57 protein-coding genes and 2 riboswitches (2 of these 59 running past the window's edge) are annotated in these 56,037 nt (G+C 68.6%); of the genes, 23 read left to right on the forward strand and 34 right to left on the reverse strand.

The window, feature by feature from the left end; all coding sequences use genetic code 11:
- From metH to VHR41_20710, 5 genes are all read right to left on the reverse strand, one after another.
- Positions 1 to 1,564, reverse strand: the beginning of a protein-coding gene (gene metH / locus VHR41_20690; protein HEX3236623.1) for a methionine synthase. Its footprint begins 2,174 nt before the window's first position; 1,564 of the gene's 3,738 nt are visible here — the first part of the coding sequence; its start codon is at positions 1,562 to 1,564; its stop codon lies off the left edge, out of view.
- A gap of 38 nt (positions 1,565 to 1,602) precedes the next feature.
- Positions 1,603 to 1,676: riboswitch (SAM riboswitch) on the reverse strand.
- A gap of 125 nt (positions 1,677 to 1,801) precedes the next feature.
- Positions 1,802 to 2,377 carry a YggT family protein gene (locus tag VHR41_20695; GenBank protein HEX3236624.1) on the reverse strand — a complete coding sequence of 192 codons (576 nt, stop codon included), beginning with the start codon at positions 2,375 to 2,377 and terminating at the stop codon, positions 1,802 to 1,804.
- Between the two features lie 5 nt (positions 2,378 to 2,382).
- Complete coding sequence (locus VHR41_20700; protein HEX3236625.1) at positions 2,383 to 2,829, reverse strand: hypothetical protein; 447 nt, start codon at positions 2,827 to 2,829, stop codon at positions 2,383 to 2,385.
- Positions 2,826 to 3,803: an acyl-ACP desaturase gene (locus tag VHR41_20705; protein ID HEX3236626.1), complete on the reverse strand. Its 978-nt coding sequence runs from the start codon at positions 3,801 to 3,803 to the stop codon at positions 2,826 to 2,828. The genes VHR41_20700 and VHR41_20705 overlap by 4 nt, the downstream gene beginning before the upstream one ends.
- A gap of 107 nt (positions 3,804 to 3,910) precedes the next feature.
- Positions 3,911 to 4,345 carry a GNAT family N-acetyltransferase gene (locus tag VHR41_20710; protein HEX3236627.1) on the reverse strand — a complete coding sequence of 145 codons (435 nt, stop codon included), beginning with the start codon at positions 4,343 to 4,345 and terminating at the stop codon, positions 3,911 to 3,913.
- A gap of 275 nt (positions 4,346 to 4,620) precedes the next feature.
- On the opposite strand from VHR41_20710, the gene trxA reads away from it, so the two are divergent.
- On the forward strand, positions 4,621 to 5,073 hold the full coding sequence (gene trxA, locus VHR41_20715; GenBank protein ID HEX3236628.1) for a thioredoxin: 453 nt from the start codon (positions 4,621 to 4,623) through the stop codon (positions 5,071 to 5,073).
- Between the two features lie 27 nt (positions 5,074 to 5,100).
- Here the strand turns inward: trxA and VHR41_20720 are convergent, their stop codons facing one another.
- From VHR41_20720 to VHR41_20740, 5 genes are all read right to left on the reverse strand, one after another.
- Complete coding sequence (locus tag VHR41_20720; protein ID HEX3236629.1) at positions 5,101 to 6,468, reverse strand: Na+/H+ antiporter NhaC family protein; 1,368 nt, start codon at positions 6,466 to 6,468, stop codon at positions 5,101 to 5,103.
- A gap of 5 nt (positions 6,469 to 6,473) precedes the next feature.
- Complete coding sequence (locus tag VHR41_20725; GenBank protein HEX3236630.1) at positions 6,474 to 6,746, reverse strand: hypothetical protein; 273 nt, start codon at positions 6,744 to 6,746, stop codon at positions 6,474 to 6,476.
- A 372-nt stretch (positions 6,747 to 7,118) separates the two neighbouring features.
- Positions 7,119 to 8,510, reverse strand: a complete 1,392-nt coding sequence (mgtE, locus tag VHR41_20730; GenBank protein HEX3236631.1) for a magnesium transporter — start codon at positions 8,508 to 8,510, stop codon at positions 7,119 to 7,121.
- Positions 8,511 to 8,534: 24 nt separating this feature from the next.
- A complete protein-coding gene (gene cutA, locus VHR41_20735; GenBank protein HEX3236632.1) occupies positions 8,535 to 8,870 on the reverse strand; it encodes a divalent-cation tolerance protein CutA in 336 nt (111 codons plus the stop codon).
- A gap of 39 nt (positions 8,871 to 8,909) precedes the next feature.
- Complete coding sequence (locus VHR41_20740) at positions 8,910 to 9,311, reverse strand: hypothetical protein (GenBank protein HEX3236633.1); 402 nt, start codon at positions 9,309 to 9,311, stop codon at positions 8,910 to 8,912.
- 60 nt (positions 9,312 to 9,371) lie between these two features.
- Here VHR41_20740 and VHR41_20745 point away from each other — a divergent pair, with 60 nt between their 5' ends.
- The 3 genes from VHR41_20745 (at position 9,372) to VHR41_20755 (ending at position 12,781) form a co-directional block, all read left to right on the forward strand.
- Positions 9,372 to 10,109 carry a phosphatase PAP2 family protein gene (locus VHR41_20745; GenBank protein ID HEX3236634.1) on the forward strand — a complete coding sequence of 246 codons (738 nt, stop codon included), beginning with the start codon at positions 9,372 to 9,374 and terminating at the stop codon, positions 10,107 to 10,109.
- Positions 10,110 to 10,312: 203 nt separating this feature from the next.
- Positions 10,313 to 11,941, forward strand: a complete 1,629-nt coding sequence (gene pruA, locus VHR41_20750; protein ID HEX3236635.1) for an L-glutamate gamma-semialdehyde dehydrogenase — start codon at positions 10,313 to 10,315, stop codon at positions 11,939 to 11,941.
- A 21-nt stretch (positions 11,942 to 11,962) separates the two neighbouring features.
- On the forward strand, positions 11,963 to 12,781 hold the full coding sequence (locus VHR41_20755) for a hypothetical protein (protein HEX3236636.1): 819 nt from the start codon (positions 11,963 to 11,965) through the stop codon (positions 12,779 to 12,781).
- On the opposite strand, the gene VHR41_20760 is transcribed toward VHR41_20755, so the two are convergent.
- From VHR41_20760 to VHR41_20815, 12 genes are all read right to left on the reverse strand, one after another.
- Positions 12,741 to 13,547, reverse strand: a complete 807-nt coding sequence (locus tag VHR41_20760; protein ID HEX3236637.1) for an ABC transporter permease — start codon at positions 13,545 to 13,547, stop codon at positions 12,741 to 12,743. The genes VHR41_20755 and VHR41_20760 overlap by 41 nt on opposite strands.
- Complete coding sequence (locus tag VHR41_20765) at positions 13,544 to 14,467, reverse strand: ABC transporter ATP-binding protein (GenBank protein ID HEX3236638.1); 924 nt, start codon at positions 14,465 to 14,467, stop codon at positions 13,544 to 13,546. The genes VHR41_20760 and VHR41_20765 overlap by 4 nt, the downstream gene beginning before the upstream one ends.
- Positions 14,464 to 15,555 carry a pyrroloquinoline quinone biosynthesis protein PqqE gene (gene pqqE, locus VHR41_20770; GenBank protein HEX3236639.1) on the reverse strand — a complete coding sequence of 364 codons (1,092 nt, stop codon included), beginning with the start codon at positions 15,553 to 15,555 and terminating at the stop codon, positions 14,464 to 14,466. Before pqqE ends, VHR41_20765 begins: the two co-directional genes overlap by 4 nt.
- A complete protein-coding gene (gene pqqD / locus VHR41_20775; GenBank protein HEX3236640.1) occupies positions 15,545 to 15,814 on the reverse strand; it encodes a pyrroloquinoline quinone biosynthesis peptide chaperone PqqD in 270 nt (89 codons plus the stop codon). The genes pqqE and pqqD overlap by 11 nt, the downstream gene beginning before the upstream one ends.
- A 2-nt stretch (positions 15,815 to 15,816) precedes the next feature.
- Positions 15,817 to 16,569, reverse strand: coding sequence for a pyrroloquinoline-quinone synthase PqqC (gene pqqC / locus VHR41_20780; protein ID HEX3236641.1), 753 nt, complete (start codon positions 16,567 to 16,569; stop codon positions 15,817 to 15,819).
- 11 nt (positions 16,570 to 16,580) lie between these two features.
- The gene (gene pqqB / locus VHR41_20785; protein ID HEX3236642.1) at positions 16,581 to 17,483 is read right to left on the reverse strand and encodes a pyrroloquinoline quinone biosynthesis protein PqqB; all 903 of its coding nucleotides are present in this window, start codon (positions 17,481 to 17,483) and stop codon (positions 16,581 to 16,583) included.
- A gap of 399 nt (positions 17,484 to 17,882) precedes the next feature.
- On the reverse strand, positions 17,883 to 19,307 hold the full coding sequence (locus VHR41_20790) for a sigma-54 dependent transcriptional regulator (protein HEX3236643.1): 1,425 nt from the start codon (positions 19,305 to 19,307) through the stop codon (positions 17,883 to 17,885).
- A complete protein-coding gene (locus VHR41_20795; GenBank protein ID HEX3236644.1) occupies positions 19,304 to 20,824 on the reverse strand; it encodes an ATP-binding protein in 1,521 nt (506 codons plus the stop codon). Before VHR41_20795 ends, VHR41_20790 begins: the two co-directional genes overlap by 4 nt.
- Positions 20,825 to 20,886: 62 nt before the next feature.
- Positions 20,887 to 22,473, reverse strand: a complete 1,587-nt coding sequence (locus tag VHR41_20800) for a DHA2 family efflux MFS transporter permease subunit (GenBank protein ID HEX3236645.1) — start codon at positions 22,471 to 22,473, stop codon at positions 20,887 to 20,889.
- A gap of 7 nt (positions 22,474 to 22,480) precedes the next feature.
- On the reverse strand, positions 22,481 to 23,578 hold the full coding sequence (locus VHR41_20805) for an HlyD family secretion protein (protein HEX3236646.1): 1,098 nt from the start codon (positions 23,576 to 23,578) through the stop codon (positions 22,481 to 22,483).
- Between the two features lie 26 nt (positions 23,579 to 23,604).
- Complete coding sequence (locus tag VHR41_20810) at positions 23,605 to 24,921, reverse strand: TolC family protein (protein ID HEX3236647.1); 1,317 nt, start codon at positions 24,919 to 24,921, stop codon at positions 23,605 to 23,607.
- A gap of 11 nt (positions 24,922 to 24,932) precedes the next feature.
- Positions 24,933 to 25,616 (reverse strand): TetR/AcrR family transcriptional regulator, encoded by a 684-nt coding sequence (locus VHR41_20815; protein ID HEX3236648.1) that lies wholly within the window; start codon positions 25,614 to 25,616, stop codon positions 24,933 to 24,935.
- 147 nt (positions 25,617 to 25,763) lie between these two features.
- Between VHR41_20815 and VHR41_20820 the strand changes: the two genes are divergently transcribed.
- Positions 25,764 to 26,882, forward strand: coding sequence for a tetratricopeptide repeat protein (locus VHR41_20820; GenBank protein ID HEX3236649.1), 1,119 nt, complete (start codon positions 25,764 to 25,766; stop codon positions 26,880 to 26,882).
- A gap of 12 nt (positions 26,883 to 26,894) precedes the next feature.
- Positions 26,895 to 29,552, forward strand: a complete 2,658-nt coding sequence (locus VHR41_20825; protein ID HEX3236650.1) for a pitrilysin family protein — start codon at positions 26,895 to 26,897, stop codon at positions 29,550 to 29,552.
- Here the strand turns inward: VHR41_20825 and VHR41_20830 are convergent.
- On the reverse strand, positions 29,549 to 29,869 hold the full coding sequence (locus tag VHR41_20830) for an S-adenosylmethionine decarboxylase (GenBank protein ID HEX3236651.1): 321 nt from the start codon (positions 29,867 to 29,869) through the stop codon (positions 29,549 to 29,551). The genes VHR41_20825 and VHR41_20830 overlap by 4 nt on opposite strands.
- 78 nt (positions 29,870 to 29,947) lie before the next feature.
- Here VHR41_20830 and VHR41_20835 point away from each other — a divergent pair, with 78 nt between their 5' ends.
- From VHR41_20835 to VHR41_20845, 3 genes are read left to right on the forward strand one after another with little or no spacing between them, the layout of a single operon-like run.
- Positions 29,948 to 30,481, forward strand: coding sequence for a CDP-alcohol phosphatidyltransferase family protein (locus tag VHR41_20835; protein HEX3236652.1), 534 nt, complete (start codon positions 29,948 to 29,950; stop codon positions 30,479 to 30,481).
- Complete coding sequence (locus tag VHR41_20840) at positions 30,478 to 30,888, forward strand: OsmC family protein (protein HEX3236653.1); 411 nt, start codon at positions 30,478 to 30,480, stop codon at positions 30,886 to 30,888. Before VHR41_20835 ends, VHR41_20840 begins: the two co-directional genes overlap by 4 nt.
- Entirely contained in the window at positions 30,869 to 31,339 is a 471-nt protein-coding gene (locus tag VHR41_20845) for a hypothetical protein (GenBank protein HEX3236654.1), read from the forward strand. Before VHR41_20840 ends, VHR41_20845 begins: the two co-directional genes overlap by 20 nt.
- A 54-nt stretch (positions 31,340 to 31,393) precedes the next feature.
- Here VHR41_20845 and VHR41_20850 read toward each other — a convergent pair whose 3' ends face one another.
- Positions 31,394 to 31,660: a hypothetical protein gene (locus tag VHR41_20850; GenBank protein HEX3236655.1), complete on the reverse strand. Its 267-nt coding sequence runs from the start codon at positions 31,658 to 31,660 to the stop codon at positions 31,394 to 31,396.
- A gap of 181 nt (positions 31,661 to 31,841) precedes the next feature.
- On the opposite strand from VHR41_20850, the gene VHR41_20855 reads away from it, so the two are divergent.
- From VHR41_20855 to ccsA, 9 genes are all read left to right on the forward strand, one after another.
- Positions 31,842 to 32,147: a hypothetical protein gene (locus tag VHR41_20855; protein HEX3236656.1), complete on the forward strand. Its 306-nt coding sequence runs from the start codon at positions 31,842 to 31,844 to the stop codon at positions 32,145 to 32,147.
- Positions 32,123 to 32,806: a thioredoxin domain-containing protein gene (locus tag VHR41_20860; protein HEX3236657.1), complete on the forward strand. Its 684-nt coding sequence runs from the start codon at positions 32,123 to 32,125 to the stop codon at positions 32,804 to 32,806. Before VHR41_20855 ends, VHR41_20860 begins: the two co-directional genes overlap by 25 nt.
- A 20-nt stretch (positions 32,807 to 32,826) precedes the next feature.
- Entirely contained in the window at positions 32,827 to 33,264 is a 438-nt protein-coding gene (locus tag VHR41_20865) for a vitamin K epoxide reductase family protein (GenBank protein ID HEX3236658.1), read from the forward strand.
- Positions 33,248 to 35,281, forward strand: a complete 2,034-nt coding sequence (locus VHR41_20870; GenBank protein ID HEX3236659.1) for a potassium transporter Kup — start codon at positions 33,248 to 33,250, stop codon at positions 35,279 to 35,281. Before VHR41_20865 ends, VHR41_20870 begins: the two co-directional genes overlap by 17 nt.
- A gap of 200 nt (positions 35,282 to 35,481) precedes the next feature.
- A riboswitch (cyclic di-GMP riboswitch) is annotated at positions 35,482 to 35,565 on the forward strand.
- Positions 35,566 to 35,574: 9 nt separating this feature from the next.
- Positions 35,575 to 35,889 carry an STAS domain-containing protein gene (locus VHR41_20875; GenBank protein ID HEX3236660.1) on the forward strand — a complete coding sequence of 105 codons (315 nt, stop codon included), beginning with the start codon at positions 35,575 to 35,577 and terminating at the stop codon, positions 35,887 to 35,889.
- Positions 35,890 to 36,012: 123 nt separating this feature from the next.
- Positions 36,013 to 36,381 carry a response regulator gene (locus VHR41_20880; GenBank protein HEX3236661.1) on the forward strand — a complete coding sequence of 123 codons (369 nt, stop codon included), beginning with the start codon at positions 36,013 to 36,015 and terminating at the stop codon, positions 36,379 to 36,381.
- Positions 36,368 to 37,099: a heme ABC exporter ATP-binding protein CcmA gene (ccmA, locus tag VHR41_20885; protein ID HEX3236662.1), complete on the forward strand. Its 732-nt coding sequence runs from the start codon at positions 36,368 to 36,370 to the stop codon at positions 37,097 to 37,099. Before VHR41_20880 ends, ccmA begins: the two co-directional genes overlap by 14 nt.
- The gene (locus VHR41_20890) at positions 37,092 to 37,772 is read left to right on the forward strand and encodes a heme exporter protein CcmB (GenBank protein HEX3236663.1); all 681 of its coding nucleotides are present in this window, start codon (positions 37,092 to 37,094) and stop codon (positions 37,770 to 37,772) included. The genes ccmA and VHR41_20890 overlap by 8 nt, the downstream gene beginning before the upstream one ends.
- A gap of 2 nt (positions 37,773 to 37,774) precedes the next feature.
- Complete coding sequence (gene ccsA / locus VHR41_20895) at positions 37,775 to 38,464, forward strand: cytochrome c biogenesis protein CcsA (GenBank protein HEX3236664.1); 690 nt, start codon at positions 37,775 to 37,777, stop codon at positions 38,462 to 38,464.
- Between the two features lie 179 nt (positions 38,465 to 38,643).
- Here ccsA and VHR41_20900 read toward each other — a convergent pair whose 3' ends face one another.
- From VHR41_20900 to VHR41_20945, 10 genes are read right to left on the reverse strand one after another with little or no spacing between them, the layout of a single operon-like run.
- On the reverse strand, positions 38,644 to 39,327 hold the full coding sequence (locus VHR41_20900; GenBank protein ID HEX3236665.1) for an aquaporin: 684 nt from the start codon (positions 39,325 to 39,327) through the stop codon (positions 38,644 to 38,646).
- Between the two features lie 47 nt (positions 39,328 to 39,374).
- On the reverse strand, positions 39,375 to 40,622 hold the full coding sequence (gene fabF / locus VHR41_20905; GenBank protein HEX3236666.1) for a beta-ketoacyl-ACP synthase II: 1,248 nt from the start codon (positions 40,620 to 40,622) through the stop codon (positions 39,375 to 39,377).
- A complete protein-coding gene (locus VHR41_20910; GenBank protein HEX3236667.1) occupies positions 40,615 to 41,076 on the reverse strand; it encodes an SRPBCC family protein in 462 nt (153 codons plus the stop codon). The genes fabF and VHR41_20910 overlap by 8 nt, the downstream gene beginning before the upstream one ends.
- Positions 41,076 to 41,774, reverse strand: a complete 699-nt coding sequence (locus VHR41_20915) for a methyltransferase domain-containing protein (GenBank protein HEX3236668.1) — start codon at positions 41,772 to 41,774, stop codon at positions 41,076 to 41,078. The genes VHR41_20910 and VHR41_20915 overlap by 1 nt, the downstream gene beginning before the upstream one ends.
- 5 nt (positions 41,775 to 41,779) lie before the next feature.
- The gene (locus tag VHR41_20920) at positions 41,780 to 42,262 is read right to left on the reverse strand and encodes a flavin reductase family protein (GenBank protein ID HEX3236669.1); all 483 of its coding nucleotides are present in this window, start codon (positions 42,260 to 42,262) and stop codon (positions 41,780 to 41,782) included.
- Positions 42,259 to 43,503 carry an FAD-dependent monooxygenase gene (locus tag VHR41_20925; protein HEX3236670.1) on the reverse strand — a complete coding sequence of 415 codons (1,245 nt, stop codon included), beginning with the start codon at positions 43,501 to 43,503 and terminating at the stop codon, positions 42,259 to 42,261. Before VHR41_20925 ends, VHR41_20920 begins: the two co-directional genes overlap by 4 nt.
- Entirely contained in the window at positions 43,475 to 43,987 is a 513-nt protein-coding gene (locus VHR41_20930; GenBank protein ID HEX3236671.1) for a hypothetical protein, read from the reverse strand. Before VHR41_20930 ends, VHR41_20925 begins: the two co-directional genes overlap by 29 nt.
- Entirely contained in the window at positions 43,894 to 44,673 is a 780-nt protein-coding gene (locus VHR41_20935) for a DUF92 domain-containing protein (protein ID HEX3236672.1), read from the reverse strand. The genes VHR41_20930 and VHR41_20935 overlap by 94 nt, the downstream gene beginning before the upstream one ends.
- 5 nt (positions 44,674 to 44,678) lie before the next feature.
- Positions 44,679 to 44,927, reverse strand: coding sequence for a zf-HC2 domain-containing protein (locus tag VHR41_20940; GenBank protein ID HEX3236673.1), 249 nt, complete (start codon positions 44,925 to 44,927; stop codon positions 44,679 to 44,681).
- Between the two features lie 3 nt (positions 44,928 to 44,930).
- Positions 44,931 to 45,494, reverse strand: coding sequence for a sigma-70 family RNA polymerase sigma factor (locus VHR41_20945; GenBank protein HEX3236674.1), 564 nt, complete (start codon positions 45,492 to 45,494; stop codon positions 44,931 to 44,933).
- A 43-nt stretch (positions 45,495 to 45,537) separates the two neighbouring features.
- On the opposite strand from VHR41_20945, the gene VHR41_20950 reads away from it, so the two are divergent.
- The 5 genes from VHR41_20950 to VHR41_20970 form a co-directional block, all read left to right on the forward strand.
- Positions 45,538 to 46,167: a hypothetical protein gene (locus tag VHR41_20950; GenBank protein HEX3236675.1), complete on the forward strand. Its 630-nt coding sequence runs from the start codon at positions 45,538 to 45,540 to the stop codon at positions 46,165 to 46,167.
- A complete protein-coding gene (locus VHR41_20955; protein HEX3236676.1) occupies positions 46,164 to 47,333 on the forward strand; it encodes a M24 family metallopeptidase in 1,170 nt (389 codons plus the stop codon). Before VHR41_20950 ends, VHR41_20955 begins: the two co-directional genes overlap by 4 nt.
- Positions 47,334 to 47,822: 489 nt before the next feature.
- A complete protein-coding gene (locus VHR41_20960) occupies positions 47,823 to 51,308 on the forward strand; it encodes a carboxypeptidase regulatory-like domain-containing protein (protein HEX3236677.1) in 3,486 nt (1,161 codons plus the stop codon).
- Between the two features lie 83 nt (positions 51,309 to 51,391).
- A complete protein-coding gene (locus VHR41_20965) occupies positions 51,392 to 55,477 on the forward strand; it encodes a hypothetical protein (GenBank protein HEX3236678.1) in 4,086 nt (1,361 codons plus the stop codon).
- Positions 55,478 to 55,534: 57 nt separating this feature from the next.
- Positions 55,535 to 56,037 carry the 5' end (the start) of a PorV/PorQ family protein gene (locus tag VHR41_20970; GenBank protein ID HEX3236679.1) on the forward strand. 640 nt of this gene lie beyond the right edge of the window, so the window shows 503 of its 1,143 coding nt (coding positions 1-503); it begins with the start codon at positions 55,535 to 55,537; its stop codon lies beyond the right edge, outside the window.

Here is a 56,037-nt window from a genome sequence, read left to right on the forward strand (position 1 = left end):
AGCACCGGGTGCAGATCTCCACCTTCCGCTCGGCCGTGTCCGCCTGGCCCCGCTCGTCGAACGCCATCACGATCACCGCGGCCCCGTAGCGCCGGACCAGACTGGCGTGGTGGACGAACGCCTCCTCACCCTCCTTGAGGCTGATCGAGTTGACCACGCCCTTCCCCTGGACGCACTTGAGCCCCGCCTCGATGACCGACCACTTGGACGAGTCGATCACCACCGGTACCCGGCTGATGTCCGGCTCGGCGGCGATGAGCTGGAGGAACTTCACCATCGCCTGCTGCGAGTCGAGCATCCCTTCGTCCATGTTGATGTCGATCATCTGCGCGCCGCTCTCCACCTGCTGGCGCGCGACCTCGACCGCAGCCTCGTAGTCGCCGGCCAGGATCAGGCGGGCGAATTTCCGCGAGCCGGTCACGTTGGTCCGCTCGCCGACGTTAGCGAAGATGCTGTCCGGTCCAATCGTGAGGGGCTCGAGCCCGCTCAGGCGGCACGTGGGCTCGACCGCCGGTCGCTTCCGCGGCGGCACGCCGCGCACCGCGTCCACAATGGCGCGAATGTGGGCCGGGGTGGTCCCGCAGCAGCCGCCCACGAAGTTCACCAGTCCGCTTTCCGCGAACTCCCCGAGCACCTCGGCCATGTGCTCCGGCGTATCGTCGTACTGGCCGAACTCGTTCGGCAGGCCGGCGTTCGGATGGGTGCTCACGAACACGGGCGCTACCCGGGACAGCTCCTGGACATACTGCCGGAGTGCCTGGGCGCCGAGGGCGCAGTTGAGCCCCACGCTGAGCGGGCGGCCGTGCGCCACCGAGTTCCAGAACGCCTCGGTGGTCTGGCCCGAGAGGGTGCGCCCACTCGCATCCACGATCGTACCGGAGATCATGATCGGCAGCCGAATGCCAGTCGCCTCGAATACCTGGTCGATGGCGAAGAGGGCGGCCTTGGCGTTGAGCGTGTCGAAGATCGTCTCGACCAGCAGCAGGTCTGCGCCGCCGTCGATCAGGCCGCGCGCCCCGTCGGTGTACGTGGCCACCAGCGCGTCGAAGCTCACGTTCCGAAAGCCGGGATCGTTCACGTCGGGCGAGAGCGATGCGCTGCGGTTGGTGGGGCCGAGCACCCCGGCCACGAATCGCGGCACGTCGGGATCACGGCGCTCGTAGGCGTCGCAGGTCTCCCGGGCCAGCCGGGCCGCGGCATGGTTCAACTCGTAGACCAGCTCCTCCATGCCATAGTCGGCCAGCGACATGGCGTTGGAGGTGAAGGAGTTGGTCTCGATGATATCGGCGCCCGCGTCGAGATAGGCGGCGTGGATCGCGCCGATGATGCCGGGCTGGGTGAGCGTGAGCAGGTCGCTATGGCCCCGGAGCTCGCGCGGCCAGTCGGCAAACCGCTCGCCCCGGTAGTCGCGCTCGCCCAGCCCGTAGGTCTGGATCATGGTCCCCATGGCGCCGTCCAGCACCAGGATACGACGGTCCAGCAGCGTCTCCAGCTCCTGGAGCCGGCTCGTGCGGGTCCAGCGCGTGCTTCCGGTCCGGGGGACGGGGGGTTGATCGACCAGCACTCGAGTCTCCGGGGGTAAACAAAGACCCCTGAAGCCAAAACGCCTCAAGGGTGAGCGTTTTAGCGGTTGTTTAACGTGGCCGCAAGCAGCGCAAATCGCCACGAGTCGATTGTCCGACCACTCAAACCTAATGGGAGGCCGGGGCCCGGCAAGGGTATCAGAGCCCCAGGCGGCGGCTGTTGCAAGCGCGAGGCCAGGAAGCGGAGCAGTGCCTCGTTGGCGGCGCCGTCCGCTCCATCACATCCAACTGAGCACGAATCCCCGGACGACGTACAGGATCAGCCATGCCACCATAGGGCTCATGTCGAACATTCCCAGGGGCGGCAGAATGCGCCGAATGGGCTCAATGAGCCAGTCGGTGGCGGCCACGACCGGGCGCATCCAGCGGGAGTACGGCGACAGCCCCAGCCAGGAGGCAATCACCCGGACGAAGATGGCGCCCATCAGCAGCGCAAAGAGCGCGTCGACCAGGAAGCGCGCCAGCGCGCGCGGACCGGAGGAGGCGACGACACTGAGGGAGACGGCCACTCCGGCGAGCCAGTGGACCAGCGTGAGCAGCAGCAGTCCCCCGAGGACCACCAGCACCACCAGCCAGAGCGGGGCATCCTGCGGGCTGCCGCCCGCTCGAATGATCCGCCGTTCCAGCGGCAGCAGGATCGGATCGCTCGCCCGGCGGACCAGGCGGGGCCACGCCCCGAACGGGCTGAGGCGGCGGCGGCGCACCGCCCAAGTGGTCAGGCCGACGATCGACGCGTACACCAGGGCGAAAACGACCAGCGCCCGGGCCCCGAGGTCGAGGGTGGGAAAAAACACGACGCTCAGCGGTCCGGCGTGTCGCCGACCCGGACTGGTCGCTGCGCGCCCGAGGCGGTGGTGCACATCAAGGTGAAGCGGCCGCCGTTGAGCGAGGCTTCCTCCAGAATCTGGCTGTCGCCCCGGCAGGAGAGGATCTGGTGGGCCCCAGGCTTGCGGAAGGCCACGGTCACTACCGGCTCGCGCTCGAGATTCACCAGGCGCCGCACAGTGGCTCCGCTCAGACTGTCGATTCCCATCTGGCGGAAGGAGCTGGCCGGGCGCCCCATGTGGGAGCCGCGGTAATCGATGGCCCGGTCCACCAGGTCGAAAACCTCCCTGCCCAGCATCTCCGCGTCACCTGGGGGCTGGCTGGACCGGGACTGGGCCGCCGCCGGGCGGCCGGTGTCCGTCTTGCCGCACGCGGTGAGTATCAGCAGCATCGCGAGCGCGCAGGAGGTCCGCCGCCTCATTCCATCGCGAATTCGCGGTTGAACACCACCTCGAAGCTGAACGTCTTGGCCCGGCTGCGGGTCTCCATGATCTCCGCGATGCGCTTCAGCCGGGCCGGAATTCCCATGATCTTCTCCTGCGCGATCCGGCCGAGCTCATTGAGGCCCTGGAGGCTCTCGATCTTCCAGTACCGGATCTGCTCCTGCACGATCCGCAGGTAGTCGCGCGGACCGTAGATCCCGGCCCGCCGGATCACGTCGGCCAGCTCCTTGAAGCCGGGCATGGAGACGCCGGGCATATCGATGGCGGGCAGGATGAACGAGGCGGAATGCAGCGCCTGGTTGGGATCCCGTTCCAGAATGAGCTCGAAGACGCTTCGATAGAACGCGTAGTGCCGCGCCTCGTCCTTGGCCACATGCCCCAGCGTCTCGCCCAGCCTGGGCTCGTACTCGGACACGATGCGTCCTGTCTCACCGTGGGAGAACTGGGTGGCACGCTCCTGGACGGTGGTGTACACGAACACCCGGTAGGGGTCGCGGTCCCACTCCGGGTGGAAGCCGCGGCGGAGATACTCGAACTGCATCTCCTCGATCTTTCGCTGGTCGAACAGGCGGGTGTCGCGGGCGTAGTCGTGGAGCACCTGCCCGTGCCGGTCCTCCTCCGCGGTCCAGAGGTTGTTCCATCTCCGCCAATGGCTCTCATCGCCCAGATACACGGCCAGCAGCCGGTGGAAGTGCGGCAGCCCCTCCTCGGTCAGCATGTTGAGGGCAAGCGCCGCCCGGATCGGATCGGGGATGCCCTCCGCCTGGGTCCGGAGCTGGCGGACGAAATCGTCGGGGCAGACACCGGGTTGGGGCTGGATCAGGTCGGCCGGGAACCAGAGCTCGCGCTTCCGCTCGTGCGCTTCCATCAACTCCTGGACCGGCCCTTCCAGGTCCCGCAGCACTTCGACTTTGGAAGCCAGTTCAATGGCCGGATCGGTGGCTGTGCCCATGTGGTTCCTTCACGGCAGGTAGCCTTATAAGCAGAGGACCAGCCCCTAAAGATAGCGTGGCTGGTCCGGTCAATGCCAACAGTCGGCCCACCGCAGCGGCGGGGAAATCAGGGGGCATCAGGCCCGATCTGCTTCTCCATCAGGTACCAGCTCCGGTGCCCGATGTAATCGTCTCGCTGAAAGATACGCCGCCACCCCAGCGCCGCCAGCAGCGCCTCCGACCGAAGGTCGTCGGTCCAGAACTCGGCGATGTGGCCCCCGGTGAGCCCCGCCCGCTCCTCGAAGGCCGCCAGCAGCCTGTGAGCGTGGCCTTGGTGCCGCTCCTGCGGCAGGACCACCACATCGACCAGATGCGCGACGCCGCCGCGGAGCCAGTACCGCAGGCCACCGATCCAGTTACCGATCTCGTTGCTCAGGACGAGATAGTGCTCATCCGGGGCGGCGGACCCCCCGTTGGGATCCTCCTCCTGGTCGAGCAGATCCGAGAACCAGGCCGAGAAGTCCTCGTCCTGTTCCATCTCCCGAATCGTAAGTTCGCTCATGTGGTTACCCGCCTCCCAGAGGAAACGCGCTGACCCAATCGCAGCAACACTAATGCCAGCCGAAAAAGTTCCTGTCTGTGAAGAGGGTCACGCCAATTCGCTCGCGGCCCGCCTCCACACCAGGGAAGTATCGGAGCGAAGGAAGGAGGCTGAGTCCATTGCCCGCAAGCGGAGCCAACTCGTGCTCCGGCTAACGGTTGCCTCGGGCGATCAAGCGCCTAGTTTGCAGCGAAGAGCCCCGCTCCGGGCTCGATCTCTCGGAGGAGTCCGCCACGATGCCCGATACCGCCCGAACTGTCCGTCCAGTCGTGGTGCACTGCATATTCTGCGGGAAAGCGAACCGGGTCGATCTGACTCGATTGTCCGCCGGTCCCAAGTGCGCCCAATGTGGCCGCCCCATCCTGCTCGATCGCCCGCTCAAGGTGAGTGAGGCGGACTTCGAGTCGACCCTCAAGGGGTCGAGCGTGCCCGTGCTGGTCGACTTCTATGCCGACTGGTGCGGCCCCTGTAGAATGATGGCCCCCACCCTGGACGACTTCACCCGGCAGCACGCCGGCGAGCTCCTGGTGTTGAAGCTCGATACCGACGCCAGCCCGGCCATCTCCACCCGGTTCGGTATCCGGGGGATCCCCACCATGATCGCGTTCCACAACGGGGTCGAGCGAAGCCGGCATGTCGGGGCCGCGGACCTCGCAACGCTGGAGGCTCTGGCCGGGCGCGCGCAGTGAGCGGCGCAGCCGACCGATTGTCGCTGCCTAGCGCAGTCCGATGGCGGTGGCCACGCCGATCCCCAGCGCGGCCAGAGCCAGGAGCAGAGCAAAGAGCGGCAGCGTGAAACGCAGCCAGTCCTCGTAGCGCACGCCTGCCGCCGCGAGCATGGCCATGAGAGCGCCGTTGGTCGGGGTGATGACCTCGCACAGGCCGGCCCCGTACTGGTACGCCAGCACGGTCACCTGACGGGAGAGGCCGATCAGGTCGGAGAGCGGGACCAGCAGAGGCAGCGTGAGGACCGCCTGACCGCTGGTGCTCGGGACCGGGAAGTGGACCATGGTGTGGACGGCCATCATTCCCAGCGCCGCCAGAGTCGTCGGGAGGCCCGCGATGGGGGCGAACAGTCCCTGGACGATCGTGTCCACGATGCGCCCCTCGTCCAGCACCACGTAGATCCCCCGCGCAAAGCCGATCAGGAGCGCCGCGAACGCCATCGAGCGAAATCCTTCCACGAAGGCATCGGCGATGTCGGCCAGACGCAGGCCGCCAAGCAGACCCGCGACCACCCCCATGAGAAAGAAGAGCGCCGAGAGCTGGTCGAAATCCCAGCCCAGTCGAAGCACCCCCAGGATGAAGAACACGAAGCTGAGCAGGACGGCGGCCAGCACCGCCGTCTGCCGCCATCCGGCGGCCTCCGCGCCGCTCCGCCCCGAGGCCCCAATCGGGTGCACCTCCGGTACTCCGCGGGTCCGCTGTGCGAAGAGCATGGTCCCCGCAATCCAGGTCAGCCACGCCGGGATCAGAAAGGCGATTCGGAACTGCCAGCCCGAGAGGAGCGGGAGCTGCGCCACCTTCTGGGCGATCCCAACCTGGAACGGGTCGATGAAGCTGAAGGACGCCCCGATTGCCGAGGCGCCGAGGCTCATCGCCACCGCAGTCAGCGGGTTGAACCCGAGCTGCCGGGTGAGCAGCAGGAGCACGGGCACGAAGGCGATCAGCTCCTCCTGCATCTGGATGAGGACGCCCCCCAGCCCGAAGGCCAGGCCGGCCGCCGGCACCACCCACAGGCCGCGCCGCGCGAGCCGGGACGCCAGCCAATTCACCAGCGCTGCCAGCGCCCCGGTCCGGTCCACCACGGCGAAGGCGCCCCCCACCAGGAAGACGTAAAAGATCACAGCCGAGGCATCGGCCATGCCCTTGGGAATGGCGACCAGCGCGTGGAAGGCCCCGACCGGCTGCCCCTCAACCCGGGCAAATGTCCCCGGCACCACCACACTCCTTCCGGTGGCGGCGTCCTCTCGGCGCTCGAACTGGCCGGCCGGAAGCAGATGGGTCAGCGCGGCCGCCAGGAGGGTACAGGCGACCAGGAGAATCAGGGGATGGGGAAACCGGATCCGCCCGCGCTCCGGCATGCCGGTCAAAGGGTCCGGCAGTGCCGCGTGACCGGCGGCTTGCTGGCGCAGGCGATCCGATCGTTCATCGAGCCGGTGAGGGGCCCGCAGGCGGCGGTCTGCGCCTCCCGGAGCGCGTCCGCTTCCGAGCTGCCTGAGGCCCGGCCCGTTCCGGACCGTCCCTCGAACTCGACCGCCACACTGCACTCGGCACGCTGGCTCGAGAGGGTGGTCCAGAGGAGGAAGGCTACGAAGGCCAGTACCACCGCCACGGTGAGGGCCCGGCCCCGGGCGATCATGAGGGCACGCTCCAGGCGGGTGTCAGGATGGCCGCGGAACCACTGGGGGGCGACCCCTGTTCAGCAGCGTACCGGGTGGCCGTGGGTCGCCTCGTCGAGAGAGGAGTCCGCTGATGGAGTGTCCGGAGGTCAGGCTGTGTCTCTGGGAATATCTGGATCAGGAGCTCGGGGCGGAAGAGGCCGCGTCGGTCAGAGCTCATCTGAGTGACTGTACCGGCTGCCGGCCGGAGTACTGTTGCGATCGGGCCCTGCTCCTCCTCCTTGCCCGTTGCGCAGCCGCCCACCCGGGCGCTCCTCCCCGTCTCCACCGCGCCGTTCGCGCTCGCCTGGCCTGAGCCCCCCGCGTGCTCACTGCAGGATTCGCCGCCTGCTCTACAGCAGAGTACCCCGGAGCACCAGCAGGGCGACGCTGAAATAGATCACCAGACCGGTCACGTCCACCAGCGTCGCCACGAACGGCGCGGAGGCGCTGGCCGGGTCGAAGCCGATCCGTCGGAGCACGAACGGCAGCATCGACCCGGCGAGCGAGCCGAACAGCACGACCCCCACCAGCGCCAGCGCCACCGTCTGGGCGATCAGGACATGGTGCGGACCATAGTCGTACCAGCCGAGGCGCTGCCACAGGAGAATCCGCATCAGGCCGATGATCCCCAGGATCGCGCCCAGCGCCAGGCCCGCCGGTAGCTCTCGCACTGCCACCCGCCACCAGTCCTTCAGCTGGACCTCCCTGAGCGCCATCGAGCGGATGATCAGCGAGGTGGCCTGGGAGCCCGAGTTGCCGCCCGAGCTGATGATGAGGGGGATGAAGAGCGCCAGCACCACGGCGTGACTGATCTCCGCCTGAAAGTGGCCCATGGCGCCGGCCGTGAGCATCTCGCCCAGAAAGAGCGCGCAGAGCCACCCGGCCCGCTTCCGGATCATCGCGCCGAGGCGGATCTGCATGTACGGCTCGTCCGTGGCGGCCATGCCGCCGAACTTCTGCACATCCTCGGTCTGCTCGCTGATGAGCGCGTCGATGACGTCGTCCACCGTCACGATGCCGAGCACGTGGTTGCCGTCGTCGACCACCGGGATCGCCAGCAGGTTGTACTTGGAGATCAGCCGGGCCACGTCCTCCCGGTCGGTCAGTGGGCCCACGGTCACCGGCCGGCGAGAGTCGCTCACCGCGATCACCCGGTAGGCTGGGTTGGCCAGCATGATCTCCCGCAACGACACCACTGTCTCGAGCCGCTGGTCCTTGGGATTCAACACATAGATGGCGTAGACCGTCTCCTTGGCCTCGCCGACTTCGCTGATGTGGCGCTTGACCTGATCCACCGTCCAGGTGGAGGGAACCCCGACGAATTCCGTGCTCATGATGCCGCCCGCACTGGACGGCGGGTAGGCCAGGAGCAGCTTGAGCGCGTCGCGGGTAGGCGCGTCGAGGAGATGAAAGAGACGGGTGCGGTCGGCTTCCCGCAGGGTCCGGAAAAGCTCGACCTGCTGGTCCGAGGAGATCGCCTCGATCAGGGGGACGGCGGTCTGCTCGTCCAGCCGCTCGAAAATCTCTCCCCGCCGGTCGAGCTCCGGCTCGTCCAGCAGCTGGACGGCCAGGTTGAAGGGGAGCGCGGCCACGACCCGCGCGGCGGCCTCGACCGGCAGCTGGTTGAGCGCCTCGGCGACGTCCGCCGGACGGAGGTTCTCGCAGGCGGCGAGGAGGTCCTCCGCGTCGCCGGCCAGGAGATACAGCAACTCGGGCGAGGGAGGGGCCGGCAGGGCGGACATGGGACCTCCGGAGGCGGAGCGGGGTCACCCGGCAGTCGAAGGACTGCTCACCGAATCTTCGATCCAGCGCAGGTACGCGGGATCGCCGTCCACGATGGCGACCGCGACGATTTCCGGGACGTCGTACGGATGCAGCTCGCACAGCCTGGTCCGTAACGCCGGGAGCCGCGACAGCGTGGTCTTGAAATGGCAGTACCACTCAGTGGCACTGGCCACCCGGCCCTGCCACCAGTAGGTGCTGTCGATCGGCCCCTGCACCTGGCTACACGCTGCAAGCCGCGCGCCCACCAGGTCGGCCGCGATCCGCGCGGCGCTCTCCCGGTCGGGCAGGGTGGTGGTGACCTGGCAGCAGCCGGTCATGTGCGGGGTGCCCCGCGTGCCGATATATTGGAGAGACCTTTAGTGCTTCGCCGGCCCGCCTGCCGCGGCTGCGAGGCCCGGCGTCTCGGCACCCCGCTTGCCATCCGACAGGGGATTCACCGCGGCGCGCCAGCCGCTCTTGAAGGTGATGGTCAGCCGGTACCCCAATGGGTCCGCCGATACGTTCACCACGTCGGGAAGCGTGCGGGCGTAGGCAACGGCGGCATCGGCCTGGCGCTGCAGCGCCTCAGGCGAGTCGCCCTGGGCGGCCCGGCCGAACTCACGCGAGATCGCGACCGCCTCGGCCTGTTCCCGGCCATAGCGGGCGAACTGGTCGGGTGGGACCAGCCCGGATTCGTCGCTGAGTCGCTTGTCGAGGTCGTAGGTCCGGCAGGAAGCGAGCGCCAAGAGCATCAGCAGTGTGCCCGAGCGTGCGATCATCAGGTCCTCTGCGTTCACGAGTTTGCCCAAGTAAAGCTACGCCCGAAGGTAACGACTCCCATGCGATTTGCCACGCCCGCCGCTGCCTGCCTTCTGCTCGTCGCAGTGCCGACGCTCGCTCTTCCCGCCCCAGCCGCGGCTCAGCAGCAAGACGCAACGGTGCTCCACTGGTGGCACGGCGCGGTGGCCATCGGTGGTCTCTCGGCGCTCATGTTGTTGGATCATCCGGTGCAACGCTTTTCCCAGGATAATCGGGGCACAGGTTCGGCCAATGTCGCCAGCTTCGTGCGTCATTTCGGCCAGCCGGAAGTGTACGGGACCATGACGGCTGGTCTGATCGTGGCCGGGCTGGCGACTCACCATGATCGGGTTGCCAGGCTCGGCGCCCGCATGGGAGTGTCGCTCCTTCTGGCCGGTGCGGCCAATCAGGGTGCCAAACTGGCCTTCGGCCGGCCCAGGCCGGATCAGAGTCTGGATGCCGATGGTTACAACCCGTTCTCTGGGCAGGCGTCCATGCCGTCGGGTCACACCGCCATGGCGTTCGCCTGGGCCACCACGCTGGCGGACGAGATTCATCACCCTTTGGCCACGGTGGGCCTCTACGGCCTCGCCACGACCGTGGGTTGGTCGAGAATCAACGACAACCGTCATTGGCTGAGCGACGTCGCCGCCGGCGCGCTGGTGGGGTTCGCTTCCGCCAAGCTGGCGTCGGGACGCTGGCGAATCTTCAATATCCGTGCTCCCGGCCTGGTGGCGACCCCAAGCGGAATGGGCCTCGGCTGGCAGGCCTCCTTCTGATAAGGTCCCAACCCGTTCGACGACCCTCGACAACTCCTCGCTCGGAGCGACGACCCACCTGGCGCCCAAGCTCGAGCTCCGGCGCGACGGGTTCACGGGGCTGAGCCAGCCGCTCATCGGCGGTCCGGGAAAGCCTCCGGAAGGGGTGGGCAGATAGGAGGGGCGCCGGTTATTTTTCGCCTCCTCCGATCCGGGATCGCACGATGAGCGGTATCTCCAACATTCCCCAGCCCTTCAACGAGCCGGTGCTGAGCTACGCGCCGGAAAGCGCGGAGCGGTCGGCGCTCAAGAGCGCGCTCGCCGCCGTCGGCGCCGAGCGGCCGGAGATCCCCGCCGTGGTCGGCGGCCGCGAGATCCGAAGCGGGGTCACCCAGAACGTCGTCTCCCCGCACTGCCACGGGCGAGTGCTGGCCACGCTGCATCTGGCCGACCAGGCCACCATCGACGCCGCCGTCCGCTCCGCCGTCGAGGCACAGCGCGACTGGGCGCAGTGGCGCTTCGAGGATCGCGCCGCGGTCTTTCTCAAGGCTGCCGAGCTCCTCGCCACCAGCGCCCGGCAGCGGCTCAACGCCGCCACCATGCTGGGCCAGAGCAAGACGGCCTTCCAGGCGGAGATCGACAGCGCGTGCGAGCTGATCGACTTCCTGCGATTCAACGTGCACTACGCCGAGCGGATCTACCAGGAACAGCCTGGCTCCGCGCCCGGCGTCTGGAACCGGCTGGACCACCGGCCGCTGGAAGGCTTCGTCTACGCCATCACCCCGTTCAACTTCACGGCCATCGGCGGCAATCTCCCCACCGCGCCCGCGCTCATGGGCAACGCGGTGGTGTGGAAGCCCGCGCACAGCGCCGCGCTCAGCAACTGGCATTTCTTCACGCTGCTGGAGCAGGCCGGGCTGCCGCCCGGGGTCATCAACTTCCTGCCGGGTGAGGCGGTCGGAGTGAGCCGAGCGCTGCTGGCCAGCCCCGACCTCGCCGGGGTGCACTTCACCGGCTCGACGACGGTGTTCCAGAGCCTCTGGAAGACGATCGCCGATCATCTGGAGCGCTACCGGGCCTATCCGCGGATCGTGGGCGAGACCGGCGGGAAGGATTTCATTCTCGCCCACTCGAGTGCGGATGCGGACGCGCTCGCCGTGGCGATGGTGCGGGGGGCGTACGAGTATCAGGGCCAGAAGTGCAGCGCGGCCTCGCGGGCGTACATTCCCGACACACTCTGGCCCGCCGTCCGCGACCGCGTGGTGGGGATGATCGATGACATCCGGATGGGCGACGTCGCCGATTTCCGGAACTTCATGGGGGCGGTGATCGACGATCGGGCCTTCACTCGGCTCCGCGATCATCTGGAGCAGGCGCGGCGAGACCCCGGCGTCCGGATCGTGGCCGGCGGCGGCACGGACGACAGCGTCGGCTGGTTCGTCCAGCCCACCCTGCTCCAGGCCGAGGATCCGGCGTACCGTCTCATGTGCGAGGAAATCTTCGGGCCGGTGCTCACGGTGCACATCTACCCCGCGGCCCGGTGGACCGAGACGCTCGGGCTGGTGGACCGGACCAGTCCCTACGCGCTCACCGGGGCCGTCTTCTCCCGCGACCGCGCCGCGCTGGCCGATGCGGACCGCGCGCTGCGGCACGCAGCGGGGAACTACTACATCAACGACAAGCCCACCGGGGCCGTGGTGGGGCAGCAGCCGTTCGGCGGCGCGCGGGCGAGTGGGACCAACGACAAGGCGGGCTCAATCCTCAACCTGCTGCGCTGGGTGTCGCCCCGGAGCATCAAGGAGACCTTCGCGCCGGCCAAGGACTACCGCTACCCCTTCATGCTCGAGGCCTGAGCGGATCGACCCCGCCCGAGCATGAGGTCCATCGTGGTGCTGGCCGCGGCGGTCGCGCTTCCCGGTCCCACTGGGGTCCACCCCCTTCACCCGCCGGTCGACTTCCGCTACACCGCCGCTCAACTGCAGTGTGCCCGGTTCGAGGAGATCTCCCGGGGTCGAGTCCTGGTGGAGACCGCCGGCCGGCGCCGGCAGGAAACGGTCGGCCGCTCCGGCCGCTGGAGCCTACGCGCGAGCGACAGCGCGGCCGGGATCGCGCTGGTGGGGTGGTATGACTCGCTGTCGGTGTGGCGCGAGGGCGCGGCGGGAATGAGCATTCCCGATACCGACGGACTCCTTGGCGGGCGCTACCGTGGGGTGCTGACGCCCGCCGGCGGGTACTCCGGGCTGGCGAGCCCCTTCGTCCCGGCCGAGGTCGCCGAGGTGGTGGAGCTGGGCGGCGCGCTGCAGGATCTGCTTCCCCCCTTGCCGACCACGCCGCTCGAGGTTGGCCAGCGCTGGGCCGACACGAGCGGAGTCGAGCTCCGGCGCCTGCCGGACAGCATGGCGGCCGGCCGAGTGGTGCAGCGGCTGCACCTGCGGGCTCGTGCGGAGTCCCAGCTCGCCGCGGTTCGGGGAGACACCCTCTCAATTCCGACCCACCAGGTGACGGTGGAGGACGGGCAGCTGGACTGGGTCCCTCAGATCGGGCTGGTTCGGTGGGTACGGCACATCGTGGTGGAGAGCATCATCCCGGCGGGTGGACCAGTACCTCAACCCATCCGCTCCAAGCTGGAGCAGGACGTGAGGCTCTCCCGTCTTACGGCCCCGGCGGGCTCCCGGCCGGGGGCCTGCCCTTAGGATCCCGCTTGCCGACGAACCGCTGCTCCGGATCGAACAGGGCCGCGGTGAGTCCGAACGCCAGCAGCGTCGCCGCGGCGAGAACGAAGACGCCCCGGCTGGCCGTGAACTCCGCCGGCTGATGGAACGCATGCCGCATGAGATCGACCTGGTAGGTCACCGGGTTGATCCGGGCCAGGGCGCGAAGCAGCGGGGGCATTCCGCCGGTGGGATAGAGCGCGCCGCTCACGAACAGCAAGGGAAAAAGCACCACGTTGATCACCCCGGCAAAGTTCTCCACCGAGGTGAGCCGGGCAGCCACCAGCAGCCCGAGCATGGCGCTGCTGACGGACGCGAGGAGCAGCACACCGAATCCGGCGAGGAGCGCTGACGCGTCGGCGAGCGCCACCAGGGGGGCGAACAGCAGCACCACCGTGCCCTGGGCGATCCCGACCAGCGCCGCGGCGAGAGCCCGTCCCACCAGCACGGCGGGCACGCCGGCCGGGCTCGCCAGCATCAGCCGCAGCATCCCGAACTCGCGGTCGTAGACGGTCGCGATCGCCGTCAGCATGGCGCCGAACAGCGCCGCCATCACCACCACGCCCGGGAAGACGAACGCCTGATACGAGATGCCGCCCTCCAGCCGGGCAATCGCGTTGTAGCCTGTGCCCACCAGCAGGAGCCACATGAAGGGACGTGCCAGACCCCCGAGGAGCCGGCTGGTCTGGCGGGTGGTGCGCGCGAGGTCGCGGGCGACGATCCCGTGAATGGCGCTCGCGGCACTCATCGGGCCACCGGCCGGGTTCGGGCGAAGTAGGCGTCCTCCAGAGTCGCCGGGCGAAGGGCCAGGCGCTCGATCCCGGGTGCCTCCATGGCGAGCGCCACCACGGCCTCGCGCTCGCCCCGGAAGCCGATCCGGAATCCTCGCTCGGTCTTCAGGAAGGTGACCACGGCGCCAAGCCCTCGGAGGGCGCGGGCCAGCCGCTCGGCGCCGGGGCCCTCCATGTCGGCGACCTCATCTCCCACGCCGGCACGGAGCACGTCCGGCGTGTCGGCCGCCACCACCTCGCCGCCGGCCAGCAGCACCACCCGGTCTGCCGGTTCGGCCTCCGCCAGGTAATGGGTGGAGAAGAGCACGGTGGTGCCGCGCTCCCGCCGCTCAGTGGCGAGAATGGTCCAGATCCGCTCGCGATGCTCGGGGTCCAGGCCGACCGTGGGCTCATCCAGGATGAGGACGTCGGGACGGTGCAGGGTGGCGCGGGCGACGTCGACCAGCCGCCGCCATCCTCCGGAGAGCTGCCGCGCCGGCTGAGCCGCTCGTTCGGCCAAGCCGGCGCGCTCCATCGCCTCGGTAACGGCCCCACGGACGCGCGATCCCCCCAACCCCGACAGGCGAGCCGCGAAACGGAGGTTCTCCTCTACCGTCAGCAGACCGTCGATGCTGGTCTCCTGGAACACCAGCCCGAGCCGCCGGCGGACGGCGATGCGGTCACGGCGAACGTCATGGCCGAAGATGCGAGCGGCGCCGCGGCTGGGCGCGAGGATGGTGGCCAGGAGGAGCATCGCCGTGGTCTTGCCGGCGCCGTTGGGGCCCAGCAAGCCGACCAGCGCACCGGCGGGGACCACCAGGTCCAGCGCGCGCAGGGCGCGCACGCCAGCGTAATCCCGACCCAGCCCCTCGGTCTCGATGGCCGGGGGCGTGCTCACACCTGCTGTGGCTCGGTGGCGAGAATGCGGTAGCGGTACTCGGCGGGACGCTCGGATCCGGCGACGGCCGCGTCGATGATGCCCCGGTTGGGCGACAGGGTGCACACCGGGTCGGTGTTCGCGGCATCACCGGTCAGCGCGAAGGCCTGGCAGCGGCACCCACCGAAATCGACCGCCTTCCGGGGGCAGGTTCGGCAGGGCTCCTTCATCCAGGAGTCTCCCCGGAACAGCTGGAAGGCGGGGGACTCCTGCCAGATCCAGTGCAACGAGCGATCGCGCACGTTGTCGAAGGTGAGGGAAGTGATCTGGGTGGCACCGTGGCAGGGCAGGACCCGGCCATCCGGGGAGACCACCAGGTAGAGCTTGCCCCAGCCGCCGTAGCACGCCTTGGGAAAGCGCTCGAAGTAGTCCGGCAGCACGAAGATGATCTGCATCCGGCCGCGGTAGCGCTGGATGGCCTCCTCGGCGATCACCTGGGCCCGGGCCACCTGGTCGCGAGTCGGCATGAGCGCGGCGCGGTTCTCCAGCCCCCAGCCGTAATACTGGGTGTTGGCCAGCTCCAGGCGGTCGGCGCCCAGGCTCGCGGCCAGCTCGATGATCTCGCCGATGCGGTCGAGATTGGCACGGTGGAGGACGACGTTGACCGAGAAGGCGAAGCCGAACTCCTGCACCAGCGCGACCGCTGCGCGCTTCTGCTTGACCGAGCTGACGCCTGCGATCCGCTCGGCGCTCTCGGGGTCGACGTCCTGGATGGAGATCTGGATGTGCTCCAGCCCGGCATCCCGCAGCCGCTCGGCGCGCACCCGGGTCAGGCCCAGCCCCGAGGTGACCAGCGTGGTGTAGAGGCCCGCCTGGCGCGCGTGGGTGGCGAGCTCCTCCAGGTCCTTACGGATGAGCGGCTCTCCCCCCGAGAGCCCCAGCTGGAGCACGCCGAGCTCGCGGGCTTCGGTGAAGACCCGCTTCCAGTCCTCGGTGCGGAGCTCCCCCTCGGCCCGAATCAGGTCCAGCGGGTTGGAGCAGTACGGGCAGCGCAGGGGACAGCGGTGCGTGAGCTCCGCGAGCAGGGTGGTAGGATGGTCAGGCGTCACGGATCAGCTCCCTTCGCTCCAGATACGACAGGTAGTCGGCCACATCCGCAGACACGTCCGCCTGGTAGCGCTCCCCCAGAATGGTCGCGATCTCTCCCACCGTGCGCTTGCCGTCGACCAGCTTGAGCACGGCCTCACCGGTCTGGTTCAGGAGCACGGCCCCTTCGGGGTAGAGCAGGACCGGGCGGCCCCGGACGGTGTCGAAATCCAACCGGGCCAGGCGCCAGAGGCGGGGGACGGAGTCGCTGGTCAGTGACACCGCTACCCCTCGAGATAGGCGTTGTGAATGGTATCGATCATCGCCCACAGCATCTCGAGCTTGAACGCGAGCGCCTCGAACACCTTGCGCTGCCGCTCCGGGGTGGTGGCCCACTGCTTCACGACACGAAGTCCGTGGCTCACGTCGCGCGGGGCCTGCACCAGACGGCTCTTGAAGTAGTCGAGCGCCTCCGGCGGGATCCAGGGGTAGTGCACGGGGAACGACTGGATTCGCTGCTGATGGATCTTGGGCGCGAACAGCTCGGTCAAGGACGACGCCACCGCTTCCTGCCACGGCCGGCTCTTGCAGAAGGTCACGTACGACTCGCAGATGAGCCGCACAGCCGGCAACACGTGCCGCTCGTCTTCCATCTCCTCGCGCGGCACTCCCAGCGACACGCCCAGCCGTATCCAGAGCTCGATGCCACCGGTGCCCGGCTCCGTGCCGTCGTGGTCGACAATCCGCTGGATCCACTCCCGGCGCACCTGGGGGTCCGGACAGTTCGACAGAATGGCCGCATCCTTCCGGGGCACCACCCGCTGGTAGGCCAGCCGGTTGGCCACCCAGCCCTGGAATTGGCGCTGGGTCAGCCGCCCCTGGTACATCAGCTGGTGAAAGGGGTGCTCGACGTAGTACGAGCCGTTGAACGACCGGAGCGCGTCCTCCAGTTCGCCCGGATCGAGCGCCCGCTCCAGCGAGGGGAACGGCGGTGCCGGCGGTGTGGCGAGCTTGGAGGCAAGCAGGGTGGTCGTCATGGCGGCCCGGGTCAGAGGGTGAACCTCATGCCGTCGGCCCCCACCAGCCAGCCGCGGCGCTCCACCAGGGCCCGCTCTGGACCATCCTCCAGGAGCATGGGGTTGGTGTTGTTGATGTGGGTGTACACCCGACGGCCGGGCAGCGCGGCCAGGCGCTCCAGGCTTCCATCGGGGCCGGACACCGGCAGGTGATCCATCTGGCGGGCGGTTCGCTCTCCTATACTCAGCCGGATCAGCTCGTCGTCGGTCCAGAAGGTACCATCGAAGAGGACCAGGTCGGCGGCGGCGAGGCGCTTCACCAGGGAATCGTCGAGCCCGCCGCAGCCCGGGACGAAGGCACAGGAGGCGCCACTGGCCAGATCGCTCAGCACCAGGCCCACCGTATGCCCCGGCAGCTCCTCCCGGGCAAAGCGCGGAGGGCCGGCGGGCACCTCGAAGCTGGACACGGCGAGCCCGCTGTCGCCGCCGTCACGGTAGCACAGGGCCATGGCGCCCTCGGAGGGCAGATCGGTCACCCGCACCTCGGCGAAGGCCCGGGTGACCGGAAGGAGGCGCGAATCGGCCTCCAATACCTGGCGAACCGCGTGGGTTGCGCATACCTGCAGCTGTCTCGCCTCTCGGAGCAGTACGATCCCCAGGGAATGGTCCAGCTCCGCGTCGGTCAGTACGATGCCCTCGACCGGCGCGTGCCGCACGCCGGTCGGTCGGGCCGGCAGACGGGCAAGCTGCGCGTGGACGTCGGGCGAGGCGTTGAGCAAGAACCAGCGCTCCCCGTCCACGCTCACCGCCGCAGACGATTGCGACCGCGGGTGCGCGCGATGCGGCTCCGCCCGCGCCACACGACAGGACGGGCACCAACAGTTCCATTGGGGAAAGCCGCCGCCCGCGGCGGTACCGAGGAGGATGACCTGCACCTGAAAACACCGAGGGGCTCGCTTTCGCGAGCCCCCCGAAGTCAGTGCTGCGGTTTAGAGCGTCGCGACGTAGGCGGTCACTTCCATCGTGACGGCCACGACTTCAGCTTCGGGCTTGGTCCACTTCATCAGTTCCTCCGTGGTGTGATGGGTTGGGCCGGGTCGGCCCCGCGTTTCTGCTGTGGGTGATTCCACCCAGCCGGGCCCTTCACTGACCCGACGACGCCCTCCACTATGCAGCGCCCGTGCCGCGACGGCCGCGGCCGACATCGAGCGGCCAAGCAGTTGTGCTCTCGATAATTAGGTGAGGAAACCCGGATCTGCTGCCGGCTGGGGGTGCTGGCCGGCGAGCGGGGCATTCAACCCAGTTGGGTGATCTCACCCAACTCATTCGGCCCGTCAGGCTTGGATGCCGTGCTTCTTGAGCCGGTAGCGCAGGGTATCGCGAGTGATGCCCAACCGTTGCGCCGCCTTGGTCTGATTGCCGTCTGCTTCCCGAAGCGCCTGCTCGATCAGCGATTTCTCCCACCGCTCCAGATCCACTCCCGGCGCCGGCAGCGTCGGCGTGGCCGGAATGGCCGACGACTCTGGCAGTGGACCCGGCTCAGGCGCCACGCTGTCCGGGGCGGGGCTCGAGCGCAGCGGGTCCCCCAGCGAGAGGTGCTCCACTTCCAGGGTGGCCTCGCCCCGGCTCCAGAGCACGGCGCGCTCCATCACGTGGCTCAGCTCACGTACGTTGCCCGGCCAGGGGTAGGACAGGAGCAGCTCCCGCGCCCGGCTGTCGATGACACGGACGTCCTTGCCATACTTGGCGTTGAAGCGCCGGAGAAAGTGCTCCGCCAGGATCAGGATGTCGCCGCCACGCTCGCGCAGCGGCGGCAGATGGAGGATGATCACGGCGAGCCGGAAGTAGAGGTCCCGGCGGAACTGCTCGCGCTGGGCCTCCCGCTCGAGGTCGCGGTTGGTGGCGGCCAGGATGCGAACGTCGATCCGGCGGTCCCGTACGCCTCCCACGCGGCGGACGCTCCGGTCCTCGACGGCTTTGAGCAGCTTTCCCTGGAGCTGCAGCTCGAGGTCTCCCACCTCGTCCAGCAAGAGAAATCCTCCCTCCGCCGCCTCGAACAGACCCATCTTGGATTCTTTAGCGTCGGTGAAGGCTCCCCGCTCGTGCCCGAAGAGCTCGGCCTCCATCAGATTGGCGGGAAGGGCAGTGCAGTTCACTTCGATGAATGGCCGGTTGGCGCGCGGGCTCGCCCCATGGATAATGTGGGCGATGAGACCCTTGCCCGTACCGGTCTCGCCGGTGATCAGAACCGGCGGGGTCTCCTGCAGGGCGGCGACCTGCCGGGCCTGGTCCAGCACCGCCCGGAGCCCGGGTGACTGGCCTACCATCCCGGCGACCGGGAGGTCGGGTGCGGTGGCTCGGCGCCGGTAGTAGGAGAGCTCCTGCTTGATCTGTGAGGTCTCGCGGGCCCGGTCGGCCAGGAGCTTGAGCTCTTCGAGGTCGACCGGCTTCTTGAGGTAGTCGAACGCGCCGAGCTTCACCGCCTCGACCGCGCCCTCGATGGTGCCGTGCGCGGTCATGATGATGACGGGGATGGCGGCGTCGAACTCCCGGATCCGGCGCAGCAGGTCGATGCCGCTCATGCCGGGCAGCCGAACGTCGGTGAAGACGACGTCCGGGCGGAGCGTTTCCAGGAGACGAAGCGCCTGCTCCGCGTCGCCCGCGACCTCGGCCTCGTACCCCGACTCGGTCAGGAAGCCCTTCACCGCTCGGGCCAGGGTCCGCTCGTCATCGACGATCAGCACCGTGGAGCCGCTCATGCCTCGACCCTCGCGGGCAATCGGATCCGCACCGTGGTTCCCTCACCGACCCGGCTTTCGATCTCCAGACGCCCGCCGTTCTGCTCGATGTAGCGCTTGGCGATGGCCAGGCCCAGTCCGGTGCCCTCCTGACGGGTGGTGAAGAATGGCTCGCAGACCGAGGCAAGGACCCGCTCGGGAATGCCGGGGCCCGTGTCGCTGACCGTCAAGGACACTTCGGGTGGACCGGCCGCGCCGTCTTCGGCCGCTCCGGCGATCCTGAGCCGCCCGCCCGCGGGCATCGCATCCAGCGCGTTGGAGACGACCTCCACCACCGCCTGCTCCAGCTGCATCGGATCCACCCGGACCTCTGGCAGGTCGGGGGCCATTGCCACCTCCAGCTCGACCCGATGCTCCCGGAGCGGCTCGGCAAAGGCGGGTAGCAGCCCCTCGACCAGTCGGGGGAGGCTCTCCGGCATCGGCCGGTAGGGCGCGGGACGGCTGAAGCTCAACAGGTGGCTGATCCGTCGGTCGAGCCGATCGACCTCCTCGATGATGGCGTCCAGGTGCTCGCGCGAGGAGGGCGACTCCGGGTGGCCGCGGACCAGCTGGGCCGCCGCACGGAGGCTGCCGAGCGGGTTCCGAAGCCCGTGCGCCACTGCTGCCGCCATTTCGCCGATGGACGCGAGCTTCTCGGACTGGACCAGCTGGGCCTGGGTCCGCTCGAGCTGGACGATCTTGCGCTCGAGCTCGCCGTTGAGCCGCACCATGTCGGCGCGGGACTGCCGCAGATTCTCGGTCATGCTGCCCAGCGCGCTGGCGAGATCGCCGATCTCATCCCGGGAGGTGACCGGGATGGGATGATCGAGCTCGCCCGATCCCACGAATGCCATGGCTCGGGTGAGCTCGCTGACCGGCCGGGCGAGGCTCCGCGAGATCGCCCAGGAGGCGAGGAGTCCCGCGGCCATCGAGAGGACGATGATCGCGAGCAGGGTCCGACCCTCGGCCCGGAGGATCTCCTCCAGCCTGGTGTAGGCACCACGCACGCTGGACTCACGCGCCCGGCGATAGATCTCCCGGTTCAGGGCGGTCAGGGCGGGCAGCAGACGGGCCTTGAGCTCGCGCTGCGCCAGACGGTAGGCGGTCTCCCGCTGACCGGCGTCGTAGAGCACGAAGATGCTGTCCGCCACCGCGACAATCTGACGTTGCACCCCGGCCACCCCGTCCGCCAATTGCATCTCCTCGGGCCGGAGCTCCGCCCGCCACTTCTGCTGCCAGTAGTCGACCACCTCGCCGGTCAGTTGAAACTCCTTCCGCGCCCCGGGATCGAGGCCGCTCAGATAGCGCCAGATCACCTCGCTCTGGTCGAACATCGCGGTCTCCAGCTCCGCGTAGGTGCGGGTGCGGGACATGCTCTCGCCCAGCGCCTGAAGCGCCCGGCGCTCCAGCACGTTGCTGCGGATCGCCTCCGCGCCGACCAGGAGCGCGGGCAGCACCATCAGGGAGAATCCGAGCAGGAGCTTACGCTGGAAGGTCACGCGGGAAAGCTACGCCGATCCGGCCTCGCCACCAGCACCGGAGCCGCGGCGGGCGGCGCGCCTCAGTGGGCCGGGGCGCCGCCGCGGGGATGTCCGGTGCGGAAGAGGAAGAGCAGCGGGAGCGCGCAGGTGAACGTGATGCCCATGATCAGGAATACCTTCTCGAAGGCGATCATGGATGCCTGCGCGTGCAGCGCGCCTTCTAGGAGCGCGTGGGCCTTCATCTGTGCCTGTGCCAGGGTACCGCCCTCGCCGAGCAGCCGGCCGGTCACCTGCTGGAGCCAGCCCCGGGTGACCGAGTCTCCGGCCGTCAGATGGGGCAGCAGCGCCTCCCGGCTCCGCTCGGTAAGGCGGGTGAGCAAGGTGGCGGTGACCGCGATGCCGAAGCTCCCTCCCAGCTGGCGGGAGAGGTTGAAGAGGCCGGTACCCTGGGCCAGCTGGTTGGGCTCGAGATCGGCCACCGCCACCCCGGTCAAGGGGACGAAGATGAAGCCCAGCCCGACGCCCCGGAGAATCATGGGCCAGAACAGGTCGCCGGTTCCGCTCTGGGTGGTGAGGTGGGCGTGCATCCACATCGACCAGAGAAAGAGGAGGACGCCGAGAGTGATCAGTGCCCGCGCATCGATCTTGGGGGCGAGCCGCCCCATGCTGGCCATGGTGATGGCGGCCGCGATGGCGCCGGGCAGGATCACCTTGCCGGTATCCCAGGCGGTGTAGCCCAGCAGATTCTGTAGAAACACCGGCAGGGCAAAGACGCTGGCATAGAGAGCGAACCCGAGCATCAGACCGAAGATCACCCCGGCGGTGAGCTGGCGGTTCTTGAGGATACGGAGGTTGACGATCGGATTCCTCACGCGGAGCTCCTGCCAGATGAACAGCAGCATCCCGAGCCCGGCGACGACGCTCTCGACCATGATCTCGCGAGACTCGAACCAGTCCTTCGACTCGCCGCGCTCCAGCAGGATCTGCAGCGCGCCGATGCCGAGAATGAGGAAGACCAGCCCCAGCCAGTCCACGCCGTCGCTCCGCGTCACCGCGTGGGTCGGCTCGGGCACGTTGCGCCAGGTCATGAACCCGGCCAGCAGGCCGAGCGGCACGTTGATGTAGAAGATCCAGGGCCAGGAGTAGTTGTCGGTGATCCAGCCGCCGAGGGTAGGACCCAGGGTCGGGCCCACCATGACCCCCATGCCGAAGATGGCCATCGCCTTGGCGCGCTCGTGCAGGGGAAAGACGTCGAACAGGATCGCCTGCGCGGTGCTGATGAGCGCCCCCCCGCCTATGCCCTGCACCACCCGCCAGACCACCAGGGCCTCGAGCGACCGCGCGCTGCCGCAGAAGAAGGACGCGGCCGTGAACAGCAGGATCGAGCCTGTGTAGTAGTTCCTCCGGCCGAAGCGCTCCGAGAGCCAGCTGGTGAGCGGCAGCACGATGACGTTGGCGACGATGTATCCGGTGCTGACCCACGCCACCTCGTCGAGGGTGGCCCCGAGGTTCCCCATCATGTGGGGAATCGCGACGTTCACGATGCTGGTGTCCACCAGCTCGAGCACGCTCGCCAGAGTCACCGCGAAGGCGATGACGTAGCGGGCCCGAAAGACCGCATCGCGCGAGAGCGCGCGGACCGGTGAGGGAAGCGCCAGGGTGCCCATGGCCCACTCAGTCGGTGGCGATGGTGACGTCCACCGACATGCCCGGCCGCAACGGGTGCGCCGGGTCGGCCGACTGCTCCACCGCGATTCGCACCGGTACGCGCTGCACCACCTTGGTGAAGTTGCCGGTGGCGTTGTCGGGCGGAAGCAGGGCGAAACGCGCACCCGTGGCCGGGCTCAGGCTCTCGACCTTGCCCTGGAACTTGAGATCGCCGTACGCGTCCACCGTGAACTCCACAGGGTCGCCCACCCGGACGTGCTCGAGCTGGGTCTCCTTGAGGTTGGCGGTGACCCAGATGTCCTTGTCGGGCACGATCGACATCAGGTTCTGTCCCACCTGCACCAGCGCTCCGGGCTCGGCGGTGCGCTTGGCCACCATCCCGTCGACCGGCGCGAGCAGCGCACTATAGCTGAGCTGCAGCTGCGCGTTCTCCACGGCCGCCTGGGCGGCCGCCATCCGGGCATCGGCGCCCCGGACCGCCGCGCCCGAGGCGGAGACCTGACTGCCTGCGGCCGCGGCCTGCTTCTGGGCCGCCATCAGGTTGGCGTTGGCGGCGTCGTAGGCCGCCTGGGCGGCATCGAGCTGCTGGGCGGAGACGATCTGCTTGGCGGCCAGCCCGCGATAGCGCTCCAAGTCGGCCGCGGCCTTCCGGAAATTCGCCTGGGCCGCGGCGACCGCCGCCTCGGCCGATGCCGCCTGCGCCTGGGTGGCCCGAAGCTGCGCCTCCGCCTGACCCGCGCGGCCGCGCAAGCTGACGGCGGTCTGGGCGTCGCGCAGCTCTGCCTCCGCCTGTTGCAGCCGGACTTCCACGTCGCGGTCGTCGAGCACCACGAGGGTGTCGCCCGCCTTGACGTGCTGATTCTCCTCCACCAGCACGCGGGCGATGAAGCCCTGAATCCGGGGACTGATCACCGTGATGTGACCGTCGACCTGCGCGTTGTCCGAGGTCACATGGTGCCGGGAGAAGATGTATCGGCGCACCCCCCAGCCGGCCAGGGTGAGAACCAGCAGGATCGCGACCAGAATGGTCAGACGGCGGGACCCGGACTTGGTCGCCTCGGGCGCGGCAGTCGCGGGAACGTCAATTGCGATATCGGTCGACATGTTCGGTCTCGTTCGGGGTACGCGGTCTATTTCAGTTGGTCGATGACACCGAGGGCCCGGTAGGCGCTCACCCGGGCGGTGCCGTAATTCACTCGGGCCTGGATCAGCGCGTCACGCGCGCCGATCACCGAACCCTGGGCGTTGGTCGTCTCCACGCTGCTGGCCACCCCACTCTGAAAACGCTCCTGGGCCTGCGCCAGCTCCTGCTCCGCCAGGCGCAGCCGATCGCCGGCGATGGCTACCTGCTGCTGGGCGGAGGCGAGGTCGAGCACGGCCTGCCGTGCCTCGGTCTCGACCCGATTCACCAGGTCGTGCTCCCGGATCTCCTGCACCTCCAGGCGGGCGGACTGCTCCTTGGCCCGACTCTGCCGGCGGAATCCGTCGAGAATCGGGACGCTGAGCAGCAACTGCACGTTGTAGCTCCCCTCCAGGGTACTGCTCTGCCGTCCGGTCTGCTGATAGGCCCCGTTGAGCGAGAGGTTGGGCAGGTTCTCCTGCCGAATGGCCGTGAGCGAGTTGCGGGCCGCCTTGGTCCGGCTGCGCTCGGCGGCGAGCTCGGCCCGGTGCTCCCGGGCAAACGCAGCGGCGGTATCGGGGGCGAGGGGCAGGTCGAGGGTGCCGAGGCCCAGTGAATCGGCCAACCGGAGCCGGGTCCCCGAGGGAAGATCGAGCGTGCGCAGCAGATCGAGCTGGGCACGGTCGGCCGCGTTGCGGGCGACCTCGAGCTGGGTGCGGACCGAGGCGAAACTGACTTCGCTGCGGGTCGCGTCGATGGCCGGACTGACGCCGGCCGTGACCAATTGGCGCGCCTGGCCGAGCAGCTGCGCCGCGACGGTGCTGTCCGCCTCTCTCGCGCGGATCGTCTCGTTGGCGCTGAGCGCGCGGAGGTAGGCGAGTCCGGCCGTGGCGCCGGCAATCTCGCCGACGGCTTGAGCATCGAGGCCGGCCGCGACCGCGGTATCTCGCGCCGCCCGGAGCCGGGTGATCGTGCCGGCATCGAACAGCAGCTGCTCGCCCCGGAGCTGCAGGGTGAGGATGTTGAACGGGTCGGTGACTCCGGTGGCCACCGGGATGCCGAACTGATCGAGGTTGAGAGTCTGGCGCAGATACGAGGCGTTGCCGCTGATGTTGGGTAGCAGGTCCGCCCGACGCTCGCCGACCTTGGCGTCAGCCGCCCGCACGTTGAGCCGGGCGACCGCGGCATCGACTCCCTGGCGGCGGCCCAGCGAGATCGCCTGCAGCAGGGTGAGGGGGCCGGTCGGGGTGACGGGCTGCTGCTGGGCGCCGAGCGGACCGACCGAGCCCAGCGCGAGCAGCACCACGGTGATCAGAAGGCGAGGCATGCGGCAATTCCTCAGAGTGCGTCAGGCGCCGGAAGCTGGCCCGGGTCGGTTGGGCGCGCCAGGACACCGTTCAGGTACAGGTCGATCAAGCCTTCGAGCGTCTGCTCTTCGGACAGGGCGCCGGGATCGAAGCGGTGGAAGAAGCACTGCACCTGGGCGGTCTGCACCAGGAGAGAGCACAGTCCCCGCGCCGCGAACCCGTGCGCCACCGGACGGAACTCGCCGGATTCGACGCCCCGCCGGATCACGTCCTCCACCAGCCGGCGGGCACGGAGGATCACTTCCTCGAAGTAGAACTTGGCCAGCTCCGGGAAGTTGCTCAGCTCCGCATGGACCAGCCGGCTGATCCGAGCCATCTGGTCGTTGCGCATCCGGTGGTACATCCGCCGGACCAGTCCGGCCAGCAGCTCCCGGCAGGGGCCTTCATGGCTGCGGACGATCTCCTCCGCTTCGGTGAGGGCCGCGACGACCTTGGCCCGGACCATCTCACGGAAGAGGGATTCTTTGGAATCGAAATAGAGATACACCGTGCCCTTGCTCACCCCGGCCAGTCGGGCCACATCCTCCAGCTTGGATCGGGCGAAGCCGTGCTCGCAGAACACCTGCTGGGCGGCGTCGATGATCTCCTCGGGGCGGGCCTCGGGGCGGCGTTGCCAGCGGGGGATGGCGGTGTCGGTGGGATCGGGGCTTGCCAAGGGTGCCTCTCGCGTGGGAATATAAATAACTGACCGGTCAGTAATATATCAGCCCCCTCGAACCCGTCAAGACAACCCCCGCTGTTCTCTTGCTCCCCACCACGGAAGTTCCTAAGTTGCAGTAACCTACCCGCCGGAGGCCGGCCGATGTCGGGCGCATTCCTCAGCTCCGACGACTTCGACGAACAAGCGCATCACCTCTATAATGAAGGCCGGTACGATGAAGCCCTGACGATCCTCAAGGAAGGCATCTCGCTCTACCCCCATGCTGTCGAGCTCCATGTCGGAAGGGCCTATGCCCACCTCGCCCGGGAGGAGTACGCCTGGGCCCGGCGGAGCTTCGAGCAGGCCCTGGCCCTGGACCCCGACCACGAAGACGGCCTGGCCGGATTGGGGGAGACCCTGCTCAAGGTGGGCGACCGCCCAGGCTCGATGCGGGCGTTCGAGCGGATCCTCCAGCTGGGCTTTCAGGACGACCACGAATTGATGCTGCAGGTGGGACGGGCCCTCTTTCGCGAGGGTCTGGTGGGGCCCGCGCACCGGTTCTTCGATCTGGCGGCGTCGGCCCACCCCGATTCGCCGGATGCGGCCGCGTGCCTGGGGTACGCCTCGCATCGCCTGGGCAACGACGCGGGCTCGCTCTATTGGCTCCGCCGCGCGCTGGAGATCGATGCCGGCTACGCCGAGGCGAGGATCTATCTCGCCAACCTGCTCTACGACCGGGGGGAGACGGAGGCGGCGCTGCACCAGCTGGAACGGACCCAGCCGGAGGACCATTTCGACGAGCTGGGCATCTGGCGGCACATCGAGCTCAAGAAGACGGTCTACCGCCTGCCCGACGAAGATCCCGAGCTGACGCCCTGGCTCGCGCGCCTGAGCGAGGTGGCCGGCGAGCCCGACCCGATCGACATGCTGCTCGCCGAAGTGGAAGCACAGCAGCCCGACGGCACGGTGCGCGACCCGCACCAGCTGGAGCTCTTCGGCACCCTCCTGAGCGAGCTCCATGCGATGCAGAAGCGGCCGGGCCAGGGCGAATCCCACCTGGTCGTGACCTTGGGCGGGCAGGCGATCCGGGGGACCTGGGACGAGATCCTGCTGCAGATGAAAGCCGCGGACCGCGAATGGGCCCACGGCTCCCTCAGCGACTTCATGGCGAGCCTGGCTCGGCGGGGGCAGACCGAGACCGGTGTCGTCATCCCCACCACCGACGCGGAGGCCTTCATTCGTGGTAGCGCCGAAGCCGGCGTGCTGCGAATCGTAATGTAGAGGCGGCCCACCGTGTCCTCCACTCCGACGCTCTGGACCGCCGGCGTCCTCCGCCAGGTATTGCCCAACGGCTTGACGCTGCTGGTCCAGGAGGATCGCTCCGCTCCCGTAGTCGCCGTGGTCACCCACGTCCAGGCGGGCTTTTTCGACGAGCCTGACCGCTGGATCGGCATCTCCCACGTTCTCGAGCACATGTTCTTCAAGGGCACCGAGCGCCGGGGCGTCGGCGCCATCGCCCGGGAGACCAAGAGCGCGGGAGGATATCTCAACGCCAGTACCAGCTACGACCACACCAACTACTTCGCCGTCCTGCCCGCCTCCGGGCTGGCAGCGGCGCTCGACATCCAATCCGACGCCCTCCGCCACTCGCTGATCGACCCGGGTGAGCTCGCCCGCGAGCTGCAGGTCATCATCCAGGAAGCCAAACGCAAGCTGGACACGCCGTCCTCGGTCACATACGAAACGCTGCACGAGGTGATGTTCGACCGCCACCGGATCCGCCGCTGGCGCATCGGGCACGAGGCCGAGCTGGCCGCGCTCACCCGGGACGACCTGTGGCAGTATTACCAGTCCCGCTATGTGCCCGAGCGCACCATCGTGGCGATCGTGGGAGCGGTCGAGCCGGAGCGGGCGCTCGCGCTGGCCGCCGCCCGATACGCCGATTGGGCGGCCCGACCGGGCGCGGTCGACCACTCGCCCGACGAGCCGCCCCACCGCGACGTGCGAGTCCGCACCCTGCGCGGCGACGTGACCCAGGCGGAGCTGGCGCTCGGGTGGCGAACGGTGCCACCGCTGCACGTCGACTCCGCCGCGCTGGATGTCGCCGCGGCGGTGTTGGGCTCGGGCCGGGGGAGCTGGTTGCACGCCCGCCTCCGCGAGCCGGGAATCGTGACCTGGGCCGCGGCCCACAACTACGCTCCCACCGAGGTCGGTGTCTTCAGTATCTCGGCGGAGCTCGCGCCCGACCGGATCACCGCCGCGCTCGAGGGCGTCGCCGAGTCGGTGGCGCGCCTTTCGATGCTGGGGCCGACGGAGGAGGACGTCGAGCGGGCCAAGACGCTGCTGCGGGCGCGCTGGGCCCGCCGTCTGGAGTCGATGGAAGGTCGCGCCGCTTCCCTGGCCGCGGCCGAGGCGCTCGACGGTTTCTCGTTCCTCGATCGGGAGTACGAGGCGCTCGGCGCCGTCGGGCCGGACGACGCGAGGGCCGTTGCCGCCCGCTATCTGGATCCGGAGGGCGTGGCCGGCGTGGCCTACCTGCCCGACGGGGATGGGACCGAGCTGACCGTGGACGCGCTCGGGCGGCCGTTCGCGCTCTCCGGACTCGAGCCGTTGCCGGTCACCCAGGTGTCTCTTCCCACGCGCCAGCCGCCGGCTTTCGTGACTGGCCGCCGGGAGGCCGAGGTCCTCCACGTCGCTCTCGCGGGCGTGGACCTGCTGCTCCGGCGGAAGCCGGGTGTTCCGCTGGTGACGCTGGGCCTCTACGCGCCGCGCGCACGTTTCGATCCCCCGTCCCAGGCGGGGCTCGGCTCGCTTACGGTGCGAAGCTCGGTGCGGGGAGCGGGCGGGCTCGATGCCGGCGGATTGGCCTTCGCCTTCGAGCGACTGGGCGGAACCCTGACTCCGACGGCGGCCTCCGACTGGCTCGGTCTGGGCACCACCGTCCTGGCAGAGCATCTGGCCGAAGCCGCGTCGCTGATCGATCTGGTGTACCGCACCCCGCATCTCTCCGCCGCGGACGTGGAGCTGGAGCGAGGGCTCCTGGTCGCCGAGGCGGAGCAGGTGACCGACGACATGTTCCGCTATCCGTTCCAGCTGGCCTTCGAGATCGCCTTCGGCGGGCAGGGGTATGGCCTGCCGGTGATGGGACTTCCCCATACCCTGGCAGGCCTCACGGCCGCCGACGTCCGTGCCTGGCACGAGGCCGCCCTGCTTGGCATCAGACCGGTCGTGATCGCCGTGGGCGAGGTGGACCCGGACGAGGCAGCGGGGATCCTGGCGGGGGTATTTCAGGGTCACCCCACGCGGCCCGCGCTGGATCGTCTGCCGCCGGTCGACTGGGTCGTGAACGAGCCGGGTGGGGCGCCCAGCCGGGTGGTGCGCCGGGAGAAGGCACAAGCGGCCCTCGCCATGGGGTTTCCCGGTCCGGGCCGAGGCGATACCGACCGGGCCGCGGCACAGGTCTGGGCCGCGGTCGCGAGCGGGCTGGGAGGGAGGCTGTTCGAAGCGCTGCGCGACCGTCGATCGCTGGCCTACACGGTGGTCGCGTCCGCCTGGCAGAAGGCCCGCGCCGGGGCACTGGTCACTTACATCGCCACCTCGCCCGAGCGGGAAGACGAAGCCCGGGAGGCTATGCTGGAGGAGCTCGACCGCTTCGCCGGCGAGCCGGTCAGCCAGCCGGAGCTCAGGCAGGCCATCAACTACCTCGCGGGCCAGGCCGAAGTGAGCCGGCAGAGCGGAGGCGCGGTTGCAGGCGAGATTCTGGACGCCTGGGTGGCGGGACGCGGCTTGAGCGAGCTGATCGATCCGGCGGACGCATTTCGACGGGTCACCGCCGAGGACGTGCAGCGGGTTGCGGTGCGGTGCCTCGACCGCTCACGGCGCGTGGAAGGAGTCATTCGTGGCACCGGGGCCGTCCGGCCGAGGCTCGCCGCCCTTGGTGCGATCCCCTAGGCCAGCTCGGCCGATACTCCCAATCGCCGCGCGATCACCTCGACGCCCTTCCGCGGGTCCGCCGGGGCGCGGGCGACGATATCCACCAGGCAGAGTCCTTCGGCCGGCGCGGTGTGGAGCACGATGTGCCCCTCGCGGCACAGCATGGCGATCACGACGCCGCCCGGACCATCCCGCACGACCGGCGGCCCCAGCGCCGGCATGCCCACCGCCCCCGCGGCCGCGACGACGACCGCCGAGAGACCGTGGGCGTCGGCAAGACGGGCGCCGGGCACCGAGGTGAGCTCCAGCAGTTGGTGATCGAAGGAAGGCTGCACGCGAGAGTCTCGGCGGCGTCAGGCGCGGGCGGGTAGGGTATCTTCTACGCCATGCCGTCCGAAGCTAGTCCGCGCCAGATGGGCGAGCAAGACCGACGCGACTGGACCATCGCCGATCTTCTGAGCGTGGTCCGGATTCCTCTGGCGGTGGCGTTCCCGCTGGTCTCCAACGATTGGCGTTTCGCCGTGCTGGCGACCGCGGCGGCAACCGATCTGCTCGACGGTCAGTTGGCCCGCCGGTTCGGCAGCTCCCGCTTCGGCGCGGTGATCGATCCAGTGGCCGACAAGCTGTTCATGGCCTCGGCGTTCGGGGTCGTGGCCCTGAGCGGGCGCCTGGAGATCTACGAGATCATCGGCGTCCTGCTGCGGGACATCGTGGCCACCGTCGCCTTCGTGGCGACCCTGGTGTCCAAGCGGCCCCGGGCGATTCCCGCCCGCGCCGGCGGCAAGGCCGTGACCGTGGCCCAGGTGCTCACCCTGATGGCGTTCCTGGCGGACTCGCCCCACCTTCGCGAGCTCGCCTGGGCCACCACGGCGGTCGCGCTCTACGCCATCTGGGACTACTATCGCGCGGCGGAAACCGCCGGGCGATCGGTCGGAGGAATCAGGTGACGGTCGAGACCAAACGGGCCAGCCTGCGCTGGCAGGCCGGCCTCATGTTCCGCGGGGGCGAACCGGGGGGTCCCGAGACGACGATCGATGGCGACAACGCCGCTGCTCCAGGCCCCATGCTGACCCTGCTGCTGGCGGCCGGCGCGTGCAGCGGTGCGGACGTGGTGCTGATGCTCGAGAAGATGCGGGTGAGGCTGCGGGAGTTCCGTCTCGAGGCGAGCGGGCAGCGGCGGGAGGAGGAGCCGCGCCGCTACACCGCGATGCACCTGCACTATCATCTCGCGGGCGAAGGACTGGACGAGTCGAAGGCCCGCCGGGCGATCGACCTCTCCATCCAGAAGTACTGCTCGGTCCTGCACTCGCTCGCTCCGGATATCCGGATCACCAGTGGATTCACGCTGGGCTGAGCGGTGGTCGGCGGCGCTGCTGCTCGCCGCCTCACCGTTGGCTGCCCAGCAGGTGCGGGAGATCGGTCTTCAGACAACCGTGACGGCGTCGGACCCCGCCCTGGTGGTGGGGGGAGTCTCGGGCGCAATCCGGACCTCGCTCCGGACCCGGGTGTCACTGGCGGCGGGTGTCGGTGCCAGCAGGGGAGAGGCGGCCTGGCGAGGCGAGCTGCTGGCCCACTTTCTCCTCAACCCGGACCGCCGCCGCGGGGTGGGGATCTACGGAGCCGGGGGTCTCGCGGTGGTAGGTGGGCCGGTGGACCAGGGCTATCTGGTTCTCGCGCTGGGGCTGGAGGCGAGTCCGGGCCGGCCAGCCGGCTGGTTCGTGGAGGCCGGAGTCGGCGGGGGTGCCCGCCTTGCGGCGGGATACCGCTGGCGCATGCGCCGGACAGGACTCCCGGGCCCGGAATGAAGATCGCCCCGACACACGCATGGTGCGTCGGGGCGATCGTGTCTTGCGGCTGATTTACGCGGTGGCGCCCTCGACCGTCTCGACCTTCCGCTGGACTGGCTGGCAGAAGCGCTCGCCGAGCACGCGCAGCTGGCTCAGCTCCTCATCCGTCAGGGCGTCGTATCGGTCTGCCAGGTAGAGCATGGTGTCATCGAACCAGTCCTTCTGATGCTCCGGAAGGGCGTCGATGACGCCACAGCGGAGGACATGACTGAACAACTCGTCGCGCGCCTGGGCGAAGGACACCGCGTCAGGGTCTTGCCGGATTTTCTTCTTGACCATTCAGCTTCCTTTTGGCGTACTATTTCTACGATCGAACCCCGGTCTACAACGTTCAAGTATAGTCGGTTGCACCATTTGGTGCAAACCCGCCGTTTCCCCTGAGACGCCGGCCTTTGATTATGTTTATCGGCAGCAAACACATGAACTTGACCGGGGGCGCCAGGGTGCCCCCGAGGTAGCCATGGCAGAGCATGACGAGGTGTACGACGATGCGAGGGCGGACCGCCTCTCCGCGTTGTTGCGCGCGCTGGCCGCGCGCATCCAGGAGCTCGACCGCGCCGGTCAACTGCTGCGGGGGACTCCGGAGCTGCTGCGGCTGATGGGCGATGCGCGGAGCGAGCTGTTCCACTACGAGGTCCGCTGCACGTACGACACGCCCGACGTGGCCGAGCGCCGCCGGATCGTGGACGAGGCGCAGCGGCAGGATCCCCTGTTTCCGGACGATCCGGAGGATGACGAGCCATGGCGGCGACGCCGGTCGGAATGAAGCGATTCTACGCGATCCTCGTAGCCGTCGCCGTCCTGGGACTCGGAGCGCTGGGCTATCTGCTGGCCAAGCCCGCGACGGTGAGCATCCCGGCCAACGTCACGGTGACGGCATCCGACACCGCCGGATTCCATGGCTACGTGAAGGGGGCGGCGACCGCGCCGGTGGAGATCACCGAGTTCGCCGATTTTCAGTGTCCCTTCTGCCAGACCTTCGCCACGCTGCAGATGCCCACCATCGAGCAACGGCTGATCGACACCGGCCGGCTCCGCTGGCGCTACCGGGACTTCCCGCTGCAGCAGCACCCCTTCTCCCGGCTGGCGGCTCATTCGGCGGCCTGCGCCGACGACCAGGGGAAGTACTGGGCACAGCATCAGCGGATCTACGAAGGGCAGTCGGAGTGGGCCACGGCCCGGGATGCCGTTGGGATCTTCCGTCGCTACGCCAAGGAGAACGGGCTGGATGTCACCCGGTACGACGACTGCATGACTGCCGGCAAGTTCGCCGGACGCATCCAGGCGAGCTATGAGGAAGGCGTCCGGCTCGGAGTGAACTCCACGCCCACGCTCCTGGTCGGCGGCCGGCTCTACCAGGGCCGTTTCGACTCCGACGCGATCACTCGACTGGTCGACTCGCTGGCGCCACACGCCACCCAATGATCTACCGGATGGGCGCGGCGATGATGAGCCTTCTCGGGCTCTTCCTCTCCGCCTACCTGTATCTCTACAAGATCGGGCGCATCGGGACGCTGGCCTGCGGGAGCGGCGGCTGCGAGACGGTGCAGCAGAGCGTCTGGAGCCGGTTTGGCGGAATCGAGGTGTCGCTGATCGGCATGCTGGGGTACGCGACGTTGCTCGCGGTCGGGCTGATCGGGTTGCAGCCGCGGCTCGCCGGCCGCCGCTGGCCGGCCCTCCTGCTCACCGGGCTCGCCGGCGGTGGAGTCCTCTTCACCGCGTATCTCACCTCGCTCGAGCTGTTCGTCATCCACGCCATCTGCCGCTGGTGCGTCGGCTCGGCGGTGATCATCGTGGGCGTGTTGACCGCGAGCCTGCTCGACCTGCGGCAGGCCACGGTGTCGGCCTCGGGCTTGGAAGCGATCCGTGACCGCCGGTCCTGATCGGTCCTCCGCCGGCGCGCTCGCCGGGACTGTCTCGCTTCCGGTGGCCACCCGCTTTCAGCACGCCGAGCCGCCGCCGCCCACCGGGAAGCGGCTCGCCGTACTCTCGCTCACGGCGCTGGGCGTCGTCTACGGCGACATCGGCACCAGTCCGCTGTACACCATCGGTACCTGCTTCGGGCCAGAGTATGGTCTGGTACCCAATGCGTTGAACGTCTACGGCATCCTCTCGCTCATCCTCTGGTCGCTCATCCTGGTCGTGGCCATCAAGTATCTCGTCTTCATCCTCCAGGCCGACAACCGGGGGGAAGGCGGCGTGCTGGCCATGCTCGCCCTGCTCATGCAGCGGGGGGAGGACCGGATCGGCGGACGCCGGCGGCGATTGCTCGTGCTGCTCGGCGTCTTCGGCACCGCACTGCTGTTCGGCGACGGCGTCATCACACCGGCCATGTCGGTCCTGGGCGCGATGGAGGGACTGGAGGTAGCCGCGCCGGAGCTGGGGCGCTTCGTGGTGATCGTGACGGTCGCCATTCTGTTCCTGCTGTTCATGTTCCAGAAGATGGGCACGGCCCGGGTCGGGGGCATGTTCGGGCCGATCACTCTGATCTGGTTCCTGACCATCGGAACGCTGGGCGGCATGGAGATCGCCCGGGCGCCCGAGATCCTGGCGGCGGTCAATCCCGCCTACGCCGTCCGCTTCTTCCTGGCCCACGGGTTCACCGGGTTCGCGGTGCTGGGCGCCGTGTTCCTGGCAGTGACCGGCGCCGAGGCGCTGTATGCGGACATCGGGCACTTCGGCAAGCGGCCGATCCGGCTGGCCTTCTTCTGCCTGGTGCTGCCCTGCCTGCTGCTCAACTACTTCGGGCAGGGGAGTCTCCTGCTGCGCGAGCCGGCGGCGATCGCCAATCCGTTCTACCTGCTCGCCCCTCGGTCGCTGCTGTATCCGCTGCTGGTCATCTCGACGCTTGCGGCAATCGTCGCCTCGCAGGCGCTCATCTCGGGTGCCTTCTCCCTGGCGCAGCAGTCGGTGCAGCTGGGATACAGCCCTCGCCTGACGATCGTCCACACGTCGGCCCGGGAGGTGGGGCAGATCTACGTCCCGGAGGTGAATGCGGCGCTGATGGTAGGCACCCTGCTGATCGTGCTCGGCTTCCGGTCCACCACGGCGCTGGGAGCGGCGTACGGGATCGCGGTCACCGGGACGATGTCCATCACCACGCTTCTGTTTGCCGTGGTGGCCCGGGCCCGCTGGCATTGGCCGCTCTGGCGGGTGATGGTGCTGGCGGGATTCTTCTTCAGCTTCGATTTCGCCTTTCTCGGGGCCAACGTGCTCAAGATCGAGCACGGGGGCTGGGTGCCCCTGGCCATCGCCGCCGGGGTCGGCGTGCTGATGACGACCTGGAAGCGGGGCCGCCAACGGCTGTTGGAGATCGTGCGGGAGAACACCATCCCGATGGACCTGTTCCTGGCGGATGTGGGACGGTGGAAGCCCCACCGAGTGCCCGGGGCCGCCGTGTTCCTCACCTCCGATGCCAGCGGCGCGCCACCGGTCCTGCTGCATCACCTCAAGCACAACAAGGTGCTGCACGAGAAGGTGATGCTGATGTCCATCGTGACTGAGGGAATTCCGCACGTTCCGGCCCAGGACCGGGCCGAGTGCCGGGAGCTGGGCCAGGGGTTCTACCAGGTGGTGGCGCACTACGGGTTCATGGAGACCCCCGACGTGCCGGGCGTGCTCCAGGCGCTGGGCCGCCCCGACGCCAGCAGTCGCCCGGTGACGATGAAGCTGATGGAGACCACGTTCTACCTCGGCCGGGAAACCCTGATCGCCACCAATTCGTCGAAACGGGCGAGTGCGGTCCCGCCCACCGACGGGGCAGCCTCCGCCATTGGCCGGATGGCGGTCTGGCGCAAGAAGCTCTTCATCCTGATGACCCGTAACGCGCGGTCGGCCACGGCCTTCTTCGGACTGCCGCCCAACCGGGTGGTAGAGCTGGGTGCCCAGATCCAGTTTTAGACGGGCCAGTCCCCGAAGCGCCCTCTTACCAGCCTCGTATTTTTGCGGTACAATGCCGCGGAGTGCGACGGCGACATGCCTGCCCTCGAGGCCGACTACTGCCGCAAGCGCAGTATCCCCAAAGGCTTGCGTCTACTGGCACCAGTCTCGCCTTTCTCAGGGGCGCAGCCGCGAAGTAGCCTGCGGCGAGGCGTCAATCCGCCCGATAAGAGCACACCCGGAGCGATCCGGGGCCGCAAAACTAGAGGTCTCACCGGAGGATGGTGAGATAGCTCGGTGCCGAAGGAGGAGTGATGAGGTCCCCGCAGGAGGTGGAACGCGGCTTGGCCGCGCCCGAGAATCTCGGGCTGGAAACGCGCATAGAGATCCGCCGGCGCGCGGTCCAGTTGCTGGAGGAGATGCCGGAAGGCGGCGGTCGCCTGGTCGTCGATCTCACCGGGACGCGCCAGATCGACTCGGCTGGGCTCGGCGCCCTGATGCTGATCCAGCGGCACGCCGCCGAACGGCGCCAGGCCGTGGTCCTGCGGAATCCGAACGAGGAGATCCGTTTTCTCCTCGTGCTCACCAAACTGTACGATCTCTTCACCATCGAGTTGGCCCACGAATGAGCGGCGCCGCAGCAATATTGCGGCGCCGTCGTGCTATGGACGGTTCTCTCGGAACCGATTAGTCTACCGGGCTGGCACCTCATTCCTTCTCCGGCGGCGCCGCAGGGCCGCAGGGTATGTCGCATGACCCAGCCGCAGCGTCGACGGCGCGTCCTGATTGTCGAGGACGAGCCTGCTCTACGACTCAGCTACGAGCGCGCCTTTCAGCCCCGGTACGACCTGGTGTTCGCTTCCACCGGCGCCGAGGCCATGAGCCTGTTGGCCGAGCACAAGCCGGACGTGGCGGTGCTGGACATGCGGTTGCCGGACACCGACGGGGTCGAACTGCTTCGGAGGATCCGAGTCACTCAGCCGAAGTTGCCGGTCATCATCACCACCGCGTACATGAGCATCGAGCCTCAGCTCAAGGTCCTCGATCTTCCCCACTCCGGCTACATCGTCAAACCGTTCCGCCTCGACGAGCTCGGCGCGCGGATCGATGCCCTCCTGTGACGGAGCCGCCGACCCGGCCGCTCCCGTGCTGGAGGCGCGTGGTCTCCGCCGCTGGTTCGGCCGGGTGCGTGTCCTCCACGACATCGACCTGACGCTCGCGCCCAGCGAGGTGCTCGCGGTGGCCGGCCCCAACGGCGCCGGAAAGAGCACCCTGCTGCGCCTGCTGGCGGGCCTGCTCCGGCCTTCGGCCGGCGAGGTTCGCGTGCTGGGCCGCCCGCTTCGGGGCAACGACGCGGCCCGCCGCGCCATCGGTCTCCTCTCCCACCAGTCGCTGCTCTACGATGATCTGACCCTGGCCGAGAATCTCACGTTCGCCGCGCGGCTGTACGGCCTTCCGCATCCGGCAGCGGCAGCCCGGGAGGCGCTCGAGGCCGCGGGGCTGGCCGATCGGTGCGACGCATCGCCCCGGCGACTCAGTCGCGGGCTGCTGCAGCGCGCGGCGATCGCACGCGCCCTGCTGCACGGGCCCCGGGTGCTGCTGCTGGACGAGCCGTTCACGGCGCTGGACGCGGGAGCCGCCGCCCGCCTCCGCGCAATGCTTCGGGAGCGGTTGACGGACGGGCTCGGCATGGTCATCGTGACGCACCACCTCGCGGAGGTGTGGGAGATCGCCACGCGGGTCGCGGTGATGGTGGATGGCCGATGGGTGGCGGATCAACCGCGCAGCGGCACCCTGGAAGAGTTTCTGCCGCGGTACCGGACCTGGATCGATGCCTGAGACGCTCCGCCTGGCGCTGGCGGTCGCCGGGAAGGACATCCGGGCCGAGCTCCGGAGCCGGACGGCGCTGCTCTCGGCCATCGTGTTCGCGGCGCTGGTGCTGGTGGTGTTCAACTTCGCCCGGGACCCCACGGCGCTTTCCGCCGCCGACCTCGCGCCGAGTGTGCTGTGGGTGACCTTCGCGTTGGCGGCCATGGTGGCACTCAACCGGGCGTTCACCATCGAGCGGGAGCACGGCGCGCTGGACGGTCTGCTGCTCGCCCCACTGCCCCGGAGCGCGCTCTTCGGCGGAAAGCTGCTGGCCAATCTGGCGTTCGTGGGCACGGTGGAGGCGGTGACGCTGCCGCTGTTCGTGCTCTTCTTCAACGTGGACCTGCGGGCGGCGCTGCCCGGCATCCTCGGGGTCACGGTGCTGGCGACGATCGGCTTCGTGTCGGTGGGGACGATCTTCAGCGCGATGGCAGTGCGGACCCGCTTCGCCGAGTTGATGCTGCCGGTGCTGCTGCTGCCGTTCATGGTGCCGCCGCTGATCGGTGCGGTGCAGGTGACGGCCCGGCTCCTCGCCGGCCGGCCGATGAGCGAGATGCTCGGCTGGCTGCGATTGCTGGCCCTCTACGACGTGGTCTTCGTGACGCTTTGTACCATGGTCTTTCCCGCAGTGGTGGACGAATGACGATGACCGATCCCGCCGCGCGCATCATGACCCGGGGCCTCCGAACCAGCGTGGCGGCGCTGCTCGGCCTGGCGGGCGTCTATGTCCTGGCGATCCGCTTCACCCCGGTGGAGGCGCGGCAAGGGATGGCGCAGAAGATCTTCTACCTCCACGTGCCGGCGGCCTGGTGCGCGCTGCTGGGGTTCTCCCTGGTCGGGATCGGAAGCGCGCTCTACCTGTGGCTGCAGGATCCGCGGCTGGATCGCTTCGCCGCCGCGTCGGCGGAGGTGGGGGTGGTGTTCGCCGGGGTGATGCTCACCACCGGGCCGATCTGGGCCAAGCCGATCTGGGGTACCTGGTGGACCTGGGACGCACGGCTCACGCTGACGCTGTTCCTGTTCTTTCTCTTCGTGGGATATCTGGCGCTGAGGGCCGCGCTGCACGATCCGGCCGAGCGGGCGCGCTTCAGCGCGGTGGTGGGTATCCTGGGGATGCTGCTGGTGCCCTTCATTCACCTGAGCGTCTACCTGTTCCGCACGCTTCATCCGCAGCCGATCGTCCTCAAACCCAGCGCCCCGTCGCTACCGCCCGAGATGCTGCGAACGCTGCTGCTCTCGATGGCGGTGTTCACCCTGCTCTACATCGGGCTGGTGATGCTGCGCTACGGGCTGGCGATGGCGGAAGCACGCGAGGAGGGCGGAGATGTTACCTGAGCCCCCCGCGAACGGCGGCTATATGGTGGCGGCATACATCGTGGCGCCGGTGATTCTGATCGGGTACCTGTTGAGATTGTGGAGCCGGGCGCGGAGGGGAAGGTGAGGGAAGGTGGGGCCTGAGGCAGGGTGAGGCAGGGGAAAATGCCGTCCCCACAGTCACCTTGCCCCACCCTGCCTCACCCTGCGACCCTCTTCGGCAGCAGCAGGTGCTCCCAGAACAATGCCGCCAGCACTCCACCCACGATCGGCCCCACCCAATAGACCAGATGTCCGACCCACTGCCCGGAGACCAGGGCCGGGCCGAAGGCGCGCGCAGGGTTCATCGCGGCGCCGGTGAGCGGGCCACCGACGATGATGTCGAACAACAGCACCAACCCCACGCCGAAGCCGCCCACCTTGGGCGCATCCGGATTGACGCAGGTGCCGAACACGGCGGAGACCAGGAAGAAGGTGAGCACGGCCTCGATGATGAGCGCCTGCATCAGAGTGACGCTGCCCGCGATGGTCGGCGTGCCCAGCGAGGGAGCCCGCCAGACGGCCACCGGGTAGATCATCCGGATCAGCAGCGAAGCGAGGACCGCGCCCACCAGCTGGGCGACGATGTAGGCACCGGCGGTGGAGGCGTTGGTCCGGCGGGCCGAGAGCAGTCCCAGCGTGACCGCCGGGTTGAGGTGGCCGCCGGAGATGCTCATGGTGGCCGTGATCATGACCGACAGCACCAGGGCATGCGCGACCGCGACGCCGAGCACGCCGTAATTGGCATCGGGGTAATACTTGGTGATGACCGAGCCGGTGCCGATGAAGACCAGCCCGAACGTTCCCAACCCTTCGGCGAGCGAGCTGCGAAACAGCGAAGGCATCGGCGTTCCTCTGTTGATGTCGACTGGCGGTCGGGACGGCCGCGAATCTAGGCGTCCGCGCGCCGAAACACCAGCGCCGCGTTGATCCCGCCGAAGCCGAAGGAGTTGCTGAGCAGATACTCGGGAGTGATCGCCTGTCCATCGCCGGTCACGTGGGCGAGATCGCAGGCGGGATCGCGGGTCTCGAGATTGAGGGTCGGGGGCACCCAACCGCGCCGCGCCGCGAGGGCGCAGATGGCGGCTTCGATGGCGCCGCTGGCACCGAGCGCGTGGCCGTAATATCCCTTGGTGCCGCTCAATGCCAGCCGGTGGGCGTGCTCTCCGAACACCTGCTTGATCGACAGATTCTCGGTCGGATCGTTGAGCGGCGTCGACGAGCCGTGGGCGTTGATGTAGCCGATGTCCTGGGGCGCCACGCGCGCCTCGTCGAGCGCCCGCCGGATGGCGCGTGCGGCCTGCTGACCGTCGGGCCGGGGGGCGGTCATGTGATGGGCGTCGTTGGTGAGGCCGAATCCGCAGACCTCGGCGTAGATCGGCGCCCCCCGCGCCAGCGCCCGCCCTCGCTCCTCCAGCAGCAGCACGGCCGCGCCTTCCGCCATCACGAAGCCGTCCCGCGCCGCGTCGAAGGGACGGCTCGCGTGAGCGGGATCGTCGTTCCGGGTGGACATCGCCCGGATGATGGCGAAGGCCCCGAAGCAGAGGGGCGCGAGCGGCGCTTCCGCGCCGCCGGCGATCATCACGTCCGCATCGCCCCGAACGATGGCGCGGAAGCCGTCCCCGATGGCGATGGCGCCCGAGGCGCAGCTCATCCCGTTGGTCGAATTGGGGCCGGTGCAGCCGAACTCGATGGCGATGTTGCAGCTCGCCGCGCCGGCGAAGACCGTCAGCGCCAGCGACGGATCGACCGCGCGGGGGCCCTGGGTGAGGAAGTTGTTGTACTGCCGCTCCCCGTGAGCGACGCCGCCGAGCGCCGTACCCATCATGGCCCCGACCCGGTCGGGGTCCTCCCGGGCCAGGTCGAGCTCGGCGTCGGCCAGCGCCATGCGGGTGGCGGCGATGGCAAACTGGGAGTAGCGGTCCAGCCGGCGGGCGCGTCGCTCCTCGACATGGTCGGTGGCGACAAAGTCATCGACCTCCCCCGCGATGCGCGACTTGAACACCGAGGGATCGAACCGGGTGATGCAGCGGATCGCCGAGCGCCGCTCCTGGAGCCCGGCCCAGAGTCCCTCGACGCCCAGACCGATCGGGGTGACGGCCCCGACACCGGTGATGACTACCCGGCGCGGCTCAGACACGGGGCACCTCAACCGCGCGCCGGATTCCGGCGAGGGTGCGCGAGGCGATCCCGTGGATGAACACCGGGCCGATGACCCAGTTGGCGGCGGCTCTGCCCATGAGCGGCCAGCGGGGCCCGGTCCACTGATGCACGATGGTCACGTCGGTCTCCTCCTCCACCGGCTCGATCCGCCAGACCACGTCCATGCCGGTCGTGATGCCCCGAACGTGAAGATAGTGTACCTCCCCCGCCTCCCGATCCACCCGCATCTCCGACACCCACCAGGTGGGATAGCGCAATCGCCCGAAGGGCCGCCAAGCCGCCATCTCCACCAGACCGCCCTCGCCCCGCCGCTCCAGCATCCGCACCCAGCGGTAGTGGCCGAGCAGCGCCGGCCACCGCTCCACCTCCACCGCCGCATCGAGCACCCGGGCGGGTGCGGCCCGCATCCGGATCCGGTCGACGGTACGCATCACCTGGCCGCCGGCCGCCAGGTGGCCACCAGCCGGAGCCCCGGCCGGCGCTCGACCAGCGCGTCGACCCCCGCTGCCGCCAGGAGGGCGCGAAGCTCTCCAGTGGTATACCCGCGCCGGATGGAGGTTATTCCGTCCGCCCGGGTTATCCGGTCGAACCTCAGCGCCCGCGCACCGAGCCAGAAGGCAGGTGGCCCCAGGCGGCTCCGGCGCAGGTCCGCCACGATCACGCCGAGTCGCGCCAGCCGATCGCAATTCCGGAGCAGGCGGATGGCGGAGGGCCGGGCGAGATGGTGCAGCAGCTGGCTTACCAGCACCAAATCGACCGACCGCGCGCGCACCGGTGGCGCGCCCCCGCACGCCACCGCAGTGGGGAGCCCCGCCCGGCGCGCGAGCCGCGCGGCCACCGGGCTCCGCTCCAGCCCGACCGGCACCAGCTGCAGGCCGCGCCGCCGCGCCAGACGCATGGCCATGAGGGGCAGGTCGCCGATGCCGGTGCCGATGTCGAGCAGGGTGAGGCAGGTCCCCGCCGGCAGGCCCTGGAGCATCCGGATGAGCCCGTGACGCACGGCGGCGGCGCCACCGAACCAGCGGTTGGCCCGCGCGATGTTCTCCAGCGAGAGCGACACCGCGCGGGGATCGGCGGCGGGATCGTCCAGCAGCTCCGCGCCGACCGGGCTGAGCAGCAACGGCTCCATCAGCTTCATCCGAGCGCGGCGTAGCCGCCGCGGTAGTAGAGCAGCGGGCGGCCCTCGGTGGTGGAGCCGCTGGTCACCAGGCCTATGATGATGCTGTGGTCGCCCCCGGGATACTGGGCGTAGCGCCGGCAGCCGATGTAGCCGATGGCGCCGCCCAGCAGGATCTCTCCCTGGGGCCCGGTCTGATAGCCCACCCCTTGAAACCGGTCCTCGTGCGGGTCGGCGAATCGGCGCGCCAGCGCCTCCTGGGAGCTTTCGAGGATGTTTACCGCGAAGCCCGGCGCCGCCAGGATGACATCGTGCAGCTCGGCCTGGCGTTCGACGCAGACCGAGAGCAGCGGCGGCTCCAGGGAGACCGATGCCAGGCTGTTGGCCGTCATGCCCACCGGCCGGCCGTCGGATCGCTCGACGGTGACGATGGTGACGCCGGTCGCGAACCGACCGAGGCACTCGCGGAACTGGGCGGCATCGACCCCGGCGTGGCTCAAAGGACCATCCTGGCGAGGAAGACCGGATTGAGCACTTCCCGGGCGGGAACGAAGTCGCCGGTGACGCCGATCAGCGTATGGGCCATGCCGGGCCGCCGCCCCAGCCGGGCCACGGCGCGATCGAACAGTCGCGGCCACCACATCCCGTAGCCGATGAGGCGCTCGACCGCCCACTTGCCGGCGAAGGCGCGCCGGCGAGCCCGGCGGTAGCCGGCCAGCCGCGCCGCGGACACGGTCCCCGTGCAGGCCAGTGCCTCGCCGGCAACGCCGGCAAGCAGCTCGGCGCCGCGCAAGGCGCTGAAGATGCCCTCGCCCGTGAACGGGTCGAAGAAGTCGGCGGCATCGCCCACCAGCGCCGCGCCATCGGCTGTCACCCGACCGGACCAGGCGGCGAACGGGCCGGTCGCGAGGACCTTCCGGACCAGGTGCCCGGCGGACACCCGCTGACACACGCCGGGGAACTCGCGCAGCGTCTCCAGGAAGAACGACTCCAGCCGCCCGCGTGCGGCACCCGCGCGCGCGGCCGGCACGACCAGCGCAACGTTGGTGGTCCCGCCGCCGATGGGATTGAGTCCCACGTACCCGCGCGAGCCCACGTGCAGCTCGGCGGAGTCGGCCATGGCCTGCACACCCTCCACGTGCGCCACGAAGGCGACCCGGCGCGGCCGGCCATAGGTCCGGGATCCCAGCCGCCGGGCCACGACGGACCGCAGGCCGTCGGCACCGATGGTGAGCCGGGCGCGGAGTGCATGGCGGCGTCCCTCGGCGTCCCGGACCAGCGCACCGGCGATGCCGCCGCGATCGTAGAGCAGCTCCTCGACCGTGGTCCGCTCCAGCACGGATGCGCCGGCGCGACGGGCGGCCTCGACCAGCGCGTGATCCAGGATCCTGCGGGAGACCGAGAGCCCGGTGGCGCGGAAGGGCCGGTGGCTGGCCAGCGCGAAGACGCCGTGGAGCCGCGCGCCGCGGGACGCCGTCACGGCAGTCCCCTGCAGCGCGACCGCGCCGGACGCCTCGAGCGCGGCGACGACGCCGAGCCGGTCGAGGAGGCGGACCGCTTCCGGGCTCATGTACTCGGAGCAGGGCTTATCGCGGGGAAAGGCGGCCCGATCGACGGCCATCACCTTGAATCCGGCTCCTGCCAGCGAGGCGGCGATTGCGCTGCCCCCTGGCCCGGCGCCGACCACCAGCGCGTCGAGCAGCCGGTGGGGCTCAGCCGAGGCGGTGATACTCGAATCCATCGAGGACCAGCCGATCGGGGGAGAAGCCGGCGAAGGAGAACTCGAACGTCACCGAGGTCCCGTCCGCGTAGGTGATCACCACCTGGGACACGTTGGTGCGGTAGGCGCAGTCCCGCTCGGTCGTGCGGGGAAACCCCTCGGCCAGCGACTCGGTAACGACCGTCTGGTGGCAGGCGCCCGCGGTGTCGAAGCGCCAGGTGGTCGTCCAGCGCTGCAGGTCATCGGCGACCCGCACCAGGGCGACGGTCTCCCAGGTGCCGGCCAGCGTAGCGGAGCTGACCCCGCCGGCTCGACCGCCACCACCGGCATCGCCGGCATCGCCGGCATCGCCGGGAAAAGGGAGGCCGGCGTCCGGGGCCAGCGGCTCGCCGCCACAGGAGAGCGACAGGATCAGGGCGACGGACCAGAGAACGCCCAGCCGGCGAGCGCGAGGAGCGCGGCGGCCGTGGTGGCGGCGAGGTTCACCCCGTCGTTGTCCAGCCACGCGATCCCTCCCTGTCGAACGGTCGGCGTGCCGCAGCGGTGCACCCGCCATTCGCTGAACTCGCCGCATCCCGGGCAGACAAACCGCCCCTGCAGCGCGGCACCGAGGGCGGAATCCAGCAGCATTCCCCCGAAACCTACCAGCGCGGCGAGTGGCAGGAGCCGCGGCGCTCCGGCGGCCAGCGCACCGAGTGCCGCAACCAATAGCGCGCCGGCCGCGGCCGCGGCACTCCCAAGAACAGTAACACCGCCATTGGTCCCCGGCGGGACCACGCGGCCGGACCAGAGCAGCCGGGGGGGAGGTCCGCTGCGGCTGCCGATGGCGGTGCCCCAGGTGTCTGCGGCGGCGGCGGCGAGGCTGCCGGTGATCACCCACAACCCGGCCTGGCCGCAACAAATTCCCAGGAGCCCGCCAAGCGCGGCCGGCCCGCCATTGGCGAGAACCTGACGGTGATCCCGGCGATGGCCCTTGGGGTCGAGCCCGGGGGCGGCGAGCGTCAGGCGGGAGACGGCGCTGCTGGAGACGAAGAAAGCGGCCAGGACCGCGCCGCCTTGCCACCCGCTTCCAAGGAGAACCAGCGTTCCCACCATCCAGGCCGCCACCGCACCCGACGCCGTGAGGCTCCGGGCCCGCCAGGCCGCCAGCGCGACGGCCGCGGCGGTGAGCGCCGCGATCCCTGATGGCACCACCGTCAGCCTGGCCCGGCCTCGCTCCGGAGAAGATCGAGGATCCGCTGACGCAGCGCGCCGGGGCAGGTCTCCTTGCGGGCGCGCTCCTCCAGCATCCGGAGGAAGTTCTCCTCGAAGCGGGCGTGATCGAAGCAATGGCGGCAGTGGTCCAGGTGCCGCCGGAGCTCGGTGGCGACCCCGGGCGTCAGCTCGCGCTTGAGATAGTCCTGAAGCTGCTCCACGGCCTCCCGGCAGTTCATCTCCTCGGCCATGGGTCAGGCCTTCCGCGGCTTGATGTAGCCCATCTCTACCGCGTGCTGGTAGAGCGCCGCCTGCAGCAGGCGCCGGCCCCGAAAGAGCCGGGACTTGACCGTGCCGACCGGAATCTGGAGCGCTTCGGCGATCTCGGCATAGCGCATTCCCTCCATGTCGCTCAATACCAGCACCTCACGGAACTCCGGCGGCAGCGCGTCCACCGCCTGGAGCACCTTCTCGTCCACGATCTGGGAGAAGAAGGCCCCTTCCGGGTCGGCGGACTCGATGTCCCGGTAGATGGCGTGCGGCTCGATGGCTTCGAGGTCCATCGCGACCGGCTCCAGCTTGCGCCGGCGGTAATCATTGATGAAGGTGTTACGCAGTATGGTGAGGAGCCATCCCTTGGCGTTGGTGCCCGGCCGGTACTGGCGCCAGGAGCGATACGCCTTGAGCATGGTGTCCTGGACCAGGTCCTCGGCGCGGGCGGCGTCGCCGGTCAGCCGGAGCGCCACGCGGTAGAGCGCGTCGAGATGAGGCAGGGCCTCGTGGTCGAAGGAGGGCCCGGCCGCGGTGGGCTCGGCCATGGAAAGAATGTAATGACCCCGCTAACTTCTGCGCACAATCCCCGTGCCTACTCCTTCGTCGGTCCCCGCCCTCATTCCCCTCAGCCTGCTGGAGGCGATCCGCAACCTCGACACCCCGGTGGAGGACGGGTTGGACGAGCTGGCGGAGGAGATCGTGGTGCGCCGGCTCGGACTCAGTCCGACGGTGGCGGCGCAGATCCAGCGCTACCGGCAGACGGCGGAAAAGAACGGCGGAGTGGAGCTCGACGAGGCGGTGTCCGTGCTCCGCCTGGTGGGACGACGTCCCGATGCGCCGCTGGTCTTCGCCGACGCCGGCCGGCGGGCGGCCCGGTACGCCGTGCGGGCCCATGGCCGGGGAAGCCGGACGCTCGCCCGGGTCTCGCCCTCGGGTCTCGGACCGCGGATCTCGCGGCGGGCCTCGGCCCGGCTGGCGCGCGAGGTCTTCGGAGGTGAGCTCAAGGCCCGTCCTCAGGGCAGCGAGGTCCGGATGAGCAGTCCGCTTTCCATCCAGGCGTTTCCCGACGGCGCGGCCTGCGCGTTCTACGGCTCGGCCTACGGCGAGCTGCTCCGCTGCCTCAGCGGATTCGAGGGCGCGATGCTGCACCGGCAGTGTCGCTCCCGAGGCGAGGACACCTGCATCTGGCAGACCGCGGCGGCCGAGGTGTACGAATGATCCCGGCACCGGCGGAGCTTCGGGAGGCGCTGGCAGAGGCCAGGGCGGATGGCTGGCTGCTCTTCGACTTTCATGGGCTCAATCCGGTGGCGGGTCGGATCCTGGGACTCGGCGGGCTGGCCACCCGGCGGATCTTCGTGCTGCTCCCCAAGGAGGGTGACCCGGTGGCGGTGGCGCATCGGATCGAGCTGCAGGCGCTGGAGGATTTTCCGGGCCGGGTGATCCCCTACGCCGGATGGCAGGAGCTTCACGCCGCGCTGGGAGATCTGGTACACGGTCGAACCCTGGCGATGGAGATCTCCCCCGAGGACGCGGTGCCCTACCTCGACCGGGTGCCTTACGGAGTGATCGAGCTGCTGCGCCGCCTGGGCGCCACGGTGGTGCCCTCGGGTGCCCTGGTGAGCCGGTTCGCCGCGCGCTGGACGCCGGCTGAGGCAGAGGACCACCGGGCCGCCGCGGAGGTGCTGGCAAGCGTGGCGCGTGCCGAGCTGGCCCGCGCGGTGACGGAAGCCGACGCCGGACTGACCGAGTCGGCCCTGCAGGCGAGGGTGGTGCAGGCGGCCGAGACGCGGGGCCTGGTCTTTAACACCCGGCCGATCGTCGGCTTCGGCGCCAACGCCGCCATGCCGCACTATGAGCCGCACCCCGGCCGCGACGCGACCCTCCGCCGGGGAGACGTGGTGCTGCTCGACCTCTGGGCGGGACGCAGCCTGACGACCGTCTTCGCCGATCAGACCTGGATGGGCTTCGCGGGCGCCGACCCGCCGGAGCGAGTGCGCCGGGTATGGACGGTGGTGCGTGACGCGCGCGATGCCGCCGTCACCGCCATTCGCGCCGCGGCGGCGGCGGGCCGGTCGATCGCGGGGTACGAGGCCGACCGCGCGGCGCGCGGCGTGATCGAGGAGGCGGGGTACGGCTCGGCGTTCGTGCATCGAACCGGGCACTCGATCGACCGCGACCTGCACGGGTCGGGGCCGCACCTGGACGATTTCGAGACCCACGACGACCGCCGGCTCACGCCGGGCGTCGGATTTTCGGTCGAGCCGGGGATCTACCTCGCGGGGGAGTTCGGGGTGCGGAGCGAGGTCAACATGTATTGGGGGGCGGAGGGGCCGGAGGTGACGCCGCGCGAACCGCAGCGCGAACTCATCCTCGCCCCTGGGTGAGGTGGACGCGGAGCGTACCCTTTCCAAAAACAGTTTTGCACGTTAGTATCGCGTCCGTCAGTATGGCGTCCGTCCTCTTCTGAATCGTTTCGTTTCATGTCTGGTGTGGCACTCCTGATTGTCCCTCGCCCATAGGCGCTGACGCGTTGCAGGTGGCGCAGTCGCGAGCGAGCGTACTTCACGGGACACCAGACCGATTTGCGTTTCATCGGGCAACTTCTCCGGTTTCAGGCAGTTACGTCAGACGATCTCAGGTAACAACCCGGCCGATGTTTCCTTGACACGTGATTTTGCGCGCTTCATATTAGGCTGCCGACCGGGCCGCGGTCGTCGCAGTTTGGTGTCGATGGCGTATCGATACCCCCTTCAACTCGCAGGTGACATCCCTCAGCAGCATCCGGAATTGAGGCTTTGAGCCAGGGCAGGCGTGTACGCCCTTCGCTCCGAGTCGGCGGTAACCGCAGGTTCACGCCTTTGGAGGACGTATCCATGAAGCAATGCCGTGTCAGCGCCTTCGCACGCGTTGCGCGACTCATCGCGCTCGCGGCAGTCGCGATGGGATGGGGAGCCGGCTCGCTCCTCGCCCAGGGTTCGACTGGTAAAATCGAAGGCAGGGTAAGAGACCAGGCGGGCGCGCCGATCGCCACGGCCCAGGTGTTCGTGGTCGGGACCGCGTTCAACGCCCTCACCAACGCGCAGGGCTACTACTTCATCAACAACGTTCCCGCCAGCACAGTGGCGGTTCGCGCCGCGTTCATCGGGTACAAATCGACCCAGGTGGAAGGGGTCAAGGTCCTGGCCGGCCAGACCATCACGGTCGATGTGCAGCTGGAGCAGACGGCGGTCCAGATCCAGGAGATCACGGTCGTCAACCAGACCCAGCCGCTGGTGCCGCGCGACGAGGTTACCACCAAGCAGCGGGTGGACGGCCAGTTCGCCGATAAGCTGCCGGTGGACCGGATCAACCAGGTGCTGCAGCTGCAGCCTGGCGTCTCGGCGGACAATAACGGACAGCTCTCGATTCGCGGCGGGCGGAACAACGAAGCCGCGACCTACATCGATGGCGTGCCGGTGCAGGCGGGCTACCGCGGCGACCGGTTCGCGGGCTCGGCAGGCACTTCGATTAGCGTCAGCACCAACTCATTCGAAGAGGCGTCGGTGACCACCGGCTCCTCCTCGTCCGAGTTCGGCAACGCCAAGTCGGGCATCATCTCTATCGTCACCAAGACCGGCGGCACCGACTACGTGGGCTCGGCGTCCTACGAGACCGACGAGCCGTTCGGCGTGAATCACGGACCGGGGTTCAACCGGTTCGAGGGCAGCTTCTCCGGGCCGCTGGCGGGCCGGCTCACCTTCGCGCTCTCGGGCACCCTCGAGGGCCAGAAGAGTGTGGAGGAGGGGTTCGGCAGCACCGACGCGCCGATCTTCCTGGCGGCGGGGGTCGATACCACCATCCGGCAGCTCAGCGTGCTGGACGATCCGGCCACCCCGTTCGACGAGAGCACCAACGCTGACACCACCCTGGTGGACATCAACAACTTTGCCGTCTCCCGGGGGAACTGCGATCAGTTCGCCAACGCCGGAGCGGACGGCACCGACGATTACATCCAGAAGATCCAGAGCAACTTCGGGCTGGATTGCCAGGGGGTGCGTCTGCCCGCCACGGCCCGGACGCTCTACACCGCCGCGGGCAAGCTGAACTACTCCTACGGCACCGGCTCCCGGGTGGCCCTCAGCGTGGCCACCAGCCGGAACCAGGGGCACAACCTGCCCATCTCCATCATTCGGTACCTGAACGCGCTCTCCGTGCCGGGGAACGTGAACGGGTTCTACAACCGGAACTATCTCAGCACGTTCAACTGGACCCAGAACCTCTCCAAGAGCGCGGAGCGGGCGCTGGCGCTGGACGTGGCCCTGTCCTATCAGCAGGACAAGACGCAGAACGGGCCACTGACGGTGGAGAGCGATCTCGGCACCCGGGATCCGTTCGGCGGGTTCGTGCTCAAGCCGATGCACTTCCTCTTCGGCTTCGACAACTTCCCCATCGACGACCAGCTGATCTCGAACGTCCGGAAGAACGAGGGCCGGATCACCCCGGTCGACGTGGAGAACAGCACGCAGTACAACTACGTGGACGAACTGCGGAACGATGCCTACGGCGTGTACGGCAAGTACGCCGGCTTCTTCAACACCCTGGGCGGCGACATCTGGAGCTTCGGCGAGTCGGGCGGTCCGTCCGGCAGCATTACCGGTGCCCAGCGGCTGAGTCTCTACAAGGAGCAGCGGTACATCGGGAAGGCCACCCTCGACTGGCAGGCCGACCGGTACAACCGGCTCAAGCTGGGCGGCGAGTTCACCCGCTACTCGATCGACGACTACACCTTCCGCTTCCAGGACAAGTTCTTCTCCGATGCCTATAAGGAAAAGCCGATCCGGTGGAACGGCTTCCTGGAAGACCGGCTGGACCTGGGTGATGTGGTCGTCGTCGGTGGTCTGCGCTACGACTATTACGACACCCGCGCCTCCCGGCCGTTCGTGAGCGACACGCTGGGGAACACCTACGCCTTCCCCCGGATCGCGAGCTACGGCTTGGTGACCCGGAACAACGGGCAGGACACCGTGGCGCTGGGCTTCGATCCCGACAACCCGACCGCCAACTTCGTGCGGGACAAGAGCCACAACTACCTGAGCCCGCACATTCAGGTGTCGTTCCCGGTTACCGACAAGACCAACTTCCGGCTGTCGTACTCGCACCAGGTGCAGACGCCTGACTTCTCCCTACTGCTGGGCGGCGAGAACATCGACATCGGGTTCACCAACACCAACCAGGTGTACGGCGCCGACCTCGATTTCGGCAAGACCATCGCCTTCGAGTTCGGCATCCGGCACGCGTTCAGCGACGACATGGTGCTGGACGTGGCGGCGTACAACAAGGACATCGTCTCCGATCCTGCGGCACGATTGGTCAGCCTCTTCGATCCGGTCGCGGGCCGGAGCCTCGACTTCCGGGTGCTCACCAACCTGGACTTCGGCAACGTGCGCGGGCTCGACGTCCGGCTCGACCGGCGGTTCGGCAACTACTTCAACGGCACGGTGTCGTACTCCTACCAGCAGGCCAGGAACACGGGATCGGATCCGTTCACCTACACCAACTACGGCTCGCGCATCGTGAACCAGGTCGGCGGCAACAACGGTGCCCAGCCGCCACCGCAGGGCATTCTGCCGACCGACAACAGCCGTCCGCACACGGTCTCCGGGGCGTTCTCGATCAGCCTTCCGGGCGACTGGAAGCGGGGCTCTGCCATCGGCAACGTCTTCCGCAACGTGAGCCTGTTCTCCACCTTCCGCTATGCCAGCGGAACGCCCTACAGCAAGTGCGGCTTCAGCAACGATGAGATCAGCGTGCTCTCGGTCGAGAACTGCGTGCGCAACTTCCCCGAGGGGCTCAACACCCAGCGGCTGCCCTCCATTAAGGAGTTCAACACCAAGCTGACCAAGAACTTCTCGGTGGGCGGGCTGGACCTCACCGGTTATCTGGACGTGCGCAACGTGCTCAACTTCAAGAACATCGTCCAGGTGTTCGCGCTCAACGGCGACGTGCAGAGCTCGCTGGAGCGGGAAGCAAACAACCGGGCCGATCTGGATGACCTGGCCTCCGAGCGGGACCTGAACAAGAAGGCCATCGCGGACCCCTCGGATCCCTCGGCCGACCCCGCCATTGATCTCAGGTTCGGCGGCGTCAGTGACCCGCGTACCAAGTGCACCAATTGGGTCAGCAGCAAGAACAGCGCGCCGGCAGCCGCCAACTGCGTCTACCTGATCCGGGCGGAGGAGCGGTTCGGCAACGGGGATCACATCTTCACGGTCGACGAGCAGAGCAACGCCGTCAATTCCCTGTACGACGCCGCCCGCGGTGAGCAGGAGATGACCCTGCCTGGTCGCCGGGCCCGGCTCGGATTCGAGATCAACTTCTGATTCCCTGCCTCCCCTTGCGGGCCCGTCCGCCTCGCGGACGGGCCCGCAGGGCGGCGGCGCGGGTTTTCCTCAAGGAGGACGGGATGCGTTTCTCGCGTTGTCTGCGCAGTGTGATGCGGGCGGCCACGGTGGCGGTGGCAGTGAGCACAGCCGTCACGACCATGGCTCACGCCAGGCCACGGCCGAGGCCGGGACAGGGCTTCCGGCTCTTCTCCAGCGCCCTCACCATCATCGAGGCCAACCGGGTGCAGTGCCGGGTGTCGTCCGACGGGCAGCTCTGCGCGACGGGGTCGTCGACCGTGGGCGGCGGCATCTGGCCCAAGGGTACGGCCGACCAGTACATCTTCGCTGGGGGACTCCAAGTGGGCGGGGTGGTCGATCCCAGCCAGGCCAAGTCAGTGAACGGCTTCGCCGGCGATACGGCGGGCGCGTTCCTTTACAACACCTCGGGTACCAGCAACGGCACGGCGCTGCGCCCGATCTTCGCGTCGGTCGATCCGGCCGATGCGGCGGCGTGGCCGGTCGAGGCACGGGTGCCCTGCTCGGATCCCGCAACAACGACGATTCCGGGCGGCCTGCCGCCCGAGACCATCGCCCGATGCGACTCCGCCGGGGTGGGCGGCGATCCGACCGGCGACCTCTTCGACCCGGCCCTGCAAGGCAAGATCTCGGCGTCACAGGGTGATCACTGGCTGCTCTACTGGGAAGGGGATCCCTCCAACCTCGCGTCGCGGAAGCACCCGCTCGGCATCCTGGTGGAAACCCGGGCGCTGGCGTGGAACTTCCCGACCGGCAACGAGGACATCCTGTACTTCCTCTTCACCTTCTACAACGTCACCAGCGGCCGGGACGACGACTATCTGGGCATCCGGTCGTCGCTGCGGCCGTTCATTCAACAGAAGGGCAAGGATTTCCGGGCGCTCAACACCGCCAAGTTCGGTGTGGCGTTACCCGAACAGGGCTACCTCATCAAGGACATCTTTGTCGACGTGGTGAACGACATGGACGTGGCCAACGCCAACGCCAACTACTCTGGCGTGAACGTCCCGTTCGCCCTGGGCTACACCTACGAGAACGACTTCAGCCAGTCGGTGACCCAGAGTCTGGGCTGGACCTTCGATCCGGCCATCTTCGGTTCGGCGCCGTTCTTCCCCGGCGTCGGGTTCGGGGCCGTGAAGTATCTCAGGAGCCCCATCAACCCCATCACCGGAGAGCAGGTCGGGCTGAGCCTCTTCGGCACCTTCTCCAACAGCGTGGGGTCGCTGACCGACCCGAATGACGACAAGCAGCTCTATCGCTACATGACCGGGCATCTGCTCCCGACAGACGGGTCCTGCTCGCTCAATCCCGACGTCACCAAGATCTGCTCGGTCAATCTCGACAGCCCGGTCGACATGCGGTTTTACCAGTCGTCGGGCCCCTTCGATCTGGCGCCAGGCCAGTTCGGCTCGGTCGTGGCCGCGTACATTTTCGCGCCGCCGGTGGCCGATGGAAACTGCCCGGGCGCGAGCTGCAACGTGAAGGCGGCCGACGGCGGAGATCCCAATCGGCTCACCATTCTGGGCGACGCCGCCCGGATGGCCGGCGGGGTGAACCAGATCGATCGCATGACCGGGTTTAAGAGCTTCAATGACGCCGACGGCGACGGCGTGGTCACCCAGAACGAGATGACGGTGGTCCCCGGCTCGCTCCTCGGCAAGGCGCTGGTAGCCCAGAGCGTCTTTGACACCCGTTTCCTGCTGCCGTTCTCCCCCGAGGCGCCGCCCTTCTTCCTGGTGCCCGGAGACAACCAGGTCACCGTGCTCTGGACTCCCTCGGCCACCGAGACGGTGCCCGATCCGTTCTTCGCGGTAGCATCCACTCCGCTCAAGTCCGATGGAACCATCAATATCGCATACGATCCCAACTTCCGCGCGCTCGATGTGGAGGGATACCGGGTCTATCGCGGACGGACCAGCAACCCGAGCCAGCTGACGCTCGTCGCGCAGTTCGACTTCGCGCCCGACGCGACGACCGGCAAGGGCATCTTCAACGACTTCCGGGGAACGGTGAACCCGGACGCTGATTGCGCGCCCGAGCTCGGGATCACCACGAGCTGCCCGGTCGCCTTTGAAACGCCGCCGGCAGGCACGGCGTTCACCGTGTCGAATCCGGTCGACTTGACTGGCACGGTCACGCAGGTCAAGCCGGGTAACCGCGTGGCTCTCGCCTCCGGCAAGGCGCAGGTCCTGCCGGGCTCCCTCGATACTGCCTTCGCCGACATTAGTCACGGCTCGCGCATCGGGACCGGGGTGTCGACCGAGCTGGCCAATACCGGGGTACCCTACGCCTTCACCGATGTCGGAGTGCGCAACAGCGTGCGCTACTTCTACGCCGTCACGGCGTTCGACATCAACTCGACCGTGTCCGGTCCTTCGAGCCTCGAGTCGGGCCGCATCGCCAAGGCGGTGACACCGGTGGCTTCGCCCAGCAACGTCGCGCTGGCCCAGCTCTCGTTCGGCGTCTTCGGCGACGACAACACCGATCTCAGCCAGGAGGCCGTCTCGTTCTCGATCGACGACCAGACCGGCCGGTTCAACGGCCCGCCGCCGCCCACCACGGCGGTAGGGGCCACGTTCCAGCCGCTGGTCCGTGCTCTCCTGCCGGCGGTGAACCTGACCGCGACCATCGATTCGATGAAAATCCGCGCGTTGGGCGCTGCCTACCCAGGCGATGGCATTGCAGCGTTTGATTGCCAAGGCAAGGACAACGGTCAAGGCCTCTGCATGCAGTACTTCATCACCTTCAACAAGGACGGCACCCTCTCCTCGTCCAGCACCGTGGTCAACCAGCCCATCCTGACCACGACGTTCGGCGACCCGATTTCGGTCGAGGCGCCGGCGGGACAGGTCCCCATCAACCCCGAGCCTGCCGCACTGCAGAAGTACGGCATCCCGGGGGGTGCCACCACCTTCAATGCGTCGCTCTCGTTGAACATCGGGCAGGAGGGCCAGTGGTCCGCCGGCGAGAACTTCAATGGCCGCCGCGATCTGGGCAGCATCTCCCCGGGTGGGTCGCGCTGGTTCGACGGTGCCAACGAGACGCTGGACGATCCGACGTACTCGATCCGGGTCGGCCACGTCGCCGGAGTGGATTCGATCTTCGCCCCACTGAGCCATATCGACCAGGACCCGGTGACTCCTGGGGTACAAGCACCTGCTCCGAGCGTGTGCATGCAGACGTTCCTCTACGCGCTGGCCCCCTTCGGCCGCCAGGCTGATATCGAGCTGACCTGGGGGGACGGCGGCACGATCGCCTCGGTGCGGGACATCACCCACCACATCGATGTGCCGTTCAAGGATACGCCACAGGGAAGCTGGGGCTTCGTTCCCGATGCGAACGGCAACGGAAAGATCGATTGGATGGACATCACCCAGGTCGAGGAGATCTCGCAGGCCGTCAACGAGATCACCTTCTGCGATGCCACCAACGTCGACCCGGCCATCGACCTCCCCGCTCCGGGTGCTGGCGCGAAGCTGGGCCAGACCGCCGTGGTGACGCCGACGTCCACGACCACCAGCACGACAGATCCGGCGCTCCAGCTGTCGACGGGCCAGGGCTTCGGGCTCTACCTGGCCGGCCACTTCCACATCTTCCAGCTCACCGGCGGTGCACTGCCGGCCGCCGGGACCAAGTGGACATTGCGGAGCTACTCGGGCACGGTCACGGCCTCCAAGAATGCGGAGACCACCGATCCGAGCGGCTATGCATTCGCGCCGATCGTCAGCTCGCCGGCGATTCCGGGACTGCAGGTCAAGTTCAGCGTTCCGGCGGCCACCACGGCCGTGGCCGCCACCAAGGGCGACCTCTCCAGCGTACACACGGTGCCGGACCCGTACTATGTTCGGAGCGCGTTCGAGTCCAGCACCGATCAGAAGATTCTCAAGTTCGTAGGCTTGCCGCAGGACGCGATCATCCGGATCTATTCCGCGAGTGGTGTGCTGGTGCGCATCCTGGAGCACCACTCGGGAGGGTACGATCCGACCAGCGTCTCGCAGGGCAGTGAGACGCAGTGGGACCTGCGAAACCGGAACAACCAGGTGGTCGCGAGCGGGGTGTATTTCTACCACATTGAAGCCGGTGACGCCCGCAAGGTCGGCCGCTTCACGGTTGTGAACTTCGCCCAATAGCCTACGGGAGCGGAGGCCCCGAGGGGCCTCCGTTCCACCTTCAGGAGATTGCACACCATGATGAAGCGCACCGCACCAGGTTGGCTCTTCGCGCTCGGAGCACTCGGCTGGTTGCCGGCCGGCGCCGCCGCGCAGGCACAGCCGGGTAACAGCAACGACAATACCGGATTCGGGACCACGTCGGCGGAATTCCTGCTCCTCGGCGCCGGCGCACGCGGGACGGCGCTGGGCGGAGCCTTTTCCTCCATCGCGACCGACGTCAGCTCGCTGTATTACAACCCGGCCGGCGCCGCGCTGATGGAACGGCCGGGTCTGATGATCGGCACCTTCGATTACGTGGCGGATACCCGCTATTCCTGGGGAGGGGTCGGATTCCCCTTCTCCGGCGGGAGCCGGACCATCGGCGTCCAGCTGGGCACCTTCGGCTTCAAGGACCAGCCGGTATACACCGAAGATCAGCCGGATGGCACCGGAAGCACCTACTCGGTCAGCGAGACCTTCGTCGGCCTGACGCTGGCCCAGCAGTTCTCCGATCGATTCTCCGCAGGTATTACCGGGAA

This window comes from Gemmatimonadales bacterium, from assembly GCA_036265815.1.
Taxonomy (GTDB): domain Bacteria; phylum Gemmatimonadota; class Gemmatimonadetes; order Gemmatimonadales; family GWC2-71-9; genus CAVVWJ01.

Coding starts and splice junctions, on each gene's coding strand:
- VHR41_20755 (HEX3236636.1), top strand. CDS start 11,963: ATGAGGTCCATCGTGGTGCTGGCCGCGGCGGTCGCGCTTCCCGGTCCC.
- pqqC (HEX3236641.1), bottom strand. CDS start 16,569: ATGACGACCACCCTGCTTGCCTCCAAGCTCGCCACACCGCCGGCACCG.
- VHR41_20760 (HEX3236637.1), bottom strand. CDS start 13,547: ATGAGTGCCGCGAGCGCCATTCACGGGATCGTCGCCCGCGACCTCGCG.
- VHR41_20720 (HEX3236629.1), bottom strand. CDS start 6,468: ATGCCGGAGCGCGGGCGGATCCGGTTTCCCCATCCCCTGATTCTCCTG.
- VHR41_20820 (HEX3236649.1), top strand. CDS start 25,764: ATGTCGGGCGCATTCCTCAGCTCCGACGACTTCGACGAACAAGCGCAT.
- VHR41_20960 (HEX3236677.1), top strand. CDS start 47,823: ATGAAGCAATGCCGTGTCAGCGCCTTCGCACGCGTTGCGCGACTCATC.
- VHR41_20725 (HEX3236630.1), bottom strand. CDS start 6,746: ATGATCGCCCGGGGCCGGGCCCTCACCGTGGCGGTGGTACTGGCCTTC.
- VHR41_20745 (HEX3236634.1), top strand. CDS start 9,372: ATGCGATTTGCCACGCCCGCCGCTGCCTGCCTTCTGCTCGTCGCAGTG.
- VHR41_20955 (HEX3236676.1), top strand. CDS start 46,164: ATGATCCCGGCACCGGCGGAGCTTCGGGAGGCGCTGGCAGAGGCCAGG.
- VHR41_20910 (HEX3236667.1), bottom strand. CDS start 41,076: ATGCGTACCGTCGACCGGATCCGGATGCGGGCCGCACCCGCCCGGGTG.
- VHR41_20740 (HEX3236633.1), bottom strand. CDS start 9,311: ATGATCGCACGCTCGGGCACACTGCTGATGCTCTTGGCGCTCGCTTCC.
- VHR41_20700 (HEX3236625.1), bottom strand. CDS start 2,829: ATGAGGCGGCGGACCTCCTGCGCGCTCGCGATGCTGCTGATACTCACC.
- VHR41_20835 (HEX3236652.1), top strand. CDS start 29,948: ATGGGCGAGCAAGACCGACGCGACTGGACCATCGCCGATCTTCTGAGC.
- VHR41_20940 (HEX3236673.1), bottom strand. CDS start 44,927: ATGGCCGAGGAGATGAACTGCCGGGAGGCCGTGGAGCAGCTTCAGGAC.
- VHR41_20900 (HEX3236665.1), bottom strand. CDS start 39,327: ATGCCTTCGCTGTTTCGCAGCTCGCTCGCCGAAGGGTTGGGAACGTTC.
- VHR41_20800 (HEX3236645.1), bottom strand. CDS start 22,473: ATGGGCACCCTGGCGCTTCCCTCACCGGTCCGCGCGCTCTCGCGCGAT.
- VHR41_20865 (HEX3236658.1), top strand. CDS start 32,827: ATGATGAGCCTTCTCGGGCTCTTCCTCTCCGCCTACCTGTATCTCTAC.
- VHR41_20710 (HEX3236627.1), bottom strand. CDS start 4,345: ATGAGCGAACTTACGATTCGGGAGATGGAACAGGACGAGGACTTCTCG.
- VHR41_20965 (HEX3236678.1), top strand. CDS start 51,392: ATGCGTTTCTCGCGTTGTCTGCGCAGTGTGATGCGGGCGGCCACGGTG.
- VHR41_20875 (HEX3236660.1), top strand. CDS start 35,575: ATGAGGTCCCCGCAGGAGGTGGAACGCGGCTTGGCCGCGCCCGAGAAT.
- VHR41_20705 (HEX3236626.1), bottom strand. CDS start 3,803: ATGGGCACAGCCACCGATCCGGCCATTGAACTGGCTTCCAAAGTCGAA.
- pruA (HEX3236635.1), top strand. CDS start 10,313: ATGAGCGGTATCTCCAACATTCCCCAGCCCTTCAACGAGCCGGTGCTG.
- mgtE (HEX3236631.1), bottom strand. CDS start 8,510: ATGTCCGCCCTGCCGGCCCCTCCCTCGCCCGAGTTGCTGTATCTCCTG.
- VHR41_20810 (HEX3236647.1), bottom strand. CDS start 24,921: ATGCCTCGCCTTCTGATCACCGTGGTGCTGCTCGCGCTGGGCTCGGTC.
- VHR41_20805 (HEX3236646.1), bottom strand. CDS start 23,578: ATGTCGACCGATATCGCAATTGACGTTCCCGCGACTGCCGCGCCCGAG.
- VHR41_20850 (HEX3236655.1), bottom strand. CDS start 31,660: ATGGTCAAGAAGAAAATCCGGCAAGACCCTGACGCGGTGTCCTTCGCC.
- VHR41_20915 (HEX3236668.1), bottom strand. CDS start 41,774: ATGGAGCCGTTGCTGCTCAGCCCGGTCGGCGCGGAGCTGCTGGACGAT.
- ccmA (HEX3236662.1), top strand. CDS start 36,368: ATGCCCTCCTGTGACGGAGCCGCCGACCCGGCCGCTCCCGTGCTGGAG.
- VHR41_20945 (HEX3236674.1), bottom strand. CDS start 45,494: ATGGCCGAGCCCACCGCGGCCGGGCCCTCCTTCGACCACGAGGCCCTG.
- VHR41_20890 (HEX3236663.1), top strand. CDS start 37,092: ATGCCTGAGACGCTCCGCCTGGCGCTGGCGGTCGCCGGGAAGGACATC.
- cutA (HEX3236632.1), bottom strand. CDS start 8,870: ATGACCGGCTGCTGCCAGGTCACCACCACCCTGCCCGACCGGGAGAGC.
- VHR41_20860 (HEX3236657.1), top strand. CDS start 32,123: ATGGCGGCGACGCCGGTCGGAATGAAGCGATTCTACGCGATCCTCGTA.
- VHR41_20790 (HEX3236643.1), bottom strand. CDS start 19,307: ATGAGCGGCTCCACGGTGCTGATCGTCGATGACGAGCGGACCCTGGCC.
- VHR41_20925 (HEX3236670.1), bottom strand. CDS start 43,503: ATGGATTCGAGTATCACCGCCTCGGCTGAGCCCCACCGGCTGCTCGAC.
- VHR41_20855 (HEX3236656.1), top strand. CDS start 31,842: ATGGCAGAGCATGACGAGGTGTACGACGATGCGAGGGCGGACCGCCTC.
- ccsA (HEX3236664.1), top strand. CDS start 37,775: ATGACCGATCCCGCCGCGCGCATCATGACCCGGGGCCTCCGAACCAGC.
- VHR41_20880 (HEX3236661.1), top strand. CDS start 36,013: ATGACCCAGCCGCAGCGTCGACGGCGCGTCCTGATTGTCGAGGACGAG.
- trxA (HEX3236628.1), top strand. CDS start 4,621: ATGCCCGATACCGCCCGAACTGTCCGTCCAGTCGTGGTGCACTGCATA.